This window comes from Fibrobacter sp., from assembly GCA_024399065.1.
In the GTDB taxonomy this organism is placed as follows: domain Bacteria; phylum Fibrobacterota; class Fibrobacteria; order Fibrobacterales; family Fibrobacteraceae; genus Fibrobacter.
Genome location: JAKSIB010000016.1, coordinates 1 through 57,671, shown reverse-complemented (window position 1 = coordinate 57,671; position 57,671 = coordinate 1). Strand labels below are relative to the sequence as shown.

Below are 57,671 nucleotides of genomic sequence, written 5' to 3'. Positions count from 1 at the left end.
GCCCACTTGGGAGTTGTATTGCCACATTCCGTACAGAGAAATTCAATTTCTTTTTTTGCTTTAGACTTAGACACTGCTACCATGTGCAGTAATATAGATAAAACCCGCTGTCAGTTTGTGACAACGGGCTAAATAGTGCTCAAAAAAGCAAGTTATTTCTTATGCCAGTTGGCAGCCTTTTCCACAGGAGTACCGATTATATACGCAGCCCCGGATATAAGTTTCAGCAGCGTTTTGGCACCTTCTTCTTCGGCAAGAGAGCTTTGAGCTCTGTCATACGCCTTGAGAACCGCAGAAGACGCCTGATTATCTCTTAGCAGGTAATCATTGTTCATCTTCAGAATAAGGAACTTGTCCTGCGGGAAAACATTTTGCTTCGGAGCTAAATCCTGTGGGGTTACATTGGGGGCAGGAAGCATTTGGGCACAACACAACGATGCAGCAACGAGAATCCCCGCTGCCACAACTTTCGAATAGAGATTGTGCATTGAACGCCACATGATTTCTAATATATAAAAAAGAGCGCATAAAAAAAGACCCAGGACTTTGTCCCAGGTCTTTTCACAAAGACAACCAGCAATTAGTTCCATTCACTACATCTGTAACCATCTTCCTGGCCATTTTTGCCGCGACAATGATAATAAAGGAAGCCTTCCTTTAATCCCTTTACAGGAACATAATCAACTTCATCCTTGTCGTTTACGATAATGGCTACACCCGCAAGGTAGTTAGGCCAACGCTTGTAGCCTTCGGCATTCCACGGAGATTTTTCAAAGTGCAGATCAATCTTTCGATTGGTAACAACAACCAAGAATGGAGCGACAAACTGATCATGAGATGTAACGAACGTTACATTATGCATAGTACTATACTTAAAATACTTTTCTACAAAATCGCGAACCCTTTGATCAGCATTATAGAAATCATTTGGGCATGCATTTGTATCGTAAGCAGCCACGACATACTGAGACCAGTCATCCTTGCCTAAACACGATCCTCCATCCGGTTTCTTGAACCAGCCTCCCTTAAAATCAGTCCTGATTGCAAAATTATCATAATCAACTTCAACTTTGTCACCAGTTGAAAAAATCTTCGCCGAATCAAGCATTATTGTTTCACCCTTACCTATGGAAACGTTCATATCGGTTTGTCTAGTGCGATAGGCGTCCGTACTCATGTAATAGAAATCATCCAAATTCAAAGAGGATAGTTTTCCCCCTAAATACAGGGCCTGGGAACGACCATTGGCATTCAGATACTTATTCCATTCAGTATCATTCCTCTCTCGTTCAGCATGGCGAACTACAAACGCAACTTTTTCATTGGGGAGCAAGCAGCCAAAGATTTCTTCCAGGGGAACGAAGTCCGTTTCCATGGCTCGCTTTGCCTTACATGCATCAGAAAGTTCTACAACGCTGGAGCTAGAGCTGGATTCGACAGCAGGATCTTGCACTGCTACGCTTGAACTAGAGGATTCACTAGAGCTGGAGGGCGTAAAATCCTGACCGTCCTTACCAGGTTCACCCTGGGGACCTTGCGGACCGGTTTCACCCTGGGGACCTTGTTCACCTTGATCTCCCTTATCACCCTTTTCACCATCAAGGCCGTCCCAAACGATTACAGGAGTACTTCCTTCGCCACAGGTAATGGCGACGCCAGTCCTTCCGTCAGCGGAATAAGGTGCGGCGGTACAGCTGGTTCCCGCAACACCATGAAGTCCCTGTTCACCCTTTTCGCCCTGCGGACCAGTTTCACCTTGAACGCCCTGTTCACCCTGAATACCTTGGTCGCCCTTTGCTCCATCATAGATGACGACGGGTTCGTTGGTACCACAGGTGATTGTTACACCGGACTTACCGGAAGCATCGTTTTCGAATCGAGCAGCAAGGCAGCTGATTCCAGCATCGCCCTTCTCACCCTGAGGACCCTGAACGCCTTGCTCACCTTTATCGCCCTTGTCACCCTTTTCGCCCTGAGGACCCTGAGCGCCATCAGCACCGTCACGACCATTACGCAATTCACCGACCTTTTCGGTTCCGCAGTAAACATCGTAGCCGTTGATTGTCGCATTTGCAGTTACATAGCAAGAGGTACCGTTCGTACCATTCTGGCCATCGACGCCATCCTTGCCATTTTCACCGTCCTTGCCGTCGACACCGTCTTTACCGTCAGAACCGTTCACACCATCCTTACCATCGGTGCCGTTCTGACCGTTACGCAATTCACCAACCTTTTCAGTTCCGCAAATCACGTCAAAGCCATTAATCGCGGCATTCACAACTACGGAGCAGGACGTTCCGTCCTTGCCATCAACGCCGTCTTTACCGTCAGCACCATTTGCACCATCAGTACCATTGACGCCGTCCTTGCCATCGACACCATTTGTGCCGTTCAAGCCGCTCCAAATGGTATCGGGTTCAGAAGTACCGCACTGGATACGAACACCAGTTCTTCCAGACACAGGATCAGTTACTGCGGCGTTAGAGCAGCCTACGCCGTCCTTGCCATCAGAACCATTCTGGCCGTCCTTACCATCGGCACCATCAAGGCCGTCCCACAAATCAATGGGGTCATCGTCACCGCATTGGAGGCGAACACCCCTTCTTCCTGTTTCCGAATCGAGAATCAGAGTAGAGGTACAACCAATACCATCTAAGCCGTCCTTACCATCGGTTCCGTTCACGCCATCCTTGCCATCGACACCATCTTTGCCGTTAGCACCATCAACGCCATCCTTGCCATTTTCACCGTTGAGCAAATGGCCCACAAGCTGATTACCACAATAAACATCAAAGCCATTGACGTCTGTACTCGGAACAACCGTACAAGAAGAACCATCCAAACCATTCTGGCCTGCAGCACCAGTATCGCCCTTGTCGCCCTTTTCACCCTGGGCACCGGTATCACCCTTTTCACCCTGAGGTCCTTGAGCTCCGTCAACACCATCCTTACCGTCTACGCCGTCCTTACCATCGGCACCATTTTTACCATCGGAACCATTCCAGATGTAAACAGGAGCTTCGCCACCACAGCTAACGCTATAGCCGGTCTTGCCGGAGGATTCATCGGTAATTGCCACAGCGGCACAACCGACGCCGTCCTGACCATCGATGCCATCGCGGCCGTCCTTTCCATTGATTCCATTCAAAAGAACGCCAAGGGAATCGCCACCGCAAATAACCTTATGTCCATCGATGCCAGTCAAAGGAACAATCGTACAGGAAGTTCCGTCGGAACCAGCCACACCAGCTTCACCCTTTTCACCGGTCAAGCCCTGCAGACCATCTTTACCATTAACGCCGTCCTTACCGTCAGCGCCATCCTTACCATTATACACAACACCTATGGAATCACCACCACAGATGATCTTAATACCCGTGCCATCAGCAAGGGACTCCGTGGAGCAACCAAACGAAACATTATTGTCGTTATCTTGAGTCGGAGCTTCGCTAGCAGTCTGAGTACAAGCTCCCAAAATGGTCAATCCGACCACATAAGACGCAAAACGCGCAATTTTACCCATATTTAATCCCATCTATGGTTTATTGTTAAACAATAAAACACCAACCAGGGGAAATATAGATTTTCAGCGTCTACTTTTCTACATACAACGTATCACGAACGTTTACAAACGAAAACAAAACGTGCAAAACCGTGTAAAAAAAGCACTTTTTTCGAGTTATAGAGCAATCACAATCATGCCCACCACGACATAGATCGAAAGGAAAATTCCAAACTTCTTAAGGTCCATACCATACTCCAAATTTTTATTTACATCAAAAGTAAGAAAAATATAAACAATGTATGACAAAAATCACACATCATATGACAAAATTTTCTCATTTATTTTGCCTTTTTTCGTTTATACCCATAAAAAACAGCCCTCTTTTTAATTTCTATATTGATTTTTGTAAGAAAACGGGGTTTTATGAAGAAAAATCAAGCCACAATGCTTTTCTTGATTTGGGGAAGTCTTTGTCTTTTGGCCAATATTTTATGCACCAACGCCTCCGCTTTTGGCGGCGACCAGGGCTATTGGGCCGATTGGATCCAGAAATTGGCCAACGGTGGCTTCGAAAAATTCAACGGAAACTACCCTCCCCTCTATGTTTTCTGGCTCTGGGTGGTCTCCAAAATCTATGTCTTGGCAAATATTCCCGTTGACAAGACCTTCATGCTGAAATTCCTGTGCCTGTGGCCCATCTATTTTGCTCATCTTGGCCTTGTCGATTTTACCAGCAGACTTGTTGCAAAATCAAAGCTGGATTCCTTGAAAACCCACCTGATTCTTGCTCTCGTAGCCTTCAACCCAGCATTTCTGCTTGACGGACCCATGTGGGGACAGGTGGACCTTTTCCCCTGCGTTTTCGGCGTAGCGGCTCTCTATTGCATCAACTTCAAGCATAAAATCAAGTACGCCTCCATGTTCTTCGCCTTGGCACTCCTTGCCAAGTTCCAGATGATCCTTCTTCTGCCTGTTTTTGGCGGAATATTCCTGCGCAACTACAAGACTTCCTGGAAGGGCCTCCCCTGCATGGTGATCGCCATCGGCCTTGTGTTCCTGCCCTTCATTGTGGGCGGCAACCTGGGCGGCATGCTTTCCAACGCCTACGTCAACACCACAAGCCAGTATCCCTTCTCCACCTACAACGCAGCAAACCTGTGGATGTTCCTTGCGGGCAACCTCAGCAGCGACGCAACAACCTTGTTTGACCTGCCCACCGGAGGCGCCTGGTTCCTGCTCTCCCCCAGCTGGCTGGGCAAGATTCTTTTCGTCATTATTTCCGTATACATCTTGAAGTGCGCCCTCTTTGCCAAGAGCCTGCGCAGGACTTTTGAACTGGCCACCTGGGAAGCTTTCGCATTCTTCCTGCTTCTGCCGGGAATGCACGAACGCTACCTACTTTACGCCATCCCCTTCGCCTTGGTCTGGCTTGTTCTTGACTCAAAGAAAGCATGGTTCTGGGCTGTGGCTATCACCACCCTCTGCGCCATGAACATCAATATCATCAACAGCTTCAAGGGCGCCGATCTCTGGTCCTGGGTTTCTGGCCTTGCTGTCATGGTTTTCGTTGCAGGCATCATCCATAATTTCGCACCGAAGTTCTTCCCTTTCATCGCAGACTCTTTTGAAAAACTGAAGTTGCCGCGTTTTGTTCCCTACGTTATTTTGAGCGCATTCCTTGTGGTGGAATTGGCCTGCGAAATCAAGGACGCCATGCCGGTGGATATTGAGCTTCAGGAAAACCAGATGTACCTGACCGACTTGCGAATCGATCACTACACACAGGAATACGGCTCCCCCAGAATCAATCGCACCGTAGAAGGCAAAACTCTTACAGTGAAGGGCCGTCAATACGAAAACGGTATCGGTTCCCACGCCAAGTCCATGCTCTATTTCGTCCTTCCTGAAAACGCGGAAAGTCTGGATTTCTTCGCTGCCGTGGATGACGAAGTTTCCGGCGGTGGTTCTGTGAAGTTCCGCGTTTCTTCTGAAGGAAAGGTTCTTTGGAACAGCGGCGTTGTTCAAGGTAACCAGACTCCCGTACAGGGCAAGGTCGGCGTCAGCGGGCTCCGCACCATTTGTCTCGAAATTGACTCCAACGGCGACAACGCCTACGACCATGCGGACTGGCTCAACTTAGTTCTCACCTTGAAGAAGTAAGATGAAAAAGGTTTTGAAAGAACGAGCTATGGCTTTGCTTTCCGGATGGAAGCAGGTTTGGAAGGAGTACCCGAGGCGCACCGCGTTATTCTGGACGTTCCTTGCCATCGGTATTTTTGCAAGGGCCTACATGTTCGGTGACGTGCCCGGCGATATCAACCAGGACGAAGCATTCGCAGGCTACAACGCATTTACGCTTTTGCATCACGGAAAGGATTCCTACGGCTACCCTATGCCCGTGTACTTGACCGCCTGGGGTTCCGGCATGAACGCCCTGGAATCCTACCTGATGATTCCCTTCGTTGCATTATTTGGTTTGAAGGTCTGGGCAATACGCTTACCCATGCTGTTGGTGGGCATATTCTCCCTGGTTGCAGTTTATAAACTGGTTCTTCGTTTTTCCAACGAAAAGCTCGCCCTTGCAGCCCTTTTGATGGCTGCCATTTCTCCTTGGCACATCATGCTTTCCCGCTGGGCACTGGAATCAAACCTCGCTCCCGGCTTTGTGCTGTTCGGTATATTCTTTTTCGTAAAAGGCCTACAGAACCAAAAGTTCCTGATGGCTTCCGCTGCATTCTTCGGACTTTCCCTTTACGCCTACGCCACCATCTGGGCGGTTGTGCCCATCATCATTCTTGGCTGCGTTCTTTATGCCATCTGGACCCGCGCCTTGAAGATGGATCGCTACCTCTGGATTTCCTTGGGAATTCTTTCCGCCCTTGCAATTCCCTTGATGATTTTCCTGATGGTGAACAAGGATATCATTTCAGAAATCCGTCTGCCTTTCTACAGCATTCCTAAGCTGGTTTACTTCCGCGATAGTGAAATTTCCTTCAGCCAGATTCCCCAGAACTTGGAAAACCTCTGGAACATTCTCACCAATCAAAGCGATGGTCTTCCTTGGAACGCAATTCGCAACTACGGAATCTTCTACCCCGTCACCTTGGCGTTCTGCTTTATCGGATTGATTCCTACTGTTTGGAACACCATCCAGGACATTCGCAAACGCAGTCTCGGTCTTGACTTTTTCGTTCTGCTTTGGACTCTCGCAGGCTTTATCATCGGCGCCTTGATTAACGTGAACATCAACCGCGTAAACCTCTTGTTCCTGCCGCTATTGATTCTCGCTGCCCGCGGAATTCTGATGACATTCAGCTACATTCACCCCAAGACTCTTTGGATTCCGCTGTTTGCCTACCTGCTTTACTTCTGCACCTTCGAAAAGGAATACTTTACCACCTACAAGGATTCCATCGGTCAGCATTTCTGCGAAGGCCTTGAAGACGCCATGACGTTCGCCACATCAAAGTTGGCACCGGGCCAAAATATGGTGGTGGATCCCAATACTAGCTATCCAAGAATATTGTTCTACGGAAAGGTGGACTTGTACGCATACTTGAGCACAGTCAAGTATATCAACTTCCCCAGCGCATTCCTTTACGTCAGTTCCTTTGACAAGTATGTTTTCACAAACAGCGTTAACCGCATAAACAAAAACGCTGTTTACCTTCTGGAAAACAGCGCAGATCGAATGAACAGTCTACAGGATTCCGGGTTCCAAGTACGAAACTTCGGAAAGTACCTTGTAGGATTTGCCGACTAAAAAGTCGGCACACACCTTACATTACTGCGGTTTGGAAACCACCGGGCGGACACGCTTGCCGCAAAGGGTAACCACAATGCCAGCCTGAGCGAACATGTAGTAGGCGGTGTCGCGGCTATTGTTCAAGGTGGACTTAGGATCATAATCATCCTTGGTCACGAAGACTTCGGAAACACCGGAAAGGCTAACATCCAAAGCGCAACGTTCGCAAGGGAAACCAATCACGTAAAGCTTGGAACCAGCAGGCACCTTGCCGCGTGCATAATGCAGAGCATTGATTTCAGCATGGACCATGAAGGGGTACTTGTTGGCTTCGAATTCATGATGGCTAATGAGTTCGCCGGAATCAGCATCCAGAAGATCGTAAGCCAGTTTCTGCTTTTCACGGGTGTAGGGCACGGTTTCATCATCGAAGCCAGCCGGAGCGCCATTGTAGCCGGTACTGATGACGCGGCCATCGGCAGACACGAGGATAGCACCCATCTGGGTATTCTGATCTTTGGAAAGACGAGCCTGAGCCACCATCATCTGGGTGTAGACTTCGTCGCGAAGCTGAGAGCGGGATTTTTCGTTATTCATATAAATGAAATATATAAAAGGAGATCCTGGCCCAGGGGCCGGGATGACAAAAAAACTGGCAGCAACCGAAGTCACTGCCAGCTTTTTGGGGGTTAGGAGGATTCCGTTTACTGAACGTTTGCAGCCTTAGCCAAAGCGTCAGTCAAAGTCATTCCAGTGTAATCCTGAGCGTTGAACCAACGGCCACTCTTCTTGTCGTCCAAAAGGACGCCCATCATAGAGCCCGGAACAACAGTTTCAGGTGCGTTAGGAGCGTTGGGGCCACCGAGATCGGTGCGGAGCCAACCCGGGTCCATGACGTTCATCATCACGTCGGTGCCGTTCAGCTTTACAGCAAAGTCCTTCACAAACTTGGTGAGAGCAGCCTTTGCGCAAGCATAGCCCATCAATTCCGGTTCATTAGCGATACCGCTGGTGGTGAGCTGCATGCGGCCAAAGCCACGCTTGATCATGCCCGGCAAGAAATGGTAGGCAATCTGGATAGGAGCATAGAAGTTCACAGCCATAGCGTGGTGGAAGTCTTCCATGGTGTTGGAAAGGTAATCCTGGAAATAATGGCTCATGAGACCGGCGTTATTGAAAACCAGGTCTACCTGGATGCCCCAGGAATCGATTTCAGCAAGAGCGGCAGCCACTTCGTCGGCGCTTTCGAGGTTGCAGCCAACGGCACGGACTTCGACACCATAAGGCTTGAGTTCTTCAATTACTTTGTCTGCATTAGCCTTGCAGCGTCCCTGAAGAATAATGTTTGCTCCAAGCTTTGCCATTTCGATGGCGGTGAGACGGCCTACACCACGGCAGCCGCCAGTAATCAAGGTCCACTTGCCCTTAACGTCGATCATTTTTCCAATCCTTTGCAACATTAGCTGCGTTTACATTATCAAGATAGCCTTTTACAGCCTAAAAAGGCCAATTTTTCTTATAAATTCTGTATACACGAGTAAGCACCTCAAAATAAGGCATGATATAGCCGTGATGGACCTCACAATTCTAGGGGTTCACCACATAATTTCTAAATTTTTCCCGTCTAATTTTAGGATAATTGTATGAAGAATTCTCGTGATAACTGGGGCTCCAAACTTGGAGTCATCTTGGCAGTGGCTGGATCCGCTGTCGGTCTTGGCAACTTCCTACGTTTCCCCGTGCAGGCAGCAACAAATGGTGGCGGCGCATTCATTATCCCCTACCTCATCGCCTTTTTGCTTTTGGGCATTCCTCTTTCCTGGATGGAATGGACTTTGGGCCGCGCCGCAGGCGCAAGGCATCACGGAACAGCTCCGGGCGGATTCCACTATATCCTCGGTGAAAAGCCCTGGGCAAAGCACCTGGGCTCCCTGAATATTTTGCCCCCGTTGTTCATTAGTTTCTACTACATGTTCATCCAGTCCTGGATTCTCGCCTTTACCTATTACTCTGCCACCGGCAAGTTGATGGAAGTGGTCAAGGGCGGCTACGAACCCATGAAGGAATTCTTCGGCAACTATATTATGCTGAACACCCAGCTGGGTCCCTTCCCCGCTGCAATTATTTTCTTCCTTATTACGTTTGCCTGCAACATGGGCTTGCTCAGTTTCGGCGTCCGTAAGGGCATTGAACGAGTAAACAAGATCACCATGCCCATCCTTTTGATCATGGGTCTTGTGCTTGTGGTTCGTGTGCTTACCTTGGACGGTATCGGCAAGGGCCTCGCCTTCGTTTGGAACCCCAACCTTTCTGAAATCACCAACCCCACCGTTTGGCTTGCAGCTTCCGGCCAGGTGTTCTTCACCATGAGTCTGGGTATGGGTATTGTTTTCTGCTACGCCAGCTACCTGAAGCCTAAGGAAGACCTGGTTCTTTCCTCCCTCACCGCAGCCTCCACCAATGGTTTTGCTGAAGTGATCTTGGGCGGCACCATCGTGATTCCCATGGCAATCCTTATTGCTGGAGCAAACATCGAAGAATGCGCCAAGCTGGGAACCTTCGGTCTTGGCTTCCAGACCATGCCTTTCGTATTCGGCCAGCTGCCCTTCGGCGGGTTCTTCCAGACCCTTTGGTTCGGCATGCTGTTTATCGCCGGCGTTACCAGTGCCATCTCCATCATCCAGCCGCTGATCAGTTTCTGCGAAGACGATGTGAAACTTAGCCGTAAGGGTTCCATCACCACCGTCAGTATCGTCACCTTCATCGGCGGCCTCGTGGGCATCTTCGGTCTTGCCGCCGGCGCCGTAGACGAACTGGACTTCTGGGGCGGAAGCTTCCTCCTGGTGTTCATCGGTACTATCCAGGCATTCATCTTCTCCTTCGTGCTGGGCAAGCGCAAGTCCGCCACCGTCAAAGACGAGAACGGCAATCCCGAGTCCGAGGCCTTCGCCCTTATGAACGAAGGTGCCGCATTGAAGTTGCCCAAGTTCTTCAGATTCATCATCCGCTACGTGTGCCCCGCCTACTTGACCATTGTGCTTGTAGCCTGGCTCATCCACGACGGCTGGAAGGTGGTAAGTCTGCAGGGCGTTCCCGCAGACGCCATGGTCACCTTCCTCGGTTTTGAAATGACCCAGATTGCATTCACCTGGGGTATCCGAATTTTCCTGCTGGTTCTCGCAATTCTCCTGAACGTGGTCATCGCCTACGTTTGGCGTAAAGGCGGCGCAGCAACCCGCGATACAACCCACCCGCAGAACATGCCTGTCGGCGACTCCGACGATGTTGTTAAGGAGGCTTAATTATGGAACTGTCTACTAGCGGTATCGTTTTTATGATTCTCTCCTGGGCCGTCATTATCGGTCTGTGTGCTTTCTGCTTCAGCAAAGTTTTCAAGAAGAAGTAACCGGAGTTTTATGAAGCTGTTTAAAAGTTCTGGCGCTATTCCCTTTTTCATCGTCTCGTTCCTAGGTGCCTTTGTCCAGATGGGCATTTTCGTCCATTTCCAGACTTGGCTCGGAGCGAACTTTGAAGGAACCAGTTATATCTGGCGTAGCGCCTTGCTGCAATTCGCCATCTTCGTTCCTAGCATCTTCATGATGCCCGTGGCCAGTTACTTCGTCGGAAAAAGATCCGAAAGCAAGGCCATGGCCTGGTCCAACATGGGCATCGTCGCTGCATTGATCGCAATCTCCGTTTGCTACGTTACGGACTGCAACTGGGTGGCCTTCGGTCTTGTTGGTCTGTACGGCGTGTTCTACGCCCTCCATGTTCCTGCACGAACCAGTGCCATGAAGGAAATCTTCAAGGGTGACGATCTGGTAAAGGCAAACACCTGCTTCATGATCTGTTACGTTCTGGGTGTGGCCTTGGCTGCTTACCTGGGAATTATCGTTTTCAACTACATCCTCTTTATCTACCTTGGTGCAGCTGTTGCCGCAGCAGTTCTCTGCTTCTTTATCAAGGTCGGTCACCACGACGATACCGTGAAGTACCGTTCCGCACGTCGAGTATTTGCAGCAACCTGGAAGATTCCCAGCGCACGTCTCGCCATTCTCGGTCTTTCCGCTTTCTGGGGTGTTATCCAGATTTTGATGCTCCTGGCTCAGCAGATGAGTACCCAGCACATTCCCAACACCTTCAGCCTTACTTCTGCAGGTTTCGTATTCTCCGTTACCTTGACCGCAGCAGGCATTATCGTTGGTGCCATCATTGCAAGCCAGTCCTCCAGAGGCTTTGTCGAAACAGGCTTGATTCCTTTTGCTGCCATCGCCTCCGCTATCGTGATGTTCTTCATTCCTTTCGTTCAGATCGATTGGCTCCAGGCAATTCTCTATAGCATTCTCGGCGTCTGCACCGGTGCCGCGTTCGTCATTTTGAGAACAACCATCCAAAACTTGACCAAGCCCAATACGGCAGGTCGAATTTTTGCGGTTTCCAACATGATCCAGATGTCCGTACTTTCCATCTTGATGGGCGGACAAACACTGTTGTTGCTCTTTGCAGACTTCGAAATTCGTCATTGCTTCATCATTCTCGCAGTAATGTTTGCATTGACTTTCATCTTGACCCTTCGCAACACCCCCATGACGCTTTTACGCGCAGGCCTCCGTTTTGCTTTCGCCTTTGTATTCCGTTACCGCGTAAAGGTTCTTGGAGTTCAGAACATTCCGGAATCTGGCCCGGTTCTTTTGATTGGTCCCCACTTCAGCTTTATTGACTGGGCCGTACTCCAGATGTGTAGCCCCCGTCCCCTCCGTATTGCAAGTAACCGAAATACTTGGGCCGACTGGTATCAAAAGTGGCTGGCCCACGGCAAGTTCCTGATTCCCATCAACCGTCGCGATCCAAAGCCCGCCATGGAAGAAATCCGTCAGGCCTTGCTCAACGGCGAAGCCGTGGTCATCTTCCCCGAAGGCGAAGTTTCAAAGTCCCCCTTCATTTCGAAGTTCTCCTTGAATTATCACGATGCAGTTGAAGGTACCGACGCTCAGATCATCCCCTTCTATATTCAGGGACTTTGGGGCAGCCGTTACAGCCACGCCTCTGAATGTGTCAACCGTCCGCAATACTACAACCGCATGGTCAGCGTAGGTTTTGCCAAGGCTCGTCCGGTAACTGCATCTGAAGAAGAAATCCGCAGTGATTTGCAGGCCTTAGGCGCAGACGTGTGGAACATGGCTATGGATCATTCCAAGCCCATCGTTCCGCTGTGGTTCAGGGCAATGCTCAAGCGCCGCAACCGCCCCATTTTGATCGACCCGGCAGGCAGACATGTTTCTGGCCACGGAATGCTTTACCTCTGCCATCGTTTTGGAAACAAGATTCGTTCCATTGCCAAAAACGAACGTCACGTAGGTTTCATGCTTCCCACCAGCCGAGACGCAGCGCTTGGCATCCTGTCTATTCTCGGCACAGGAAAGACTTCTGTCAATCTGAACTATACCGCCCCCGTAGACACGGTACTTGGTTGCATTCAGAAAGCAGATGTTTCTACCGTTGTTACAACAAAGGCCTTCTTGGCAAAGCTTTCCAGTAAGAACGCAGCATTTGAAGAAATTGCAAAGCGCTGCAAAATGATCTACCTGGACGAAGAAGAAAAAAAATTGGGAACCATTGGTCGTCTTCTTGACGTTGCCATGATCAAGTTCCTTCCCGCAAAACTGCTTAAGTTCCTGTGGTTCACTTCTGCAAAGCTCAACGACGACGCATTGATTCTTTTCAGTTCGGGTTCCGAAGGTACACCTAAGGGCGTTCAGCTCTCCCACAAGAACATCGTAGCAAACGCACAGCAGATGGATTACATTTTGAAGATCAATCGTGCTGACGTGATGACCTGTCTGCTTCCGCTGTTCCATTCCTTCGGATTTACCATGACCTTCATGGCTCCTTTGCTGGACGGCGTCCCCATGGTTCTTTGTCCGGATCCCACCGACATCAAGACCTTGGCTCGTGTGTGCGCCCAGTACAAGACAACCATTCTCATGGGCACCCCCACCTTCCTCCGCGCCATTGCAATCAACCGCTGGGTTCACCCCATGTGTCTGGACACTTTGCGTTACATCGTAGCCGGTGCAGAAAAGCTCCGTCCCGAAATGCGCGAAGCCTTCAAGTTGAAGTTCGGTAAGGACATCTACGAAGCCTACGGCTGTACAGAACTTTCTCCTCTCGCAACCCTCAACGCACCTAACGTGTTGCTGGACGACTTCCTGACCATGGGCAAGTGCAACGATACATCCAGTATCGGCATGGCAATCCCGGGTTCCATCACTGCAATCATTGATCCTGAAACTAACGAATTCCTGGATCCTTCTGCAGAAGGCATGATCGTTGTCAGCGGTCCTCAGGTGATGAAGGGCTACCTGAAGGATCCCGAAAAGACAGCAAGCGTCGTGTTCGAAAAGGATGGCCGCCGCTGGTACAAGACTGGCGATAAGGGCACCCACACCCCCGACGGATTTGTACAGATTCTCGGACGTTACAGCCGTTTCGCAAAGCTTGGCGGCGAAATGATTTCCTTGACCGCCGTGGAATTGCGACTTGCAGAAACCAAATTGCTTGAAGGTATGGAATTCGCAGTCACAGCAGTTCCGGACTCCGTCAAGGGCGAAAGAATCGTGCTTCTGGTCAACGGAAACTTTGACGAAGAAGAACTTTCCCGCAATATCCGTAAGTCCGGCATCCCGCCTCTCATGATTCCTGGTTCCGTCTTTAAGGTGCCCAGTGTTCCTAAGCTGGGCTCCGGCAAGTGGGACTTCCCCAACATGAAGAAGATGGCCATCGAACTGGTGGAAAACAGCAAGAAATAAACTGCGTTAAATCACAACGCAAAAATAAAGCTCCCCCGACGAGGGGAGTTTTTTATATTAGTCAGAGTAAAAAAAGGAAGGTTTATATGGTCAACATCAAGAAAAAAATCGAAGAATTGGGTCTCACCCTCCCTGCTGTAGCCGCACCTCTTGCAGCCTACATTCCTGCCAACCGCGCAGGCGATATGATTTTCGTCTCTGGCCAGTTGCCTTCTGTGAACGGCGATTTTTCCGCCTACACCGGAATTGTTCCCAGCCAGCTTTCCCCAGAAAAGGCTAAGGAAGGCGCCGCCATCTGCCTGTTGAACAACATCGCCGCCGCCATGAGCGTTCTTCAGGAAGGCGAAACCCTGAAGCTGGTACAGATGCAGGGCTTTGTGCAGTCCTCCCCCGATTTCAAGGAACAGCCCGCCGTATTGAATGGCGCTAGCGAACTTGCGGTCCAGATTCTCGGAGACAACGGCAAGCACGCCCGCACCGCCGTAGGCGTTTCAGCATTGCCTAAGAATGCCGGTGTAGAAATCAGCTGCACATTCCAGGTCATCAAAAGCGACACCAAATTCGAAGGTCGCATGAACTGGATTGAATAAAAAAGCGCGGAGATCCGCGCGATAAATGAATCTAAAAATCGTTTTCTTGCAGCCAAGTTCTCATCTGACTTGGCTGTATTTTTTTTGCCAGGGATTTCTTGGCAATAAATTCACCAAAAGTTGTGGCCATTTTTTCGGGATTCAATTTGAAGTCCACACGTCCCAAGTCAAGGCGATCCGCATCGTAGCAGGTATCAATGGTAGGATCACCGCTACGACGTTCCGTTGTGTGGTTGGTACAGGCATGGAACAGTTTTTCAAACTGTTCATCCGTAATCTCGAAAAGTTTTTCCTCGTGGCACTTCTTGGCGAATTCCGCCCCACGACTTCCATGAGTTTCATCATAGCCGTCGCTTTCCCGCTTGGAATCGTGGAACAAGGCGAACAATCTCACCACGGTGATGTCCGCCTTGGTCTTTTTCGCAAGCATCAGTCCGTTAAACTCCACCTGACGCCAATGGGCCAGCCCGTGGATATCGGAATCGTAAATGCGATCTCCGTAAACGAATTCCTGAAGCGCCGCAAAATCAATCATGATGAAAACTTACTTTCCGTAATGTTCCTTCAGGTCCATCAAGGTTTGAAGAGCCTGCATGGGAGTCATTTCTTCCGGACGGAGGCGGCGCACTTCTTCCTTGAGGAGGGTGGAGCTTTCATCGGGAGGAGCAAAGAGATCCACCTGAGGCTTTTCCTTCAGTTTCTTGTTGGCGGCTTCGTCGCTGGGGTCGATCTTGTGCTTTTCCAAGCGGAGCAAGATCTTGCGGGCGCGGCGGAGAACGTTGTTGGGTAAGCCAGCCATTTCAGCCACATGGATACCATAGCTGGAGTCGCAAGCACCTTCCAGAATCTTATGCAAGAAGATGAGCTTGTCGCCCTTTTCCTGAACGGCTACCTGATAGTTGCCGGCATGTTCCAAGTCGTCCACAAGGCCGGTCAATTCGTGGTAGTGGGTTGCAAACAGCGTTAGGGCTGCGCGGGCGGGCTCGTCATGAAGAGTTTCTACGATAGCCCAGGCAATGGAGAGGCCGTCAAAGGTACTGGTACCGCGGCCGATTTCGTCCAGAAGAACAAGGCTATGGGAGGTAGCGTTACGCAGAATGTTTGCGGTTTCAATCATTTCCACCATGAAGGTAGAGAGGCCGCGACTTAAGCGGTCACTTGCACCCACGCGGGTGAAGATGCGGTCCACAACGCCAATGCGGGCGCTTTCTGCAGGCACGAAGCAGCCTATTTGTGCCATCAATACGATGAGGCCGGTCTGACGCAGGTAAGTAGATTTACCAGCCATATTCGGGCCGGTAATAAGCATCAATCGGGTCGCCTCGGGCGAAAGCTTCACGTCATTGCTAATGAAGTCCAGGTCCGGATTCACAGCAACAATCACCGGATGGAAACCACCCTTGATTTCGATGCCGGAACCTTCGAAGACTTCGGGGCAAACGTAATTGTACTTACGTGCGGCGCGGGCAAAGCTGTACAGCGTATCCACGCGTGCGATGGCGTTTGCAATTTCCTGAAGTTCTGCACGCCAGGAATTGACGCGTTCGCGAAGTTCGCTAAAGATCTTGTATTCCAGAGCGTGAATGTTCACTTCGGCATTGCTAATGACGGATTCGCATTCCTTCATTTCCGGAGTGATGTAACGTTCTGCATTCACCGTAGTCTGCTTACGAATGTATTCGTCGGGAATCGGATTCGTTGCCTTGGCCATGGCGGCGCGGGTCACTTCGATGTAGTAACCAAACACCTTGTTGTAACCCACCTTGATACTGGGGATGCCAAGGCGTTCCTTTTCGCGGGTTTCCAAGGAAGCAATCCACTGACGTTTATCCTTGATGTTGGCATTCAGCTGGTCCAATTCAGCATTGGCACCTTCGCGAATCATGCCACCTTCGCGGACAGTCATGGGCAAATCATCATTGAACTGACTAAGAAGTTCCTCTCCCCTACCCTTGGCGAGAATCAAAGCTTCGCGCATGGGTTCGAAAATGGGAGAACGCAAACCTTCAAGAACATCGGCCACCTTGGAAGCCTGAGACAAGGAGCGTCCCATACCAGCAAGGTCACGGGCATTGGCACGTCCGGAGCCCACACGGCCCATCAAGCGTTCCATATCCAGAATGGAAGTGAGAGATTCCTTCAATTCGTCAAGAGCCACAGGATTGTTCACCAATTCATTCACCGCTTCTTCGCGTTCCTTGATGCGGTCCACGGAAATCAACGGATGGCTCACCCAATCCTTCAAAGTTCTGCCACCCATGGCAGTGACGGTAAAGTCGAGAACATAGCAAAGGGTGCTGCTAATGTCATCTGCGTTCAGCGGGCGAACCAATTCCAGGTTACGAAGGGTGCTGGGATCCAGCGTCATGTAGTCATCAAGATTCAGAATCTCGAGGTTCGTAAAGTGGGAAAGTTCAGATTTTTTCTGGTACATCAAGTACTGCAGAAGAGCACCAGTCACGGAAGTTTCTTCATCGCGGCCATCCAAGCCGAGACCGTCCAAGGCTTCCACCTTGAAATGAGAGAACAGCGTATCCTTGGCGGCTTCAACGCCAAACTGGAATGCAGGCAGTTCTGTAATCAAAATGTTTTCGGACTTCACCAAGTCCATGACGCCGGCAGGAATCTTGCAACCTTCGGGCACGACAATTTCCTTAGGCATGCGGCGACAGAATTCACATTCAAAAGCCTGAACGGAGCTCTTGCAAGTAGCCAAATAACCGGTGGTCACATCGGCAATGGCAAACACGGCCATCTCGGCAGACTTGCCGTCGGCATTTTCGGAACCCGCGCCAGCTTTTTCCGCAGTTCCCGGAACATAGGCGCAAAGGTAGTTTGCTTCCTTGGCGTCCAGGTTGGCTTCGTTCATGGCGGTGCCGGCACTGATAATTTCAACAATATCGCGCTTGACGATTCCCTTGGCAAGCTTCGGGTCTTCCACCTGTTCGCAAATAGCCACTCGGTAACCTGCTGCAACCATCTTGGGAACGTAACGTTCCGCAGCGTGGTGCGGGAAACCGCAAAGAGGTGTAGCGCCGGAAGCACCGTTGTTACGGCTTGTGAGAGTAATGCCCAAAATCTTAGAGGCGATAACAGCGTCTTCTTCGAAAAGTTCAAAGAAGTCACCCATTCTAAAGAACAGAATACAACCAGGGTTTTGAGCCTTGATATCGTAATACTGCTGCATCAACGGAGTGCAGGCCATTACAAGTCTCCCATGGAAAGTTCAACCTGATCCGGATTTTCTTCCGGTTCCTTGGGCTCTTCAGTGGCGATGGATTCCGGCTTGGCGTACTGAGGTACCAGAGCACCGGCTTCCAGAAGTTCACTGAATTCGCGAAGGCGGGGCAAGTCTTCGGGAATGCGGTTAATTCCGAAGTACTTCATGAATTCCTGTGTAGTCACGTAAGTGTAGGGGTTGCCTACAGTTTCTGCGCGGGCACCCAATGCGATAAACTTCTTATCCAGCAAGTTACGGATGGGACCATCTGCAGAAGAAACGCCACGGACCTGTTCGATGGCGGCCTTGGTAATGGGCTGCTGATAAGCAATCACAGCCAAGGTTTCCAGAGCAGCCTGGCTCAAGCGACGAGCATTAACATCCGGGAACAACTTGCGGACCCAAGGATAATACTTGGCGCGGGTACGGAAGCGATAGCCACCGGCCTGTTCCACAATTTCAAACGGAGAATTGATCTTGTTCAAGGAGTCGTTGGCAGCGATCAAAGCGTCGGACACCAAACGAGCATCCAAGAAGTCTCCAAGAATTTCACGGAGCTTCTTCAGGGTCACCACATCGGGCGATGCAAAAACCAGGGCCTGGATAATACGGGCGAGATCTTCCTGACTTTCAACTTTAGGAAGTTCCGCAGATTCTTCGGCCAATTCATCTAAGTTCTGATCTTCTGCCATATTGCAAGCCTCTTACTAGAACACGACCAGGTCGTTTTTATGAATAAGTTCATCAGCCACGTCCTTGCCCAGCAAGGCGTGGATTTCAGAAGTTTTCTTATGAAGCACCAGCTTCAAAGTTTCGCTATCAAACTTTGCAACACCGCGGGCGACGGCTTCACCCTTGGGGCTAAGGACTTCGATCAAGTCGCCCTTGTCAAAGTGCTTCTTCACAGCAACAACGCCAACAGGCAACAAGCTGGAATGCTTTTCACGCAATGCCTTTACGCCACCTTCATCCACCACAACGCTTCCGCGGGGAGTGGTAATAAAGCTGAGCCAACGCTGACGGCTGTTCAGCTTCTTGGCAGAGCCTACGAACAACGTACCTTCAGCCTGTTCCAGCACCACTTCGTGAGGAAGCACGCGCATACCGCAAGCAAGGAAAGCATTGCAACCGCTCTTAGTCACATTACGAATCGCTTCAAGCTTACTGCGCATACCGCCAGTACTTACAGCGGAGCCGGCTTCGCCAGGCTTACCTGCAAGAGCAAGAACTGCGGGAGTAATTTCCGGAACAAAGCGGAGCAAACGAGCATTGGGGTTCTTCTTCGGATTGTCATCGAAGAGACCATCTTCGTCAGTAAAGATCAAGAGCAGGTCGGCATCCAAGAAGAGCGCGACGTCACTACTCAGTTTGTCGTTATCGCCCACCTTGATTTCAGCCACAGCAAGAGAGTCGTTTTCATTGATGATGGGAACAATCTTGCGGGCAAGCATAGCCTTGATGGTGTTCTGCAAATTCTTGTAACGGCCGCGGTCACGGAAGTCATCTGCAGACAAAAGAATCTGACCCACAGAAAGTTGGCACCAGCGGAACATTTCGCGGTAAGCGTACATCAAGTCGATCTGGCCCACAGCAGCGCAAGCCTGCTTTTCTGCAATGACCGTCGGCTTTTCCTTGTAACCCAGCTGACTCATGCCGGTACCCACAGCGCCGGAAGTCACAATCACCACTTCCTTGCCGGCTTCCATGAGGCGGGCAACGGAGTCTGCCAACTTCTGGATGTAACGGGTACGTACGCCGCCCTTTTCGGAGTCCACGAGAATACGGGAACCAATCTTCACCACAATGCGGTGGGCTTCGTTCAAAATGTTCTTTCTTAATTCACTCATAATCAGGTTCGAGGCGCGAGGCCCGAGGTTCGAGGTTCGAGGTTCAATATTAACGGCAGACCAGAAGGCGGATTGCGTCCAGACGGAGCTGCGGGTTGGAAATAATCTTCTTCCATTCCTGAACGTTCTTGCGGAGCTGCTGCAGCTGGGTGTTATTGCCAGCCTTGCCACGCATCATCAGCAAGTGGTTCATACGTTGATATTCCTGTTCTGCGCGAGCTTCCACAGCTTCTGCAGCTTGTTCAGCCCATTCCTTGGCCTGAGTCATGGCATTGCGGCGAGCAATGGCCAAGCCATCCTTGCTGAAGTACTTCAAGGTCATGTTCACTGCAGGATTGCCCTGAGGAACAGCCACATCCTTGAAGGAAGCATTTGCAAGTTCAGGAACCTTATCGCTCAAGTCTTCGCCAGTGGGGTTCACCAACACAGTCAGGTAACGAGGACCTGCCAAGTCAGACACGCCCCATTCTTCGGAAATGGCGAAGTCTACAGCAAAATTGTACTGCATGATCAAGCCACGCATACCGGAGTTCTGCCAAATGTTGCAGGACACAGCGCCGTTATCCAAGGTGGTTTCAAAGTCCAGCACACCCTGGGACAGTGGATGTTCCAAGCTGACGAAATCCACTTCGTCATGAACCATGGCCACCTTACGGTCGAAGGTAATGGTAAGGCTGGAAGCATCGCTATAGCGAGCGTCATCATCGCCACCACCGGAACCTTCTTCAAAGTTGCCCACTTCCTGAACCACACGGCCACCAGCGCTACTGCTACCCGGAATACCGCCCACAGATTCGGGCATGCCCGGCACAGAACCAGCTTCCACCTGGGTACCCATGGTCACAATGAAGCAACCCGGGATCTTGCTCTTTTCAATTTCAAGACCACGTTCCATCAAGGAAGAGAACACCAAGGTCTGCAAGTCAGGAATAGCATCGACGCGTTCAATTTCGTCGGTGATTTCCTTAGCCTTCTCGGGATTGCGGGAATTGAATTCCAGCAAGCGGTCACGGCCCTTTTCAATATTCTTGCGCATGGCTTCGCAGTCCTTTTTGACCTGCGGAATCACATCATCGATGAAGTGCTGCAGCAGCGGGCCAGGTTCTGCCAAGGCGGCAATAAGTTCATCGGTATACTTGAGGAACAGTTCGCCACCGCTCATCATGGGAGTACCGAAAGCGTTCAAGCCGTTATGATACCAGCGGAACATCACTTCCTGACCGGAGCCCTTTACATAAGGCACGTGGATGATGATGTTTTCGTTCTGACCGATACGGTCCAAACGACCAATACGCTGTTCCACCAAGGAAGCATCCAGCGGCAGGTCGAACAAAATCAAATGATGGGCAAACTGGAAGTTACGGCCTTCGGAACCGATTTCAGAAGCGATCAAGAGGTTTGCACCGTTTTCCTTACTGAAGTTTGCGGCAGCCTTGTCGCGAGCCATGATAGTCATGTTCTCGTGGAACATGGAGAATGCGCCCGGGCCCATGTATTCGGTAAGCAAGGCTTCCAATGCAAGAACCACTTCGATGGATTCGCAAATCAAGAGGACCTTGTCGTTCTGGTGTTCCTTCAGGAACTTCTTGAGCCATACGTAACGTTCGTCCAAAGGCCATGCATCGGAATAGCTAGTGCAGAGCAAACCGTTTTCCTGAATGTCCGTGGACATGTCCAGGTCCTGTTCTGCAGCGGCGTTCACCATGTCGCGGTAGTTGGGATTCGGGTCCAGGGCAACTTCGTCCAGCACGCGCTTAGGGAAACCGCCCACGCCCTTACGGGTATTACGGAACACCACGGAACCAGTACCCACGGCATCTACAATGCGGCGGATCCATTCGTCGGCAGACATGGACTTTGCACTTTCCTGTTCAAGCCACGGGCGGATGATGGACTTCTTGGGAACGATTTCATTCAAGTCATCCCAGCTCATCTGCTGGCCAGGGTCTGTCGGCAGCTTGTTCAACTCGTTCACCAACTTGCGGTAAGCGTCCTGATCCTTGATAAAGTTATTGTAATCCGCAAAGCGCACCGGGTCCAACATCTTCAAGCGGTTGAACTGAGATTCCGGATGGAACTGGAGCGGAGTTCCAGTCAAAAGAAGAACGCCCTTGGAACGCTGGATTACAGCATTGGCCAAGAGGTATTCGTGGCTGGTAAAGCCATCTTCGCACACCAGGTGGTGGGCTTCATCGATAATGGTCATGTCCCAATTGGTCTTCAGCAAGTCTTCAATCAAGGCCGGCTGCTTAATCAAGAAGTCAATGGAACAAATAATGTCGTTGGCCAAGGAGAACGGATTCGGCTTATCGTCGTCATCGGCAACGAAAAGACCCTTCAGGTAACCTTCGTCCACCAAGGTGAACAGGTGGTTGAAGCGACGCTTCATTTCGATGAGCCACTGGTGCTTCAAAGTCTCCGGAACAATAATCAAGGTGCGAGTGATACGACCACGAGCCTTGAGGGCATGCCAAATCATGCCTGCTTCGATAGTCTTACCCAAGCCCACTTCGTCGGAGAGCATCAAGCGAGGCAAGGTAGAACTGGAGCAAGCGCGATGGCACAGGTAATACTGGTGCGGAATCTTGCTTACGCGGGGACCGATCATACCGCGGACCGGGGAAGAAATCCACTTGCAGGACAAGTCCATGGCGCTTTCGCGACGCTGGAATTGGCCGCTGTTGGAAATGCGGTTTTCCATGAGGGCACGGAACAAATCTGCCGGACGGGCAATGGAAATCTTGGCGTTCAGTTCAGATTCCTTCATGGAACGACCAGCACGGCCTTCATAGACCATGATACCGTCCACTTCCTTCACGTTTTCGATGGTAAAGGAAACGCCCTTTTCACTTTTTGCAGTTTCGCCTTGAGCAAGAACAAATCGATCTACCGGAGCCGTATCGGAACGATATAAACGAAGATCATTCACCGCGGGGAAAGAAATCTTGACAATACGGGCCTGAACTTCTGTGACGATACCAAGTCCCAGAGCAGGTTCCGATTGACTTACATAGCGCTGGCCAATCTTAAAATTCATCATACCTCCCAAAGGTAGCTTTTTTTTGTGCATACGGCTTTGGATTTACTACATTGTACCCTGTATGACTTGGTATTATATAGATGAATCCATCACTGATGGAGAACGCCGCAAGGGTCCCTATTCTATCGAAGAAATCAAGGACTTTGTCAAAGCCGGCGAAATCAAAAACGAAACCTTGGTTTGGCACTCCGGCATGGAAGCCTGGGTCCGCTGGGAAGAAACTTCCGAAGCAAAGGACATGGGCGATTCTGCCATTGGAAACACAGAATCTGACGCCGAAAAATTGTCCGAAGAAGAACAAATCAAGGCCGCCCTGGAAGCAATTTTAGCAGAACATAAGGCCCAGAAGCGATATGCAGGATTCATCGTTCGCGGAGCAGCCTACTGCGTAGACAACATTATTTTGTCTGCATTCGGCATCATTATCATGATGATCATGGGTCAGTTGCAGCTCATCGATGTGGACACCATCGCAAACGCATTTACAACCTACGCCAGCGACCCTTCCAATAACGAAACCGCAACAAAACTTTTGGACGCCCCCGGCATGAACTTGTTCATCGGAGTCTGGGGATTTTTCCAGGCAATCTATTTTGTGGTCTTCACCGCAATCCATTCTTCAACTCCGGGCAAGCGATTGTTCCACCTCCACGTCGAAGTTGTGGGCCAGGAAAAGATTGGTTGGATCGCAAGCGCCCTCCGCTATGTGGCAAGTTTGTTCACCCAGTTCACCTTGCTGTTCTATGGTCTCGGCTACCTGATTGTCATGGTGGACCCCCAGCGTAGAGCCTTGCACGACTGGATCGCCAAAACACGCGTCGTTTACGAACAAAGGCCTGCCACCGTTAGCAAGAAAAAGTAAGTTTTAGAAAATCTCAGAGAGTAGTATGTATCAGTTTATTGTTCCTCAAGTAAAAAAGCCTCTTGATGGCGATGTGGAAATTTCCGGTGCAAAGAACGCCGTGCTGGCCGTGATGGCAGCAGCCCTTTTGGCTGATGGCGTTTCCGAAATCACCAACGTACCCCACCTGAAAGATATGAAGACCATGTCCGACGTGCTTCGTGTCATTGGTTGCCGTATCAGTGGTGATTCCCATGTTTTAAAGATCGACACCCGTGGTGCAGATCATTTGGAAGCTCCTTACGAACTGGTGAAAACCATGCGCGCCAGCTTCTACGTGCTTGGTCCTCTGGTAGCTCGTTTCGGACGTTGCCGCGTTTCTCTTCCGGGCGGATGTGCCTGGGGCCCCCGTCCTGTGGACTTGCACCTGAAGGGTCTCGAAGCCTTGGGCGCCAAGATTACAGTGACCCACGGTTACGTTGAAGCAACTTGCGAAGGACGCCTCCCCGGTGGTACCTTCCACTTCCCCATTTCCAGCGTAGGCGCCACCGTCAATGTTTTGATGGCAGCAACCCTCGCCAAGGGCACCAGCGTTCTCCAGAACGCCGCACTGGAACCCGAAATTGACAACCTGGTAGACTACCTCATCGGTATGGGCGCCAAGATTCAGGGCCGCGGCACACGCACCCTTACGGTGCAGGGCGTCGAAGCCCTCCGCCCGGGCAATGGCTATACCATCCCGGACCGTATCGAAGCAGGTTCTTTCCTTTGCGGAGCCGCCATTACCCGTGGCCGCGTGAAGGTCACCAAGATCATTCCTGAACACATCGCCTCCACCCTGGACGCCTTCCGCGAAATGGGCTGCAAGGTGAATGTTGGCGCTGACTGGGCCGAAGTAGACGCCCGCGGTCAGGAACTGAAGCCTATCACCATCCAGACCCTCCCCTTCCCCGGCTATCCCACCGATATGCAGGCTCCGTTGATGGCAACCCTCTTGTCCATCCCGGGCAACAGCATGATCCAGGATACCGTCTACAACGACCGTTTCAAGCACGTCGCTGAACTGGAACGTCTGGGCGCAAACATCACCATCACCGGCAACACCGCCACCATCAAGGGCGGCGCTCCTCTTGAAGGTGCCGAAGTCATGGGTACCGACCTTCGCGCCAGCATGGCCATGGTCCTTGCCGCACTCATTGCCGAAGGCGAAACCAAGATCAGCCGCATCTATCATCTGGACCGCGGTTACGAAGATTTCGAAGCCAAGATGGCAACCTTGGGCGCATCCGTCGAACGCGTCATCATCGACGCCGACGAACCGTAACCAAGCCCGCGCAATTCTCAACAGAGTCTGCGCGCTCCGCCGACGTCACACAAAAAAAAGAAGCCGTTAGTAAAAAACTAACGGCTCTTTTTGTTCTCTTCTAGAATTTCAATTTTACTACGCAGACCAATTTCCGCGCAGGCAAAATTACTTTGCAGCAGGCTGAACCGGAGTCAGTGTCGGAGCAGGACCAACCACGGGTGCGGCGGGCTGAACTGCAGCAGATCGGTCAGCGGCAGGCTGAGTAGCGGCGGAAGGGGTATCCGCTACAAAGCCTTTCACAGATGCTTCTGCCGGAATAATCGTTGCTTCCTTCTGTTCCTTGGTCACGCAAGTTTCAGAGGCGTTTTCATTCTTTTCCAGCAATTCCTGAAGGATTTCTGCAGACTGTTCAAATTCGCCAGAAGCCTCGCAACTCTTGTTGGAAAGGATCTTCTGCAAATACTGCTTCTGCATATCGATATCGCATTCATCGGCATAAAGATTTGCAAGTTTGAACAAGGCCGGGCAAGTCTTCTGACCGTCGGGGAAAGCTTCCGACATACGGGCAAAGACCTTCTTGGCCTTATCGATTTGATTTGCATCGATCAGGCAGATGGCCATCCAGTACAGGGAATTTTCAGCAAGTTCGCCAGTCTTCATGGTTTCATAGACCTGCTTGAAACCAGAGTATGCCAACTTGTATTCGCCACGATGGTAATCGGAACGGGCGGTATTGAACATGGCTTCAGCTTCCACCAACTTTTCAGCTTCACGTTCCAGGCTGTCCATGGAAATAGGAGCAGGAGCGCCGCTAATCACGACCTTCTTGGCAAGAATCTTGTCGGACTTGCCCAAGAGCAAATCCAAGCGGTAGATGATTTCTTCCTGACGAGAGTCGTTGCGTTCAGATTCGTCGGAAACACGACGTGCAAGCATGGTGATTTCAGCTTGCATACGCTTCTGGGCAAATTCTGCAGCCTTCAAGCGGGCATTGGTAGAATCGAGTTCCGCACGCAAGGAGTCGTTAGCGGCAGTCAACTTGATAACTGCTGTATCAACCTTTTGCACAACGGTTTCCTGCACCTTCTTCTGCACGTGCCTGCCAACAGTCTTGAGTTCACTAGTCCTCAAGACAGTCATGCTGCTACAACCCATCAACGTCAAAACGGCAAGGCCAAGTACTGCCAAACGTTTCATATACGCCTCTTACAAATTAAACATTCATCGGTCAGGCCGCGTTTTCACGCGACCCATTACCCTTCGGCAACGCTCTTAGTCGCGAACGTTCACGCGGAAGTTTGCACGACGGTTCTGAGAGTAAGCTTCTTCAGATTCGCCTTCTGCCTTCGGAGCTTCCTTACCGTAGCTTACGGATTCCATGCGTTTGCCTTCGATACCGTAGGCAGCCAGGAATTCCTTAACCTTCATAGCACGCTTTGCACCCAAGGTGAAGTTGTAGTCTTCGGTACCGCGAGCATCGGTGTGGCCTTCGATGGTGATGGAGAAACGAGTTTCCTTCATCAGGAGTTCAGCAACCTGAGCCAAGAGTTCCTTAGCCTTTTCGGTCAGTTCAGAACGGTCGAAGTCGAAGTAGACATCTTCGCTCATGATCTGGTTAATGAGAGCTTCCAAGCGAGCACGTTCTGCTTCCAAGCGTTCAGCTTCCTGACGAGCCTGTTCTGCAGCCAAGGAGTCTGCATTCACCACCGGCTGTTCTGCAGCGGGAGCAGCAGCTTCTTCCTGCTGGACAGCGGCAGGAGCGGGACGAGCCTTCTTTGCAGAAGGAGCAGTCTTCGGCTTGGGGGAGGAGCATGCCGACAACATGATGCCAGCGACACTTGCTACGAGAGCGAACTTCAAGAGGTTCTTCATTTATCACCTTCCTTTTATTTTAGTCTAAATCGTCATAGAAGAAGGACCAAGTGGGCGAAGTATTTTCGCCGGAAGTCGTAATGCGGGTTACGTTGGATCCGTCCTTTCTCATAATGTAAATCTGATATGTTCCGCTACGGTTGCTAGAGAAGGCAATCAACTTGCCATCCGGAGACCAAGTGGGATGTTCGTTATTGCCTGCGTTGTTGGTCAACTGAACAATATCAGAACCATCCAGAGCGCAGGTATAAATATTCATCTTGCCGTTATCCATAGAGGTATAGGCAATGCGGTCACCTTCAGGAGACCAGCTGGCACGTTCATTATAGCGACCCATGAAAGTCACACGACGCATATCGCTACCGTCCTTGCCCATCACGAAAATCTGGGGGCCACCGCCACGATCGCTGGTAAACAGCACTTCAGTAGCATAGGGGCTCCAGGCGGGACTCGTCTGGTTGGACTTCAGGTAAGCAAACTTCTTTGCCCTACCCGTAGTCATATTGCCGATATACAAATCCGTCTTGCCATCCACCGTAGAGGAGAAAAGCAATTCGCCAGTCACCGGGTTTACCGCCGGACTGTAAGTCTGATCCAAATGGGTGAACAACGGCTGTTCCGCACCACCAAACTTCTTCAAGTAAAGGCGAGGACGATTGGTCTTGAAGTTTACGTACACAAGGCCAGAATTGCCCTTCATCCACACAGGCATCATACTGATGCTGGAATCGCGGGTAATCTGGGAACGGTGATAACCATCGTAGTCGGAAACCACAACCTGCTTGATTCCATCCATCTTGGAAACGTAGGCCAGCTTTGTAGATGCCACGCCACGTTCGCCCCACAGGCGCTTGATCACCAAGTCAAAGAACTTGTGCATAACTTTACGCAATTCCTGCTGAGGAACCACATAGGATTCGCCAAGCAGAATGTCCTTAGTCTGGGCAATGTACAAGAAGCAATCCACACGGAGCTTGCCATCCTGCTTGGAAACCTGACCAGTCACGTAGTGCTTCACATGATTGCGGCTGAACAAGGCCAAGTTGAACTTATCGGAAGCCACCACTTCGAAACGACCGGAAAGATTAGCATCACGAGTCAGGATCTGGTGAGGCTTTTCTTCGATCCATTCAATATTTCCCTTAGGTTCGGTAAAGGGCACAATGCCAATAGGCATAGTCTTGAAAACAGAAATACCCACGTCCACTGCAATCGTATCGATGGCAGCAGAGCTCATGGTCGGCAACAAGAACAGAATCCAAAAGGCAATCGACGCTGCCAATGTGGAAAACTTGAATGCTTTAGCTACGTACTTCATATATCTCTTCTATTTCCTCAACCCATTCACCGATCAGTTCGGAGTGAAATTAAAATGCAAAGTCAAGCTGGGAGCTCTAAAGTTGAACGGCAGTTCCGGCACCTTGGAAATCTTCACTGCTCGAACAGAAAGGTGATCCCAGGTGGAGTTGCCAGAAGAACGCTTCAACGTAATTGCAGAAATTCCACCAAAGCGGTCGATGGTAAACTGCACCGTGGTCTTGATACTCTTCTTCACATTCAAATTAGTGGGCGGGTTAAAGTTGCCCATGATAATCTGCTTCAGACGTTCCAGGTAGACCTGCATCAACGGGTCCATGTCCACGGAGCCAACAGGATTCAAGCTGGGAGCTTCAACGGCTGCAGGCAAGTCCATGTCATCGATATCAAAGTCATCCTTGGCCGGTTCGGGAGTCGGCTCCGGCTCAGGTTCCGGCTGCGGTTCCTGTTCTGGTTCCGGTTCGGGCTCAGGCTTCTTTTCTTCTTCCGGCTTGATTTCCGGCGGAAGTTCTTCGTTAATCTTAGGCTTCGGTTCCGGCTTGGGTTTCACCTTCTTAGGTTCGGGAGGAACTTCCTTCGGCGGTTCAGGAGGCTTCGGCTTTGGTGGAGCCGGCGGGGCGACCTGCTGTTGCTGAACCTGGACCATTTCAAACACTGGAATAGGTTCGGGTTCAGACTTGAAGTTCACGTAATGCATCCCGATGCAAATGCCTGCGATAACGACATGGAATACGACAGCACACACGATGATTTTCACCATCATGCCATTGTCGCCATCAGCGAAATACTGAATCTTTCCTTTCTCGTTATTGCTCACTTTCTACCCGGAGCTTCCTTAGGATTCATAGTAAGGAATCCAAGCTTTGTAACACCAAGCTTCTGGACCTGGGTCACCACCTTCATTACAAGACCGTAATGTACATCTTCGTCGGAGTTAATGACAACAGCCATATTGCCGTCCCACAAGGACTTGAAAACATTGTCAAAGCTGCTGAATTCCACCATCATGTCGGCGATGTAGATTTCTTCGCTCTTGGTGATGGAAACCTTCAACAGTTTTTCCTGTTCCATGGTGGGGGCTTCGGCCTTGGGCAAATCCACCTTGACACCCTGACTCATCAAGGGGGCGCAGATAATGAACACAATCAAGATGGCGAACACGATATCGATCATGTTCGTCAGGTTCATTTCCTGCTTAAGTTCTTTTCCGCGGCTACGCTTCACTTAAGCCTCCTAGCCAGCCACTTCTTCAAGAGCGAGCAAGTCGCCGCGCTTGAACAAGCTCAGCACCTGGGAACCAAAGTTGTAATAGGAAATTTCGTTCTGACCGTTATTGGAAGTAAAGTAGTTGTAGCCGGCAGATGCGGGAATAGCAACCACAAGGCCGCCAACGGTGGTAATCAAGGCCATAGCGATACCCGGAGCCACGACGGTCAAGTCGGCAGAACCGTGCTGACCAATCTGGAAGAAGGCCACCATGATGCCCCACACAGTACCAAGCAAACCAAAGAAGGGAGCCAGGTTGGAGGCGGTAGCCAGGAAGCTCAGGTAGCGGTCTTCGGTCAGGCGGAGGCCTTCGATGGAACGCTGGATGGTATCTTCCAGCAAGGAGGCGCGGTGCTGGATGGAGTCGTAACTCACGAAGTTACTGAACTTGGAAGCTTCCTTCAGCACTTCTTCTGTCAAACGGCGAAGGGCACTGTCATCGGCAGTTTCGCAAAGGGACTGAAGTTCCACGAACTGGGTCACATTGCTGAACTTGCGGAAAAAGACCACGTTCGCATGCTTGTTCTTGCGGTGTACGACGTACTTGACAATGATAATGCCCCAGGAGCCCAGAGACATCACTGCCAGAATGCAGAGAACCACAATCGTAGCAATGTCCGACTGCATAACCATTTGAACTAAAGGAATCGAATTGTTCAAGACAACCTCCCTACCGATCAGGTGCGTAACTCGTTGTTAATCAACAAGATAGCAATACAAAAAACATTTGTTTTGGGCTTATAACCACAATCTACAAAAAAAGTCCCCGTTTAGGGACTTTTTAGTGGTTTGTGACCAAAATCTTACACAGAGGTGAAAACAAATCTAAACAGTTTCTACCTGGAAGAGACAATTTTGGTTTGGAAGGTTTTCATAGATACAACGTCGGCGAATTTCTTGTCGTTCATTTTCACGACAACTTTGTAGACGTCGACCTTGCCATTTTCAATATTAACGTCAACCGGATTGATCGTCCTGAGGTTTTCACCCTGGAAGACAACCAACTCCTCGTCGTTGCGATATACGGTTACGGATTCCACTTCTTCAAGGCAGCTATTGTCCTTAGAGCAATTAGGCTTGTACACGAGGATGTTGAAGCGGGAATGTCCCAAGGCCTGAAGCTTCTTCATGGAAATTTCTTCCAAGGAATCCAAAGGATCCAAGGTGTTTCCCATAAGCTTCAGGATCCATTCAGGAGGAAGAGGTTCAGGAATCTTGACAGCAGCAGGCTTCTTAACCGGCTTTGCCTTCTTTTCCGGTTCTACGGCAGCCACTTCTGCGGGAGCGGCGGCAGCGGAATCCACCACAGCGGAATCAGCCTTTGCCAAGGAATCTACAGCCAGGGAGTCTGCCTTAGCCAAAGTATCTTCAACAACTTCTTCTGCCGGAGCTTCAGGAGCGGTAGGTTCGTATTCGGTCTCCCACACGTTGCAGGGGACTTCCACGGAGCCGTTGCTACAGGTAGCCATGAAGCGCTTGGTACCGGTTGCAGATTCATCCCAGCTGAAGGTACGTTCGTAGACGCCGCTTGCAGGAACAGTATCGGTCTGGCCCATCACGGTCACATAGACGCCAGGAGTCATCTGGGCCTTCAAGGTTACGGACGGACGGTTAATAGCCTTGGGAATAACCACCGGACGGAATTCAAGGTTCTGTTCGAATTCCTTCTTCTGGTCAACGTACTTGGCATCGAATGCCTGGAGGTTCTTTTCAAGTTCTTCCATGTTGTCCAGGGCGCCGGACTTGGACATTTCTTCGAGAGCCGCAAACAAGGCGGTTGTACCGGAAGATTCCAAAGGAATGGTCTTGGCATCGCCGGACTTGGTCACGAGAAGAGTCTGGTTCTGGGCAATATTGGTGGAACGGCCCTTGGCGTCCTTGACTTCCACCTTACCTTCCTTCAGGGAGGCAACCATCTGGCCATCGAGACTACCCACGAAACCTGCGGTACCGCGGATCGATGCAGTTGCGGTTCCGGTCTTGAAATTGAACTGGTTGTCCTTCTGCTTCTGGACATCGAACTGGATGTTACCATTGCGGATGTAGATGTTCACCTCACCCTTGATGGTGCTCTGCAGATCGGCATTGAATTCAACATTGGAATTTTCGGCAATGATAAAAACGGTACCGTCCGCCGTATTGAGAATCACTTCGGATTCCTTTTCAGTACGGACCTGGTCGTTATCACGAATAAGAGAACCAACGTGGAGATCTTTCCATGTTTCTGTCTTTGCCTTGAGGAACTGACTCTGACCAACGGAGCTACGAACCTTAGCCTTGAACACGGCTACAGCATCGTGATCCACCTCTGCGGTAATCTTGTTGGACTTGATGTGATCTTCAACGGCGTCCTTGCAAGCGATAAAAGCTAGGGAAAGGCAAACCGGCAAAACAAGTAATTTTCGTGACATAGGCTGATTCTCTATTTCTACACAAAATCTAAATACTGAATTTTGAAAGTCAAGTAAAAACCGAAAAAACGTCGTTGTATTTGACTACAACAGTCCCCGGAATTTGTTAAAAATCACAGTAAAAACTATTTAACTTGGGTTCTACAGGGTTTCCAATCCCTTGGGGTGGAAACTGGTTCGGTGGGCCGGGGTCATCCCCAACTTGCGGATTGCAGACAAATGAGCCTTGGTTCCATAACCGGCGTGCTTGTCAAAGCCGTAACCCGGATATGTCTTTTCCAGTTCATCCATGTAGCGGTCACGGTAAACCTTGGCCAAAATGGAGGCTGCAGAAATGGAAGCCACGCGACCGTCACCCTTCACCACGGGAATCTGGATTTCATCGGGAACGCCGTGAATCTTCAGGTTTCCGTCCACAGCGACCAGCACTTCAGGAGCTGCGGGAGTAAACAGATCGGCGCAGGAAATCTCGGCATTAAAGGACGCAACGCAATCTGCAAAGGAGCCCTTCACCTCCACAGGCATTTCCGGTTCGGAAACTTCCAGGCCAGGCATCCCTAGAGCAGTCAAGGCGCGGCGCATCGCCAAAAAATCCGCTTCAAGAATATTGATGGAGTCAATTTCTGCAACGCTTGCGCTGGCGATGGCATAGCAAATGCAGGCGTCCTTTACGGCGTCGTACATGGCCTCGCGCTTGGGGCGGGTCAGCTTCTTGGAATCGTTCAAGGACGGCAGAATATCCGGAGACTTAAGAACGGCGGCGCAGGCCACCACAGGGCCTGCCAAAGGGCCCCTACCCACTTCGTCGATGCCGACAATGATTTTTCCCGGGAAATTGCTGCGGAAAGCCACCTCACCATCGATGGGGGCTTCAATTCCATCCACAAATGCAGGAGGCTTAAATTTCATTATCAGGTTTCAGGCACCAGGTTACAGGCTCGGGAATTACTTTTGCAAGTTTTCCCCGTATTCCTTGATGGTACGCCAGAAGATATCGTGTTCCTGTTCCAGCACGCGGGCCTGCAGGGTTTCAGGAGTATCGTCAGGCATCACAGGTACCTTGCGCTGAGCAAGGATGCGGCCGCGGTCGATTTCATTGGAAACCAGGTGAACCGTGGGGCCAGACTCTGTTTCACCTGCAGCAAGCACAGCTTCGTGAACGTGGAGTCCCCAGAAGCCCTTACCGCCAAACTTCGGCAACAAGGACGGGTGAATATTCAAGATGCGATCCTGCATCTTAGCCACCAGGCAATCCGGCAACTTCTTCATGTAGCCAGCCAAGATCAGCAGGTCCACTGGGCGTTCGTCCAACACGGCACACAAAGCCTTCTCATACTCAGCCTGGTCGGGATGAGTCTTACCGGAAATATGGTAAACCGGGATACCGTAGGTAGTAGCATGGCCTACTGCGCCACAACCACCGTTATTGGTAATGAGGAACTTGCACTGGGCTTCAAGGTCGCCCTCGCCGATGCGGTCAATAATTGCTTTAAAGTTGCTTCCGCCGCCAGAAGCCATAACGCCGATCTTGAACATGGTAGTCAAAATAGAAAAAAATTATACCATTCACACAAAGAGCCGCAACAAAAATTCCTTGCGTCTACGGAATAACTGACGGAGTATACGGAGCGTTGATAACAGTCGTAAAAGTATCACCTGATTCAAGATCAATTTTTACAGAATATGATAAACAGGGAATAAACACTCGCACATCAGTTTCGCTTTGAAGAGGACAATAGGCTTCAGTCACACCAAAAACGTCCACTCTTTTAACATTTATACGAGAATCCTCGTCATTCAAAGCTTTAACCATACTGAAATTCTTATTTACCACGTCAACCAAAGCGGCCTTGTTCAAACCTACATCTGCTTCAACAAAAAAAACATCATTTGTATTTTCTATTAAATCGAATTCAATCTCTATAGATTTCAAAAGACCATCTGCTTTTACATAGACATCAAGAGAGTTGGACGATCCAACAACAATTTTATTGTCATAAACACGCTTATACGAAAAAACATAACCAGAAATTTGTTTTTCTTTTTCATCACCAACATATTCGTAGCTTACATTAAGAAAATCAAAATCTTTTCTTACAGAATACGGCAATATATCGTCAAGGATTCCAAGACCGCACAAGTATGAATTATCGTTCAAGCAAGAGACATCAACGATGTGCGCCCTACTAGGCAGAGCATGCAACTCGCCACTCCTTCCAATTTTCGTTCTGTAACCGATAGCCTTCATTTCGCTATCCACGGCTTTAATGACTTTTTCAGATTGAAGCCCCTTTATAGACGCCACGGAAGAAGCCTTTTTAAAAACATCCTGTCCATCCGCAACATTTCCATCAAATTGAGCCGTTCTATATACAGAAATATTTTTTCGATTTCCCAGGAAATTTTCTGTCTTTTTAGAAAAAACAACCACAGGCTGAGCACTTACACTCACAAACGCAACAAAAAAAACAAACAAAGTCATTTTGCCAAAGACCATTTAAACCCCGCTCCTACCATATAAAAGATTCTTTATTATCAGAAGAAAATTCCCACCCACCATCGTCAGTTTTTTCACCAACATAAGTTTCTACATCGCATATAATAGATGGTTTCCCCAGCACAACAAAATATTTTATTTTCAAATCCTTTGATAAATAGATATCAAATTTTGGATAATCGTCAAAACCCTCGTACATATCTGCACACAAGGATGCCTTTGAATAATCCTTTTTCAAATTCTCATAAGAAATCCAGAAGAAAACAGTATCACCACGAACCAAATGGCGAACATCCCCAATAACATGTTTCGACACATCACAATAAACGGATATACTATGACCTGCGTAAACTATCCGCAGAGAATCCATTTTTTCTGCACCAATAACACCAGCTTCAACAAGACTATCGTTGATTGATTGAATCTGGACGGAATCCGAAGTGCCAGGAACAAATGCTGTTGTTACCAAATCCGGAGGTAAACAACCCGCACACTGAACCTCCATTTGACCATCACAAGCGCACAAGCAAATAAAAATCAGGAATAATAACGATTTAATAAAACTACGCATTTTTACCTCTCTAATATGCCGGAGTTCCATGAGGTTGAGTTTTTCTTTTTACTCGTCCCGCCGAAGGAGGTAACGGGCCATTATAAACATTCTGGAATCGTTCCTCTGAAAAATCAACAAATTGTCCATTTTCAGCAGTTCCTTCCACATACATAATACCAGGCTCGATTCCAAGATTTCCATTTGAATAAATAGCCTTTCTTACCGCCCTATTGTACGCATCCCAAATTTCAGAACCATCCTCAATAAAATAATCCGCAAAGTAATTAAAAGTATCCTCACTACGATGATGGTCACAATTAATGAAACAATTATACGGTTTAACGAACTCGTAGGATAAAGACTTAAAACTCAAAACGGCATGAGCGCCATTAAACCAAGTTGTTGCATAAGCCTCTGTTGTATCCAAAACCAAACACGCGTTAAGAAACACCCAACGATTAAACGACTCAAATTTTTTTGAAGTTCCTAAGTTCGTTATGCCATCATAAAGTGCAACAAGCCCAACATTTCCATGTCCAGAAAAAAAGACAATTTCAGAATTATGGTTAGCATCGTTGACAAAATTAAATGTTGTAGCTGTCGAATCCGTTCTATCAATCACATGATTTACACTTATATTCGGATACCTGCTATTTATACTTGACATCATCTGACTTACAAAACGATTTTTATGCCGAATTGATCTCGACAAGTTAGACGTACCATTGGTATAGTGAGAATAATCATTCACCGCATAAGTAGAAATGTCAATTGTATAAGGCAAACCCCAACGAACATAAGCCAAAGCGCAATCTACCACAATAAACATGCATAACAACATCTTTTTCATAGACAACTCCAATTAAATTTAAATATAAGTCCCCTCCCCCAAAAAAACAAGAACCATCCTAGAAAATTGCAAAAAAATGACGCCACCCATAAGGAGATTGGCGTCATCTTTCGTAAAATGTAAAAGACTTTTTTACTTCTTGTCGTCTTCAATCTTCCAGACGGGTTCGTCGGCGACCTTTTCGGCGATTACTTCCGGAGTGCCTTCAGCCACTGCAGCGTTGGATTCTTCAGGCATCCAGGGCTTGTCCAGACCCTTTTCCCAGCTAACGGTGGGGTTCGGATCGTAGGTGTCGCTAACCAGCGGGAGGCCGAGGATTTCGCGGGCACGGTTCAGGGCTGCATCGATGTTACCCAGAGCGTTTTCTTCGCCGAGCTGCTTCAGCACACCTGCGCGGGTGAGAGCAACCACCGGCTGGGCATGCACACCGGAAAGGAGCAACTGGGTGCCGTCCTTCTTACAGCGGATCATCAAGTCTTCAATCATCTGGATACCGGCAGCGTCGATACTGGAAACGCTACGCATGCGGAGGATAAGAATCTTGGGCTTAACGGCGATGCGATTCAAGGTTTCCTTGAACTTGTCTACAGCACCGAAGAAGAGGGAACCAGCAAGTTCGTAAACGATAACGCCCTTGGGAACCTGGCGGGCAAGTTCGTTGTGGGTCACTTCTTCGTCATCAGCACGGATTGCATCGGTAACAGCGTCCACTTCGGCAACTTCGCTCATACGCTTGATGAAGAGGATTGCAGCGAGAAGAACACCAACTTCAATAGCAACAGTCAGGTCGATGACCACGGTGAGGAAGAAAGCAACAAGCATCACCATGACGTCGCTCTTAGGGAGCTTGAACATCTTGATCACTGCGCGGTAGCCGCACATATTGAATGCAACCTGGAAAAGCACAGCGGCAAGAGCAGCCATCGGGATCATTTCAGCATACCTACCGAGAACCAGCATGATGAGCAAAAGAACAACAGCATGAACAAGACCAGAAATCGGGGAAACAGCGCCGTTACGGATGTTGGTAGCGGTACGTGCGATAGCGCCGGTAGCCGGAATACCACCGAACATGGGGCTCAAGAGGTTAGCAACACCCTGGCCGAAAAGTTCGGTATTGGAGCGGTGCTTGGTAGAGGTCATACCGTCAGCCACCACTGCAGAGAGCAAGGATTCGATAGCGCCCAAAATAGCAATGGTCAATGCCGGCTGGAAAACCTTCTGCATCATGTCCAGGCTGATGTTCGGGAGGTGCGGGGTGGGGAAACCAGACGGAATGTGGTTCTTCATACCGATGGTCATCACGCCGTGACCGTTAACGGGATCGTCCCAGCCGAGAACCTTGACAATGACGGTAGCGACGATAATAGCAATGAGGGAGCCAGGAACCTTGGAAGTAATCTTGGGCCAGAAAATGCAAACGGCGAGAGCGATGAGGCCGATAATCACGGAGTAGATGTTGATGGTATCGAGAGAAGAAGCGTAAAGCTTGATCTTACCGATAGCATCGGCAGGGTCCTTAGCCAAGAAACGGAGACCGAAGAAGTTGGGAACCTGACCCAGGGCGATGATCACGGCGATACCTGCGGTAAAGCCCACAGTCACCGGATAAGGAATGAACTTAATGATGGCACCGAACTTTGCGAGGCCGAAGACGATCAGGATGATACCGGCCAAGAGAGTTGCAGAAGCCAAGCCATCGTAACCATACTGGCTAACGATGCCGTAGACGATCACAATGAAAGCACCGGTAGGGCCACCGATCTGGAAGCGGGAACCGCCCAAAAGGCTAATAGTGAAACCAGCAATGATGGCGGTGTAAAGGCCCTGTTCCGGACCGACGCCAGAAGCGATAGCGAATGCGATTGCCAAGGGCAAAGCCAAAATGCCAACGATGACGCCGGACATAAGGTCGCTAATCAAGTTTTGCTTGGTGTAACCCCTCTTGATGGACTTTACCAATTCAGGGGTGATGGTTGCGACGGATTCGTTCAAGAACTTCTTGACGGATTCCTTAGCATTGATGTTAGACATTTGGCTTCTCCGTTCTTAAAAGAGCGCGCCAAATTTAAAAAAATCCCCCTTTTTTGGTAAGGGGGAAAATTTTGCTTAAAGGAGGCCTTTCTTTGCGGCTCGCATAAGACTCTTCAGCTGCTTCTTGTCCATCTGGGGGACTTCGGCATCCTTCTGGGCTCGAGACTTGGGAGCGCAATCTTCACAAAGGTGCTTGGTGACCGTTCCAAAGCTTGCGGCACCGTTGGAAACCGTGGTTTCCTTGAATCGGAAGGTCTTGAGCAAAGCTTCCTTGCCGCATTTGTCGCAGACTCCCATCTTCGGGGCGGCAGGTTCTCTCGGAGTACGTTCCTTCTTACGGTTGTCACTGGTAGAGTCCCAGGCACGGCTCTGGGCTGCGATCTTTCTTGCGTAACTATCGTCTGTTAAGCTCATTTTTAACTCCTTATCTTTTATTTCAACTCTTTTATAATCTCTTCGTACAGGAAAACAGCCAATAAAGTATTGCAAAGGGAGGTGGGTTTGCCGTCTTCTGTATATAAACTACGGCCAAACTTGCCCCTTTCCAGCTGTTTTTCCTTAAAAACTTCCACATAGGCGGCAAAATCAAGGATTTTCACCCTTTCCGGATTTTTGTTACGGAAACCCAGGATCATTTCGTTCAGGGCCCCCACCTGGGCAGGCGCAATGGGCAGCGTATCTGTGGGAATGGTCAAAAAATGCAGCGGGGACATGGTCTTGCTAATAATTTCGTCGGCCAAGGCGCTGTACTGTTCAAAAACCTTGTTGTAGTCGGATCCGCCACGCTTCAAATCCTTAAGACCCAGGCCGAAAATCATTCGACCAGCCTTTTTTCCAATAATGTCGGAGGAAGCGCGGGCTACAAACTGGGGAATAGTCTGAATCGCAGGTGCGTTAATAAAGAATTGGATAGGACGGTTGGCCTCACGGCACAAAAGAAGCTCCGCGAAACGGTTAGCCGCCTCGCCCTGCTCTCCTAAAAGTTCGTCACCTATTATAAGAATGCGATTTTCCACTAATCATAATCTACACTCTTATTCCCCGTTTGACCACCGTTAAAACCCAAAAATTGCCTTTTTTGTGACGATTTTCAACAATATGACCATCGGCGACCAAGGCTCCCGGCACATTTTCGATGGGAGAACCCTCGTCTAATAATATATGGATGCGAAAACCTTCGGGCAGTCCGGACAGCACCAGGCGGCTGCGGGCGGCATTCCGGGGACAGACCACCCCACGCAAGTCCAGTTCCGAAGGGAAGTCCTGCTTTAAAACCTCTGGAAGGTCCAAATTCTTTGTTTTTTCACAAAAATCGGCAATTTCGGAGGAGAAGTCCTTAGGAGAATCCAGCCATTCCCCCACCGGGAACTGGTTCAAATGGGCAGAAACCACCTTGGCCAGGGCCGATTCTGGGCTCAAAACCACGCCAGAACCCCGCTGAATCCAGTTAGAACAAGCGAAAGCAAGCAATTTTTGCAGATTTTCCGCAAAACCCTCAGATTTTTCATTTGTTCGAATCCAACGCGCAATGGGGCTGTTTTGTAAACTGTCAGTCATATTTACAGATTTTAAGTAAAAAATCGGTTATAATGTAGCAAACTTTGCCAATGGTTTCTATATTTGGCGCCAAGCTTTGTAAAAAGCAAAAGTGTTAAACAGGTTATACGGTTTTTATGGCAATCAGTACGATCTTACTGGATATCATGTTCGTGATTTACGTAATCGCGGGCGTTGGTCTCGTCATCTACGGCTTCAGCTGCTACTACAGCATCTACTTGTTCCTCAAGAACAGCCGCACCACCCGACTCTCCGATCGTAAGAAGATCCTTCAGTACTATCGCGAACACTCCATGGAAGACCTCCCCCAGGTCACCACCCAGTTGCCGGTGTTCAACGAAGCAAACTGCGTGGAACGTCTCCTTGAAGCAGTCTGCGCTATCGACTACCCCAAGGACAAGCACGAAATCCAGGTTCTGGACGACTCTACTGACGAATGCTATGAAGTCGCCAAGAAGAAGGTCGAAGAACTGGCCGCCAAGGGTTACGACATCAAGCTCATTCACCGTACCAACCGTCAGGAATTCAAGGCTGGTGCACTTAAGGAAGCAATGGCTATCGCCAAGGGTGACTTCCTCGCTATTTTCGACGCCGACTTCGTACCTGAAAAGGACTTCCTCCTGAAGACCATTCCGTACATGGTGATGGACGAACAGGTGGGCCTGGTCCAGGGTCGTTGGGGCCACTTGAACCGCACCGAATCCGGTCTTACCCTTGCTCAGTCCATCGGTATCGATGGCCACTTCGTGGTGGAACAGTCCGCACGTAGCTGGGGCAAGCTCTTCATGAACTTCAACGGTACCGCAGGTGTCTGGCGTAAGCAGGCCATCTATGGCGGTGGCGGCTGGGAAGGCGACACCCTGACCGAAGACATGGACCTTTCTTACCGTTCTCAGCTTGCTGGTTGGAAGATGAAGTTCGTGTTCGACGTGATCGTTCCGGCAGAACTTCCCAACGATATCAACGCTTTCAAGGCTCAGCAGTTCCGTTGGGCTAAGGGTTCTATCCAGACTGCAAAGAAGATCCTCCCCCGCGTTCTGAAGGCTGACGTTCCTCTCCGCGTGAAGATCGGTGCAATCCTGCATACCACCCACTACTCTATTCACCCCTGCATGCTTTTCACTGCCCTCTGCGCATGGCCGCTGTTGGCATTCTTTGAACCGGTGGCACACCTCCCGACTTGGGTATACACCGTCGGCTTCAGCTTCATCTTCCTCGCAGCAATCGCTCCTTCTGTCCTTTACTTCGTTGCTCAGCGCTGCTCCGGCTACACCGGCTGGAAGGTCCGCCTTCTCAGCATGCCGATCCTCATGGCTCTCGGCGTAGGTATCGCAGTCAGCAACTCCAAGGCAGTGTTCGCAGCAATCACCGGCCGCAAGAGCGGATTCGTCCGTACTCCGAAGAGCGGTGCCGGCCAGAAGAAGAAGGCCACCAGCCATTACAAGCAGAAGTTCCCCTGGCAGGCAGTCATCGAACTTGGCGTTGGCATTTACTGCATCTTCGGTATGTTGGAATACATCGGCGCACAGAAGTTCATCATCGGACCGTTCCTCGCCCTCTATTCCATCGGCTTCCTCTCTGTGGGCGTTCTGAGCTTCATGCACTACATCAGCAATATGATTGAAGTCAGCAAGGCTCGTAAGGAAAATCAGAACGTTCAGGGCGTGGACCTGGGTAAGTAATCCTTAAAAAAAGCGAAAGTTTAATCCCTGGCTAAGGCCGGGGATTTTTTCTTTTAATGGTTTCGCCACGTGATTTGCTGTAGGGAATCGCGCGGTGCATTTGCTGGATAAGTTCCGAGGATTCCCGCTGGTAGTCCTTGATGAAATGAAGGGTAAGATGGTGGAACCGGCTGTAGAGTTGCAAGGCCGAGGCGCTGAGGATGGAGGCCGCAGCCAGGGCTACCAGAAGTTCGATGAGGGTGTAGCCTTTGTGGGCGTTGTGGGGCCGCAAGGCTTTGTTTTTCAGCGGGTCTTTGAATTGACGCACGGAATGAGCCTCCGGAGCTTTACAGGACGGACAGCTTCGGTGTAGACCGTCGCAACGAGCAGAGGCGCAACACCGGGGACTTTAGACAAGGAATAGAACGTGGAGGAGCAATCGACGTTCGCGCTTTGGGCAGAGGCCGCAACGATTTGTGAGATCGCAACATTTTGTGAGACCGCGAAATTTTGAGCCGTCGCGCAGGAGGGAACGTGCAGTACCAAGTATTCCATGGCATTGGCGGAACAGATAAAAGCCTTGGCTTGATTTCGCTCTATGTCCCGCTGGCGCTGGAAGCCATCTATATACCGGAAGAAGACTGCGGTGGATGCGCCAAGCACAGCAAGAGCCACAAGGACCTCCATCAAAGTAAAACCGCGGGACTTCATTGCAGGGACCATTGGAAGGGAACGCGTTTGCCGTCTATGAACGCGGGGAGCAAAGGCTTTGCAAAAACGGTGGGAGAACCTTGGGGACCGAACTGCGCGACGATGACCGCAACGGAGGAGTCCCGCAAGAAGGTTCCGCCTCGCGGATCCTGAATGTGCGAAAGAAACTCGCTGCGGGAGAAGTCTACCTCAGCGGCGGTGTAGGCTTCGAGGTAGCTGGCGGAAATATTGCCCGCGATAAGCAGCGGGCCCGCGGAATATAGCCGGAGGGTGTCGTAACGTGCGGAGCCCCGAAGCGTGAGACTGCCGGTTGAATAAAAGTTCCCGCAGGCGGCGTGGCCCGACAAATCCAGATACAGGTCTCCGTCTTGTACCATCAAGCTCATAGAAGTTGCGCCGCCGAAAAGCCGGCGGTTGCCCGATTTCGCCTGCAGGTTGGGCGCCATCAAGATTTCCTTTTTCAGATTCTCACGGAGGCCGTCTGCAATCAATTTCCGCTGGCCATAAGCAAGACGACTCAAGCCTTCTATTGCAATGCCAGTTAAGGCCCTCACGTTGCCCGCAGAATATTCCATCCAAGGCCCACGCATTTCCTTCGTAACTTCAGGCAGTTTCCATCCCCAATCGTTTCCTTCAAAATAACCCTGCGGAAAACCGCTCAGTTCCGCAAGAATAGCCGACTCCCCGTCATAAATATCCTGCAATCTTTCCGCCTCCCGCAGGGCAATTCTGCCCACGCCTCCCGGCATCCGCAAAAGCGCCGTCAGCATGCAGGTCACCGCAAGAACAATCCCTAGCACAAGGGGCAGCACCGCACCGCGGCACCTCAAAACAAGCGCACCAAGCACCATATTTACCTCATCGAAATCACAGCGGAAGAATCCCCGCAGACAAGTTGCACTTGAGTCCGTTCAATTTCCTGCACCATAAAATTCCCTAGCGAATCCCCAACAAAAAAAGTTTTCGCAGGCTCGGCAATATCCACAATTGCCACAAACAATTTCTCCCCCACAATTCCCTTCAAATGAACTTCCGGCAAAATACAAGTCGGCCGACTTTCCTCATAAGAAATCTCTTTTCGAGGCTTAGGAACCTCCTCTCGAAAACTCACATTTCGTTCCTCCAAGATTTCAACCAACTCCGGCACATCTAATTCCACAGGTATCGCATCCACCATTTTTTCATTCACATAAGCCGTCCCAAAATCTGTTACATATTTCAGCATCCAGTCCAGCGCAAACCCCACAATTATAAGGACAGAAATAGCCAACAATAATCCACTGCAAAGCCCGATTTTATGCGGGCGCTCTTCAATCAACAAAGAGTCCTTCCCCGTTTTTCGCAAATCAATATTTTTCCAAAAGGAATCCTTCACCGCCTTCTTGAAAAGTCGTCTTTCGCAAACACCCCCGCGGACATCAAGCCTATCCTCATCCATTCCAACTTCTGCAAATTTTTCCACCCTAGAAAACAAAGCATCCGTATTCAAGAACTTTCTAAAACGTTCCAGACGATTTTCTACCATCCCCCTTTGGGCATCCTCCTCTTCCAAGCCATATCCAATTTCCTCGGACCAATGGCAAAGCCGTCCTTCAAAGAACACCAAGATGTAGAGCACACCATCTACGATTTTCCAGAACAAACAATTTCCATTAACGTCTGGAAATTGCTGATCCGCCCAGCCGAACAACCACGCTTGTCGTGGCACCAATCGTCTCGAAAAACAACCTGGGAAATTATCCATAAAACCGCGACGGTTCTCCCCCACATCATCTTCAGGCATCATCACCAAGTACCGCAGTTTTCGTCCTTCCGGAGAATTCTGCGAAGTCATTAAAGTCACTAAAATCTTCGAAACATCAATCTGAGGAAAGTCCAAATGAAATTGTTTCAACAGTTGTTCTTCCGAAGGATGCCCGTCAAAGGTTGTTACCATTTCCCAAGTACACATGCGTGCCGGCACAGGTTTCGCACCATTCAATAGTTTCGCACCCAACAAATTCACACCACTCCAAAAACACATACCTTACCGCCCCAGCATCGGTGTGATAAAAATGGCCAACTCATTTTCTTCCTCCACCTCGGACACATAACTGAACAATCGTCCAATCACAGGAATGCTCCCGAGAAAAGGAACCGCCGAACGCACTTCCGATTTATTCTTACGAATCAGCCCACCCAAGCAAAGGGTTTCGCCATCCTTCAGGGAAACTACCGTCTTTAAATTGCGGGTACTGATATCACGGGGGCCGTCTCCAGTGCTGCGGCCCGCGGTCTTGATTTCCGGAGACACCTCCAGCGTAATCACGCCTTCCCGCGTCACCGACGGCGTCAACTCCAAGGAAATTCCATCATTAAAAGAACGGTAATCTGTAATGGGGAATCCATCGGCCGTTACCTGACTCACCAGATAATAAACCGTATTGGTCACATTCAGTTCAGCCTTATTTCCATTCAACGTCGTCAGCCGCGGGCGAGCCAAAACCTCGGCCTCGTTACGTTCCTCCATAGCGGACAATTCCAATTCAAAACGATCTGGCAACAGACCAATTTTTCCAAAAGCCCCCGACACAGAAAAATCCTTGTCCACAAAATCAAGGAACCCTCGGGCACCGATGTTATACTCCCCCGTTTTTCTGCCGGAGCCCCCATGCAATCCGATTTCGAAATTCTTTCCCCGTTTGAATTCCACCACAATGCAGCTCAAGGTCACTTGAATAGCGGGCACATCAATTTGCTGCAACAAGTTTTCCGCCATCTTGATTTCGTAATCGGAACCTCCTAGCAACAAGGCGTTCTGTTCCTTAACCTCCGCTGCAGTAAATTCCGTACTTGGGGAAAACTTCGTCAAATGAGCCAGCGCCTGTTCTGCAAGAAGATGCTTTAAAGGATAAAGTTTCGTATAAGACAGAGCCTTCCGCATTCCGCCTTCGGACACGAACAAATTATTGGAGTCCAGAGCATAGCTGTAGCGGTGTCCCTTAAACAGAGCATCCACCAGAGTTTTCAAATCCACATCTTCAAATTTTAGGTTCACATTTTCACGGATGTCACCATAAACCGCCAAATTCAAGTCGGCCACTTCGGCAAGACTTTGCAAAGCATCACCCAAAAGCGCATCACGAATTTCCGCTGAAAAACGACCATCCAGCTGTTCCAATTTTATTTTATCTGAGATCGGTGATGAACCAGACCGCGACGAACCGGATTTAGACACCCCAACTTCCTGAGGCAAAACCACCAACACATCCTTGGATTGTTTCACCCGAAAACCGGCCGTAGTTATCAACTTCACAAAAGCATCTTTCGCCTTCATATTCCGAAGTTCACCGGAAACCTTTCCAATCACCTCCGGAGCAACCAAAATATTCAACCCCGAATTCATAGAGTACTCATGAACAAATTCACGAACATCCTTGTCCTTCACAGACAAACTCACCAAGGAATCAGACAACGTAAATTCATGTTCTCCCCGATTCACCTTTTTGCGGATATGCAGTACCCCATTTTCCTGATGCAATTCCAAATGGTTCGCCAGACACAATGCTGACAAGCCATCAAAATAATCAGAGTTCTCCAAATGAAATGTCACCCTGGTTTCTATACCTTCATCTACAAGAATGGACGTATTGTATGCCACGGAAACAGCCCGAACCACCTCCGCAATGGGCGTATCCACGAAATCCAGAGCAAATTCGCCCTTATTTTTAGGCCACCCCTGGGAAAAAAGCAGCAAAAACACCACAAAACAGGCTTTTTTCAAACCTGGTCCACTAAAAAACGTATGTTGGAACAAAAATCCCTCTCGGTTCGGCTCAATCGCCACGGGCGCCCGGCCAGGGATATAGAAAAACAGCCCAATTTAAGCTGTTTGCCCAAATTACAAAATACTTTGTTAAAAAAACAAGTTTTTTTCCTTAATTCCGACAAATCCCTTGCCAACATGTAGGGATATTCATAAATTATTGAACATGAAGATGATTAACGTACTCTGCAAGAACTTTGACGGCCGATGGTGGCGCGGACTCTAACATAGAGTCTGGTTTTTTGCACGTACTATTTAATCAAGGCAAAGGCTTCCAGACTCCCTGGAGGCTTTTATTTTTTCCCTTTACATTTGAAATCCTCCAGGACGAAAGCCTAAAAAGCTAAATTTGGTCCGTTAAAAACAGAGGATTGAAAAATGACAGAACCTCGCACCGATAGCATCTACGTCGCCCTTCCTGGCGAACGCTATACCCCTTTCTCCCTGGGCAAGAAGCTGGGAGCAAAGGCAATCTTTGAATCCGCATCTTTCGCACACGGCAAGAGCCGCTACTCCACTTTGATGGTGGACGAAGGCTTCCGTCTCCGTCAAAACGAAAAGGACGTGTCCATCGTCGTCGATGGCAAGGAAAGCGTTTTCCTGAAGGAAGGCGAAGGCGACATCCTGGACGCCTTGCTGAAGATTTCCGCAGAAAACACCGTGCCCCCTAACCAGATTCCTATTCCCTCCTCTGGCGTGGGCTACCTGGGGTACGAATTCTGCGCACGCTGCGATACCATTCACCTGGCACCCCAGGTGGATGAACTGAACATTCCCGAAGCTGAATTCATGGTGGGCCACATCTACATCGTGTTCGACCACTACACCGAAAAGCTTCACCTGTTCGCCCTGAACTACGAAGAACACCAGATCGACCTGCCGGCCGCCATCAACAACGTGAAGAAGCGTCTGGCCGACATGGACTTCAGCTACCTGGCTCCGGAACAGGAAGTGGCCAAGGGCGTTACTGTTACCGATCTTTCCAAGTCCAAGGAAGAATACTCCGCCAAGGTGGTGGAACTTCAGAAGCACATCGTGGCCGGCGACATCGTCCAGGCCGTGCCCTCTCGCCGCATCCAGTTCGAAAGCGACATCGAGGCATTGGACATCTACCGCCGCCTCCGTTCCGTGAACCCGTCTCCGTACATGTTCTACCTGGACTACGGTACTCACCAGTTCATCGGCGCATCCCCGGAAAGCCTGGTCCGCGTCCGTGATGGCATTGCCACCATCCATCCCATCGCAGGTACTCGCCGCCGTGGCAAGAACGACCTGGAAGACGAAGAATTGATGAAGGAACTGAAGGCCGACCCCAAGGAGAAGGCAGAACACCTGATGCTTGTGGACCTGGCCCGCAACGACCTTGGCCGCGTCTGCACCGCCGGCACCGTGGATACCGTGAAGTACATGGAATGCGAAAAGTACAGTCATGTGATCCACCTGGTTTCTGACGTTCAGGGTAAGGTAAGCGTTGGTAAGAAGTCCATCGAAGTACTTCGTTCCAGCTTCCCCGCAGGTACCGTCAGCGGCGCTCCCAAGATCAGCGCCATCGAAATTCTTTCTGGTTTGGAAAAAGTCAAGCGTCGCTTCTATGCAGGCGCTGTGGGCTACATCGAATCCGATGGTGACCTGGACTTCTGTATTTCTATCCGTTGCTGCCTGAAGCAGGGCAAGAAGATCAGCCTGCAAGCTGGCGGTGGCATTGTGGCTGCCTCCAACGCAGAACGCGAATTTGAAGAAACTAACGAAAAGCTCGGTGCCGTTCGTGCCGTCCTGGAAGGAGTGAAATAGACGAGAGAACGGCGCTACGCGCCTACAGACTAAAGACGAAAGATAAAATTAGGCAGCAAAGCTGCCATATCATGGGTGCCGAAGGCACGATATTAAACTCTCTCGTCTCTCGCCTCTCGTCTTTCGTCTAAGCATTTTTACCCGAGGTTTAAACCATGATCGTTTTAATTGACAACTACGACTCTTTCACTTACAACGTGTATCAGGCTTTGGCCAAGATCACTAACGAAGAAATCCGCGTGCTCCGCAGCAAGGAATGCACCATCGCCGACATCGAAGCTCTGAACCCAAGCCGCCTCATTGTGAGCCCGGGCCCGGGTCGCCCTGAAGATGCAGGCATCTCTGTTGAAGCCATCAGGCACTTCGCAGGCAAGCTCCCCATTCTTGGCATCTGCCTTGGTCACCAGGCTATTGGCTACGCTTTCGGTGCAAAGATCGTGGGTGCAAAGTTCATCAAGCATGGCATCGTGGAAGACATCAACACCGACGGCCGCGGCCTCTTCCGCACCATCGGCAAGAAGAACCCCTTCACCCGCTACCACAGCCTGGTTATCGACGAATCCACCCTCCCGCCGGAATTCGAAGTGACCGCCCGCGCCGACGACGGCGACATCATGGGCATCCGTCACAAGACCATGGACATCGAAGGCGTCCAGTTCCACCCGGAATCAATCGCCAGCGGCAAGGAAGCCGAATTCTTCAAGGCATTCCTCAACTACCGTCGCGATCCTCTGGACGTTCGCGGCATCCTGAACACCCTCATGGTTGGCAAGGATCTTTCCCGCGAGACAGCAGAACGTTTCATGGACGACCTGACCGACGGCATCATGGACGAACGCCAGATGGCCGCCATTCTTACAGGTCTTTCCTGCAAGGGCCCCGTGGCCGATGAAATCGCAGGCTGCGCCGCAGTACTCAGCCGCAAGAAGCGCAAGTTCCCCATTGCTGGCGACGAGCTCACCGACATCGTGGGTACCGGTGGCGACGGCAAGGGCAGCTTCAATGTGAGTTCCATGTCTGGCCTTATCGCAGCTACCTGCGGTTGTAAGATTGCAAAGCACGGCAACCGCGCCGTTTCCAGCAAGTCCGGTGCAGCAAACTTCTACACCGCCGCAGGCTTCAAGCTGGACATGACTCCGGAAAAGGCAGCCGAAGTTCTGGAAAAGACTGGCTTTGTATTCCTTATGGCTCCCGTCTATCACAGCGCCATGCGTTTCGCAGGTCCTGTCCGCCAGTGCCTTGGCATCAAGACCATCATGAACCTCATCGGACCTCTCACCAACCCTGCAGAAGCCAAGTACCTTTGCCTGGGCGTTTACAGCGAAGCTGTGCTGGAACCCTTCACCAAGGCAGCACATGCCCTGGGTGCAAAGCGCGTCATGGTTGCCTTGAGCGACGACGGCTACGATGAAATTTCTCCCTGCGTTCCCACCACCATTGCAGAAATCCTGGAAGACGGCGTTTACAAGACCTACCGTATCGACCCCAAGGACTTCGGCGTTCCCGCTGTGGACGAAGACGATCTGGCAGGTGGCACCGGCGAAGAAAACTTCAAGCTGGGTCTGGACATGTTGAACGGCAAGGGCCGTCCGGGCATCAAGTACGCTTGCGCCCTGAACGCTGGTGCCGCCCTCTACATCAGCAAGAAGGCCGCCACCATCAAGGAAGGCTACGACATGGCCATGAAGGCAATCGAAGACGGCTCCGTGCTGAAGAAGATCGAAGAAGTCAAGGTTGCAAGTAATAGCTAGACCCGCGTCATTCTCGCGTAAGCGAGAATCTGGCATTAAAAAAAACTCCCCACCACAATGGTCGGGGAGTTTTTCATTTACCCAAAATCACCTATTTTAGGTAAAAGTTTAGTTGGAGTCTTGGAGACAATAAAATCTCATTCAAAATTTTTCCACGGGCACGACCTTAATAACATACCCGTTCTTTTCAATGAGCCGTTCATCATTCCATGTTACAATGGTAAGGTTATCGCACTTCAGTTCGCCGGCGCATTCCACAAGGCTACCCACCTCTCGCTTTTCTGTTTTTTCGTTCGACATCTCGTAACAAACTTGAATTAGCTGCTTTACCTTGTTACCTTCACGAACTACAAAATCCGTTTCCTTGTCATTGCGAGAATGGTAGTAGAACAAGGATTTTTCGGTATCGTACCCACGGCGAAGCAATTCAATAAAGACTTGATTTTCCAGAAGTTTTCCCAGATTTTCGCTAAGGCTAAACGCCCTCGACGAAACAAAGCCATTGTCAACCACATAGACCTTGCGCGGAGCCTTTTTCATTAGTTTCAATTTGTTGTTGTATCTATCCAGATAATAGAACAGGAATGGCTCATGCAAATAGTCCATGAACTTTTTTGTCGTGGCAACGCTGGAAAGGCCAAGGTCATCCGCCACATCGTTGTAGCTAAATGTTCCCGTAAAATTTGCAAGAAGGAATGTAGCCACATTATTCAGGTCCGTAACATTTCGGATCTTGTGCCTGCGAACCACATCCTTGTACACAATGGAATCGAACAGTGTCTGCAGGTATGTTTGCGTTATGGCCCGTTGCGACACCGTTTCCGGATAGCCCCCGTTTTTAAGATAATCGTCCTTGGTCAATTCCCGATTAAACGAGCATGTTTCAAACAAACTAAAAGGTAGCATCTTGATTTCAAGATATCGCCCCGTAAGCACGGTTGCCATTTCTCCCGAAAGCATGTTGGCGTTACTACCTGTTATAACCAGGTTGTACCCACGACGAAAAAGCTTGCCGACCAAAACATCCCAGCCACTTACGTTCTGGACTTCGTCAAGCAAAAGGTACTGAAAATTCGGGTACACCTCGTTCAGCAGCATTTCCGCCTGTTCCTCGTTCCAGCCTTTTAGCAATTCATTATCATCGAAATTCAGGTAAGCAAAATTCTTCCCGCGCAGCATCAAAATAGCCTGGGTGGATTTTCCCACGCGACGAGGCCCCGTTAACAACTTTATGTTCGGGCTCTGGAGCAAGGCTTCAAAATCATACACCGTTTGACGTGTAAGGTAAGGCTCCGCTAAAAGGCGGTCCCGTTCTTTTCGCTGATTGAGCACGGCACTTTTCATGCCTTAAAAATAGCATTTTTAACCAGTAAAACAACCATATTGAATAAAAAAGCGTATTTTTTATTCAATACAGTAAGTAAATTGAATAAAATGAATTAGACAACCTATTTTAGGTAAAAGTTTAATTGGAGTCTTGGAGACAACGAACGGAGAAGCCGTCGTCCTTATAGGTGCCTTTCAGGGCGGCATACTCGTAGTCGTAGTACAAAACCATGTAGTAGGCGCCGCCGATATTGGTCTCGCGAGTAGACCAGAAGTAGGCGTAGTCGCCGGCTCTGCCGAAACCGTCACGGTAGTGTCTGTAGCCTGCAGGGAGCGCGGAGAAGCCGTAGGCATCCCTATCGGCAGCATCGCCCGTCTGCGATTTCCAGCCGGTCTGCGACTTGAGTGCCGTACCCGCCTTACTAGAGCCACCCACCGCTGTGAACAAGGTCTCCCATTCTTCGTATGTCGGCAGGTGCCAGCCTTCGGGGCACACGCCTTGAACAACTGTCGGCAGCGTACATTCTACGCCGTAGCCGCAAATCTGAGGATTGTCTGCATCGTTTGCCAAGGCAACTGAGTCAATGGCTGCAGCCCAGATGTAAAGGCGACCGGTTACATCGCAGTTTTCAGCCTTATTGTCATAGCACCAGGACTTACCCTTCAGGCTCGGCATTTTTGTAGAATCGGCATAGTTCAGGTTCTCGGCCATCCATACCTGATCATCGATCTTTACGGTCTTATAGGTCTTATTGTCGCGGGTGTCAGTCATCTCGCCATACGAAACCTTCGGATTCAAGAATTCATCCTTCGTCATATCAAAAAGACCGCGACTACTACTGGACGATTCAACTTTTACAGCAGAGCTACTAGAGCTAACTATACTGCTACTGGACATCGGGTCGTCCTTCTTGCTACTGGAAGAGCCTGGCTTGACAGAGGAGGAGGAACTGCCCGGCTTGACACTCGACGAGGAATCGTCGCCGTCCGTTTCGTCATCGGAAATCCATTTGCCGTCTTCGCAGATGTAGGCGGTCTTTTCATCCTTCACGTAGGCGGTAGCGCCCTCACGCTTGTCGCTGCAAACAGGCAAATCATCGAAAGTCGCAACAACCAAATCGGACTCGGATACGGAACCATTTGCAGAAGCCCCGGAACTGGATTCGCCGTCACCGCAGGCCCAAAAAGCCAGTGGTGCACAAAGCAGCGGAAGCATCAGTGAAATCTTTTTACGCATATAAAACTCCTAGGGCAAAATGGAGATTATCTGTAAATAGAAATATACGCTTTTTTATAGATAAGCACAACAGACAAGTGCTAACTCAGCCCTTACAAGCGGGCAATGCTCGCAGCAAATTCAACAAAATCGCTTAGGTTATTCTTGACAATGGAGTAAATTATTTTGTTGTCAATAACTTCGTATTGATGTACTGCGATATTTCTAAAACCAACAGCCTTCGCTAAATTATCTGCATTGGATTTTGAAATCACATTTTTCTCAAATAAAATTTTGAAAGTATCCGCCATGGTAACTGGCGATGCTCCGTAATCAACTACAATGTGATTACCAATATCCACGCACACCTGAACGGCTCTTTGCAAATTCAAAAGGATAATATCTTGTTTATCCAAACTGTTTTCAAGGTCTTCCAAAGTCTGGATATTTTGCGACTTTATGCGTTCAACACAACGCATAAGCATTTCTAATTTCGCTTGAAGTACATCCTTATCCATTAACAAACCTCTTTATTTTTTCTGCACGGCAAGCACGGATAATCGGTAAAAAATCCTCGTAAAAATAGAGGGCCTTCATAAGGTACTTGTGGAATACCGCATGGTCAAACTTGATACGTTCACCGGTGGTCATCACCTGATGCAAAAATACACCCTCGGCCTTGGATAAATCCGAAATATCGATTTCTCGACCGCAAAGAAGACTCAATTCCACCTGCATTGTCGCAAGCGAATCAAAATCCAGGCTTTCCTTTGAATGGACCACAAGGTCAATATCGCTATACTCGTTGAAATTACCTTTCGCAAAGGAGCCATAAAGGATTACCGCATCAATGGAATCCTGATGCGCAAAATAGTCCTGCAACTTAGACTTGATTATGTCCTTTTGTATCTGCACTGCTAGAATATAACTATTTCAACAAAACAACGCAAGCCGATTTCCCAACGCAATTTTTCATTTATCTTTTTTTCTAAATTTTGCAGGTAAAATTTCAAGCCCCCGCATCCAGGGCCTCGAACATCAAACCTCGTACCTGGAGCCTCGAACCTGGAACCTCGCGCCTCGTGCCTCGAACCTGGAACCTATAAATGAGCGAAGATATTTTAAAGAAGATTGTAGACAAGAGACGTGCAGACATTGAACGCCTTGGTCTCACCTTTGGCTTTGACATTCCCGAAAAGCGTACCGTTGGCCGTTGCGAATTTCTCGGCCGCCCGGGTCCCATTCTCGAAGTCAAGCGAGCTTCGCCCTCCAAGGGGGACATCGCCCCGGACTTGGTTCCTGCGGATTTGGCATGCACTTACGCCGCCGCCGGCGCACAGGCAATTTCTGTGCTTACAGAAACCAACTACTTCAAGGGAACTTTGGCAGACCTGATTGCGGTGGCCAAGGCCGTGGATAATGGAGATGGCACCAAGAAGTGCGCCGTGCTCCGTAAGGACTTCTTGCTGTTCGAAGACGAAATCGACATCGCCTACCGCTGCGGTGCCGACGCGGTTCTTTTGATCGCCCGCATCCTGGATGACGAACAGCTGATCAAGATGGCCAAGCGCGCCCAGAGTTTTGAGATGCAGGCTTTTGTGGAAGTCCGTGAACCGGATGATCTGAGAAAGCTGAATCTTGTTTTGGAAACGTTGGACAAGGAAGCTGCCGGCGACGCAGCAAAAAGTGCCGAACGCACCATCGTTGCAGGCGTAAATTCCCGCGACCTGGCAACCTTCCACATCGACCCCATGGTTCCTGCAGCTATCCGCAACAAGCTGCCGGCAAAGGCTGTTTTTGAAAGTGGAGTACACACTCCTGCCGACGCCGCATTCGCCCGCAGTCTGGGCTTCAAGGGAATTCTCGTTGGCGAAGCCGTGGCAAAGAACCCGCCCCTAGCAGCAAAGCTAGTTGCCGCATTTGGCACCGCCGAAGATAACCGCCGCGGTGACTTCTGGAAGACCTTTGCAGAACGCCGTGACGCCAAACGCGCCGCCTACGCCGCTGCTATGGCAGACGCAAGTATGGAAAGCGCCGACGCAGAACGCGCCGCACACAAGATTCCCATGGTCAAGATTTGCGGCATCACTCGCGAAGAAGACGGTTTTGCCGCCGCCGAAATGGGCGCCGACATGCTGGGCTTCGTTTTCAGCAACACAAAACGTCTGACTAACGAAAAGTTCGTCCGCGACTTCACCCAGCTGCTCCGTAGCGAATACGAAGCGGAAGGTAAGCTTTGCCCCCTGTTTGTTGGCGTCATTACCGAGACCACCACAGAAGAAGGCAAGACCGCCATTAAGCTTGCGGCCGAAGGCGTTCTGGACGCAGTGCAGTTCCACGGATTTGCAGCACCCGCATTTGACGCAATTCCCGCAGAAGTAGCAAGCGCCGCCCAGTCTCCGTCCCTCCCCTGCTACAACGCCCTTCGCATCGGTTCCGCAGAAGACTTCGAAAACTTCGCCGCCATTCGCAAGCACGGTGAACCCCGCGTCCTTCTGGACGCCAAGGTAGAAGGCATCCCCGGTGGATCCGGAAAACGTATTCCCGAAGAACTGCTCCGCGAAAAAGCAGGCGAAACACCCTTCTGGCTCGCCGGCGGCATCACTCCCGAGAACATCGGCGACATTTGCGCAAAGTTCTCCCCCGAACTTGTGGACGTGTCCAGCGGCGTAGAAGATGCTCCCGGCGTCAAGAACACAGAAAAGATGATGCAGCTGTTTGCAGCAATCAATAGCTTGTAAAAAACAGAATCATTCCTACTGAAAACTTTTTCCAAATCAAGCAAAAGTTTTCAGTAGAATTTTGGTTTACTTAAAGGACATTCTGTTTTAGGAATGTTCTTTTTTGAACCCGGGGAAAACTGAAGAATTTGAATTAAGCCAGGATGTTGTTTCTGTATCAATTGAAGAGATTGATAAGGATAAATGGTCAGAGATTTATCACAATGAAATATATGGCAACGAAGAAACATTATTCGTGGCTCCTAAATATATTGTAGATTAACAGATAAATTCCGATTTTTAGTGTTAGAAGGGAAATTGTAAAATGAGTATAGAATATAAAGAAATTCACGAATTTGAAGCTGAACAATTGAAGGACTTATTTCTTTCTGTTGAATGGTCATCAGGTCATTATCCAGATAAGTTAGTAGTAGCAATGAAAAATTTCCAGACTGTGTATTCTGCATGGGAAGGGGAAAAACTTGTAGGAATGATTTGTGCTATGGATGATGGAATTATGAATGCATATGTTCATTATTTGTTAGTAAATCCACAATATCATGGAAACACGATAGGAAGAACATTGGTAGCTATGATGAAAGAACATTATAAAGATTATCTGAGAGTAGCAGTTATTGCATATGATAACGAATTACATTTTTATGAGCAATGTGGATTTGTAAAAAGTAATGATGCATCACCAATGTTTATTACATCATTATGGACATAAATTCAGATTTTGCTGTTTTAATCTTATAGGGGTTCTTTTTGAACCTGGGGGAAAATGCCTTTCATGCGCGAGAAACGGTGTTCATCAACATATTCGCAAGCAAAAAGTCATACTTCTCATAAAAACAAACAACAAAAGTATGATTATTTACAAACAAACTAATCAAAACACTACCTATTTTCGTTTAACTGGTCATACTTTTTCTGAAATACTAAACGAAAAATACTACCCGTAACACATAAACATACATAACCTGAGCCCCGCACCTCCCTCTTTGCCCCCATATAGGCGTGATTGGTCATACTTATCTCCCCAAAGCATCACAAAAGTTTGACTTTTTAGTCAATTTTTCTTATAGGGGCTCTTTTGAACCAGGTAAAAACAATCGCTCACTTTCGGTAATTTTTCCCGACAATCCTCCCCCTTCCCCTTGCCAATTTTTAGGGATATTCATAAATTTTGGCACATGAAGATGATTAACGTGCTTTGCGAAAACTTTGACGGCCGATGGTGGCGCGGACTCTAACATAGAGTCTGGTTTTTGCAAGTTTAGTTGATCAAGGCAAAAGGCTTCCAGACTCCCTGGAGGCTTTTATTTTTCCCCAAAGACATTTAGAATCCTCCAGGTAATCTAGGGCCTGCGCCTAAAAAAGCTATTTTTTAGACGTTTAAAACAGCGGCTATGCCGCGCAACCTTAACCTCAAGGGCCGTTTGCCGACCTCGAAGCGAACGACCTGAAACCTGAAGACCTGAATATGGCAAAATCTCTGGTAGAATCAGATAACGGCTTTTTCAACGAGTTCGGCGGCAAGTATGTAGCCGAAATCATCCGCCGTCCTTTGGACGATCTTGAAGAAGCTTTCAACAAGTACATCAAGGACCCGGAATTCCTGGAAGAACTGCGTATCATCCAGCGCGACTACATTGGCCGCGAAACTCCGCTGTACTACGCCCCCACCGCAACAGAACTCCTGGGCGGCGCTCAGATCTACATCAAGCTGGAAGGTCTCGCCAACACCGGCGCCCACAAGATCAACAACGCCATCGGCCAGTGCCTCTTGGCAAAGAAGATGGGCAAGACCCGCATTATCGCAGAAACTGGCGCAGGTCAGCACGGTCTCGCCACTGCAGCCGCTTGCGCAAAGCTGGGCCTGGAATGCATCGTCTATATGGGCGAAGTTGACGTTCGTCGCCAACAGCCAAACGTAGCCACCATGGAACTTTACGGTGCCAAGGTGGTGCCCGTTACCAGCGGTAGCCGCACTCTGAAGGATGCCGTGAACGAAGCCATGCGCGACTGGGCAACCAACTTTGCTACTACCCACTACGTTTTGGGTTCCGCTCTCGGTCCCGCACCGTTCCCCGATATCGTCCGTACTTTCCAGAGCATCATCGGTGAAGAAGTGAAGCGTCAGGCTGCAGAACGCAACCTGGACATCGCAGCCATCGTGGCTTGCGTTGGTGGCGGTTCCAACTCCATTGGCGTGTTCACTCCGTTTATTGAAAATGAAAAGATTCGCCTCATCGGTGCAGAAGCTGGTGGCGTAGGCCCGAAGCTTGGCGAAAACGCAGCCCGCATGGTGGGCAATGCTGCCAAGGTTGGTATCGTTCAAGGTTACAAGAGCAAGTTCCTGGTAGATGACGATGGTCAGTCCCAGCCCACACGCTCCATTTCCGCAGGTCTCGACTATATGGGTATCGGCCCTCAGCTGGCAGCCCTGGGCGAAGCCGGCCGCGTTGAATTCACCAGCATCCTGGACAAGGAAGCTTTGGAAGCCGTAAACTTCTTCGCCAAGAACGAAGGCATTCTCTTCGCTCTTGAAAGTTCCCACGCCGGTGCCGCCGCCATAAAGATCGCCAAGGAATTCCCCAAGGACAAGGCTATCATCATCAACATGAGTGGCCGCGGCGACAAGGACATCTTCATTACCAGTCCCGTGTTCCGCCCCGAAAAGTGGAAGGAATTCCTGGCCGCAGAACTGAAGCGTCTGAACAATAACGAAGACATCCACGACGCAGAGATTATGAACAAGTAACTTAGACGAGAGAACGGAGCTACGCTCCTACAGACTAGAGACGAAAGAAAATAATGGCGGCATAGCCGCTACATAAAAAACGCCAAAGGCGCAAATTTAACATCTCTCGTCTCTCGTCTTTCGTCTCTCGTCTAGCATTTTATTCAGGAATTTGAACAATGAACGCACCTATCACTCTCATGTCTCATTTGATCGCCGGCTTCCCCGACGGTGAAACTTCTATTGCCATCGCAGACGCACTCGTAAAGGGCGGCGCATCCATCCTGGAAATCCAGTTGGCCTTTAGCGACCCCAGCGCCGACGGTCCTGCCATTCAGACCGCTTCTACCGTAGCTTTGGAAAAGGGCTACTCCACCAAGCAGGGTCTTGAAATCGTGAAGAAGATTCACGAAATGCATCCGGATACTCCCATTTACATCATGACTTATGGTAGCTTGGCATTTACTCCGGGCGTCGAAAACTTCGTGAAGATGTGCAAGGACGCAGGCGTTTCCGCTTGCATTATTCCGGACCTTCCCTTCGATAACGACGAAGGCCTCACCGCTGCTTGCGCCAAGTACGGCATGGAAAACATTCCGGTGGCAGCACCCAGCATGACCCAGGCTCGCCTCGAAGAAATGGCATCCAAGGGATTCAAGTACATCTACGCAGCACTGCGCGCAG

The 57,671-nt window shown here is 49.7% G+C and carries 51 protein-coding genes (1 of these 51 running past the window's edge); 16 read left to right on the top strand and 35 right to left on the bottom strand.

Translation table 11 applies throughout. The features are described from left to right. From radA to MJZ25_09520, 3 genes are all read right to left on the bottom strand, one after another. On the bottom strand, positions 1 to 83 hold the start of the coding sequence (gene radA, locus MJZ25_09530) for a DNA repair protein RadA (GenBank protein ID MCQ2124410.1). The gene continues 1,315 nt to the left of window position 1, outside the view; 83 of the gene's 1,398 nt are visible here — the first part of the coding sequence; its start codon is at positions 81 to 83; the stop codon falls past the left edge of the window. 69 nt (positions 84 to 152) lie between these two features. Next, the gene (locus MJZ25_09525; protein MCQ2124409.1) at positions 153 to 500 is read right to left on the bottom strand and encodes a hypothetical protein; all 348 of its coding nucleotides are present in this window, start codon (positions 498 to 500) and stop codon (positions 153 to 155) included. A gap of 80 nt (positions 501 to 580) precedes the next feature. Then, a complete protein-coding gene (locus MJZ25_09520) occupies positions 581 to 3,523 on the bottom strand; it encodes a hypothetical protein (protein MCQ2124408.1) in 2,943 nt (980 codons plus the stop codon). Positions 3,524 to 3,928: 405 nt separating this feature from the next. Between MJZ25_09520 and MJZ25_09515 the strand changes: the two genes are divergently transcribed. Together MJZ25_09515 and MJZ25_09510 are read left to right on the top strand one after the other, a co-directional pair. Continuing rightward, positions 3,929 to 5,665 carry an NPCBM/NEW2 domain-containing protein gene (locus MJZ25_09515; protein MCQ2124407.1) on the top strand — a complete coding sequence of 579 codons (1,737 nt, stop codon included), beginning with the start codon at positions 3,929 to 3,931 and terminating at the stop codon, positions 5,663 to 5,665. Between the two features lies 1 nt (position 5,666). After that, positions 5,667 to 7,268: a glycosyltransferase family 39 protein gene (locus MJZ25_09510; GenBank protein ID MCQ2124406.1), complete on the top strand. Its 1,602-nt coding sequence runs from the start codon at positions 5,667 to 5,669 to the stop codon at positions 7,266 to 7,268. Positions 7,269 to 7,289: 21 nt separating this feature from the next. Here MJZ25_09510 and MJZ25_09505 read toward each other — a convergent pair whose 3' ends face one another. Continuing rightward, positions 7,290 to 7,847: a deaminase gene (locus MJZ25_09505; GenBank protein MCQ2124405.1), complete on the bottom strand. Its 558-nt coding sequence runs from the start codon at positions 7,845 to 7,847 to the stop codon at positions 7,290 to 7,292. Positions 7,848 to 7,954: 107 nt separating this feature from the next. After that, a complete protein-coding gene (locus MJZ25_09500) occupies positions 7,955 to 8,689 on the bottom strand; it encodes an SDR family oxidoreductase (protein ID MCQ2124404.1) in 735 nt (244 codons plus the stop codon). A gap of 204 nt (positions 8,690 to 8,893) precedes the next feature. Here MJZ25_09500 and MJZ25_09495 point away from each other — a divergent pair, with 204 nt between their 5' ends. The 3 genes from MJZ25_09495 (at position 8,894) to MJZ25_09485 (ending at position 14,649) form a co-directional block, all read left to right on the top strand. Next, positions 8,894 to 10,552 (top strand): sodium-dependent transporter, encoded by a 1,659-nt coding sequence (locus tag MJZ25_09495; GenBank protein MCQ2124403.1) that lies wholly within the window; start codon positions 8,894 to 8,896, stop codon positions 10,550 to 10,552. 114 nt (positions 10,553 to 10,666) lie between these two features. Further along, positions 10,667 to 14,059, top strand: coding sequence for an MFS transporter (locus MJZ25_09490; protein ID MCQ2124402.1), 3,393 nt, complete (start codon positions 10,667 to 10,669; stop codon positions 14,057 to 14,059). 86 nt (positions 14,060 to 14,145) lie between these two features. Continuing rightward, positions 14,146 to 14,649 (top strand): RidA family protein, encoded by a 504-nt coding sequence (locus tag MJZ25_09485; protein ID MCQ2124401.1) that lies wholly within the window; start codon positions 14,146 to 14,148, stop codon positions 14,647 to 14,649. Positions 14,650 to 14,680: 31 nt separating this feature from the next. Here the strand turns inward: MJZ25_09485 and MJZ25_09480 are convergent, their stop codons facing one another. From MJZ25_09480 to rapA, 5 genes are read right to left on the bottom strand one after another with little or no spacing between them, the layout of a single operon-like run. Next, positions 14,681 to 15,184 carry a hypothetical protein gene (locus MJZ25_09480; GenBank protein MCQ2124400.1) on the bottom strand — a complete coding sequence of 168 codons (504 nt, stop codon included), beginning with the start codon at positions 15,182 to 15,184 and terminating at the stop codon, positions 14,681 to 14,683. 9 nt (positions 15,185 to 15,193) lie between these two features. Further along, positions 15,194 to 17,854 carry a DNA mismatch repair protein MutS gene (gene mutS, locus MJZ25_09475; protein MCQ2124399.1) on the bottom strand — a complete coding sequence of 887 codons (2,661 nt, stop codon included), beginning with the start codon at positions 17,852 to 17,854 and terminating at the stop codon, positions 15,194 to 15,196. Next, positions 17,854 to 18,561 (bottom strand): SMC-Scp complex subunit ScpB, encoded by a 708-nt coding sequence (scpB, locus tag MJZ25_09470; GenBank protein MCQ2124398.1) that lies wholly within the window; start codon positions 18,559 to 18,561, stop codon positions 17,854 to 17,856. Before scpB ends, mutS begins: the two co-directional genes overlap by 1 nt. A gap of 15 nt (positions 18,562 to 18,576) precedes the next feature. Then, the gene (gene proB / locus MJZ25_09465) at positions 18,577 to 19,716 is read right to left on the bottom strand and encodes a glutamate 5-kinase (GenBank protein MCQ2124397.1); all 1,140 of its coding nucleotides are present in this window, start codon (positions 19,714 to 19,716) and stop codon (positions 18,577 to 18,579) included. 49 nt (positions 19,717 to 19,765) lie between these two features. Then, on the bottom strand, positions 19,766 to 22,756 hold the full coding sequence (gene rapA, locus MJZ25_09460) for an RNA polymerase-associated protein RapA (GenBank protein ID MCQ2124396.1): 2,991 nt from the start codon (positions 22,754 to 22,756) through the stop codon (positions 19,766 to 19,768). Positions 22,757 to 22,817: 61 nt separating this feature from the next. On the opposite strand from rapA, the gene MJZ25_09455 reads away from it, so the two are divergent. Both MJZ25_09455 and murA read left to right on the top strand, forming a co-directional pair. Continuing rightward, positions 22,818 to 23,618 (top strand): RDD family protein, encoded by an 801-nt coding sequence (locus MJZ25_09455; protein MCQ2124395.1) that lies wholly within the window; start codon positions 22,818 to 22,820, stop codon positions 23,616 to 23,618. A gap of 25 nt (positions 23,619 to 23,643) precedes the next feature. Beyond that, positions 23,644 to 24,921 (top strand): UDP-N-acetylglucosamine 1-carboxyvinyltransferase, encoded by a 1,278-nt coding sequence (gene murA, locus MJZ25_09450; GenBank protein ID MCQ2124394.1) that lies wholly within the window; start codon positions 23,644 to 23,646, stop codon positions 24,919 to 24,921. Between the two features lie 147 nt (positions 24,922 to 25,068). On the opposite strand, the gene MJZ25_09445 is transcribed toward murA, so the two are convergent. From MJZ25_09445 to MJZ25_09370, 16 genes are all read right to left on the bottom strand, one after another. Continuing rightward, the gene (locus tag MJZ25_09445) at positions 25,069 to 26,100 is read right to left on the bottom strand and encodes a tetratricopeptide repeat protein (protein ID MCQ2124393.1); all 1,032 of its coding nucleotides are present in this window, start codon (positions 26,098 to 26,100) and stop codon (positions 25,069 to 25,071) included. A 75-nt stretch (positions 26,101 to 26,175) separates the two neighbouring features. Continuing rightward, positions 26,176 to 26,775 carry an OmpA family protein gene (locus MJZ25_09440; GenBank protein MCQ2124392.1) on the bottom strand — a complete coding sequence of 200 codons (600 nt, stop codon included), beginning with the start codon at positions 26,773 to 26,775 and terminating at the stop codon, positions 26,176 to 26,178. 19 nt (positions 26,776 to 26,794) lie between these two features. Further along, positions 26,795 to 28,093, bottom strand: coding sequence for a translocation protein TolB (locus MJZ25_09435; GenBank protein MCQ2124391.1), 1,299 nt, complete (start codon positions 28,091 to 28,093; stop codon positions 26,795 to 26,797). A gap of 33 nt (positions 28,094 to 28,126) precedes the next feature. Next, complete coding sequence (locus tag MJZ25_09430; protein MCQ2124390.1) at positions 28,127 to 28,909, bottom strand: TonB C-terminal domain-containing protein; 783 nt, start codon at positions 28,907 to 28,909, stop codon at positions 28,127 to 28,129. Further along, positions 28,906 to 29,316 carry a biopolymer transporter ExbD gene (locus MJZ25_09425; protein ID MCQ2124389.1) on the bottom strand — a complete coding sequence of 137 codons (411 nt, stop codon included), beginning with the start codon at positions 29,314 to 29,316 and terminating at the stop codon, positions 28,906 to 28,908. The genes MJZ25_09430 and MJZ25_09425 overlap by 4 nt, the downstream gene beginning before the upstream one ends. A 9-nt stretch (positions 29,317 to 29,325) precedes the next feature. Then, the gene (locus MJZ25_09420; GenBank protein ID MCQ2124388.1) at positions 29,326 to 29,991 is read right to left on the bottom strand and encodes a MotA/TolQ/ExbB proton channel family protein; all 666 of its coding nucleotides are present in this window, start codon (positions 29,989 to 29,991) and stop codon (positions 29,326 to 29,328) included. Positions 29,992 to 30,194: 203 nt separating this feature from the next. After that, positions 30,195 to 31,769, bottom strand: a complete 1,575-nt coding sequence (locus tag MJZ25_09415) for a FecR domain-containing protein (protein MCQ2124387.1) — start codon at positions 31,767 to 31,769, stop codon at positions 30,195 to 30,197. Between the two features lie 141 nt (positions 31,770 to 31,910). Next, positions 31,911 to 32,678: a ribonuclease HII gene (locus MJZ25_09410; GenBank protein ID MCQ2124386.1), complete on the bottom strand. Its 768-nt coding sequence runs from the start codon at positions 32,676 to 32,678 to the stop codon at positions 31,911 to 31,913. Positions 32,679 to 32,714: 36 nt separating this feature from the next. After that, entirely contained in the window at positions 32,715 to 33,305 is a 591-nt protein-coding gene (gene purN / locus MJZ25_09405; GenBank protein ID MCQ2124385.1) for a phosphoribosylglycinamide formyltransferase, read from the bottom strand. A gap of 64 nt (positions 33,306 to 33,369) precedes the next feature. Next, the gene (locus MJZ25_09400; protein ID MCQ2124384.1) at positions 33,370 to 34,266 is read right to left on the bottom strand and encodes a hypothetical protein; all 897 of its coding nucleotides are present in this window, start codon (positions 34,264 to 34,266) and stop codon (positions 33,370 to 33,372) included. Positions 34,267 to 34,279: 13 nt separating this feature from the next. Further along, positions 34,280 to 34,837 (bottom strand): hypothetical protein, encoded by a 558-nt coding sequence (locus MJZ25_09395; protein ID MCQ2124383.1) that lies wholly within the window; start codon positions 34,835 to 34,837, stop codon positions 34,280 to 34,282. A 10-nt stretch (positions 34,838 to 34,847) separates the two neighbouring features. Beyond that, complete coding sequence (locus MJZ25_09390) at positions 34,848 to 35,669, bottom strand: hypothetical protein (protein MCQ2124382.1); 822 nt, start codon at positions 35,667 to 35,669, stop codon at positions 34,848 to 34,850. A 132-nt stretch (positions 35,670 to 35,801) separates the two neighbouring features. After that, positions 35,802 to 37,703, bottom strand: a complete 1,902-nt coding sequence (sulP, locus tag MJZ25_09385; protein ID MCQ2124381.1) for a sulfate permease — start codon at positions 37,701 to 37,703, stop codon at positions 35,802 to 35,804. A 75-nt stretch (positions 37,704 to 37,778) separates the two neighbouring features. Then, positions 37,779 to 38,117, bottom strand: coding sequence for a hypothetical protein (locus tag MJZ25_09380; GenBank protein ID MCQ2124380.1), 339 nt, complete (start codon positions 38,115 to 38,117; stop codon positions 37,779 to 37,781). Between the two features lie 17 nt (positions 38,118 to 38,134). Then, positions 38,135 to 38,719 (bottom strand): hypothetical protein, encoded by a 585-nt coding sequence (locus MJZ25_09375; protein ID MCQ2124379.1) that lies wholly within the window; start codon positions 38,717 to 38,719, stop codon positions 38,135 to 38,137. Positions 38,720 to 38,729: 10 nt separating this feature from the next. Continuing rightward, positions 38,730 to 39,260, bottom strand: coding sequence for a sulfurtransferase TusA family protein (locus MJZ25_09370; GenBank protein ID MCQ2124378.1), 531 nt, complete (start codon positions 39,258 to 39,260; stop codon positions 38,730 to 38,732). 116 nt (positions 39,261 to 39,376) lie between these two features. Between MJZ25_09370 and MJZ25_09365 the strand changes: the two genes are divergently transcribed. After that, positions 39,377 to 40,942, top strand: a complete 1,566-nt coding sequence (locus MJZ25_09365; protein MCQ2124377.1) for a glycosyltransferase — start codon at positions 39,377 to 39,379, stop codon at positions 40,940 to 40,942. A 31-nt stretch (positions 40,943 to 40,973) separates the two neighbouring features. Here the strand turns inward: MJZ25_09365 and MJZ25_09360 are convergent, their stop codons facing one another. The 5 genes from MJZ25_09360 to MJZ25_09340 are packed head-to-tail and all read right to left on the bottom strand — an operon-like array spanning position 40,974 to position 45,185. After that, positions 40,974 to 41,249 carry a prepilin-type N-terminal cleavage/methylation domain-containing protein gene (locus tag MJZ25_09360; GenBank protein MCQ2124376.1) on the bottom strand — a complete coding sequence of 92 codons (276 nt, stop codon included), beginning with the start codon at positions 41,247 to 41,249 and terminating at the stop codon, positions 40,974 to 40,976. Then, positions 41,225 to 41,608 carry a hypothetical protein gene (locus MJZ25_09355; protein MCQ2124375.1) on the bottom strand — a complete coding sequence of 128 codons (384 nt, stop codon included), beginning with the start codon at positions 41,606 to 41,608 and terminating at the stop codon, positions 41,225 to 41,227. The genes MJZ25_09360 and MJZ25_09355 overlap by 25 nt, the downstream gene beginning before the upstream one ends. Before the next feature lie 20 nt (positions 41,609 to 41,628). After that, a complete protein-coding gene (locus MJZ25_09350; GenBank protein ID MCQ2124374.1) occupies positions 41,629 to 42,483 on the bottom strand; it encodes a hypothetical protein in 855 nt (284 codons plus the stop codon). A 2-nt stretch (positions 42,484 to 42,485) separates the two neighbouring features. Further along, complete coding sequence (locus tag MJZ25_09345) at positions 42,486 to 43,637, bottom strand: hypothetical protein (protein MCQ2124373.1); 1,152 nt, start codon at positions 43,635 to 43,637, stop codon at positions 42,486 to 42,488. 21 nt (positions 43,638 to 43,658) lie between these two features. After that, positions 43,659 to 45,185 (bottom strand): type II and III secretion system protein, encoded by a 1,527-nt coding sequence (locus MJZ25_09340; GenBank protein ID MCQ2124372.1) that lies wholly within the window; start codon positions 45,183 to 45,185, stop codon positions 43,659 to 43,661. Positions 45,186 to 45,212: 27 nt separating this feature from the next. Here MJZ25_09340 and MJZ25_09335 point away from each other — a divergent pair, with 27 nt between their 5' ends. From MJZ25_09335 to MJZ25_09325, 3 genes are all read left to right on the top strand, one after another. Further along, positions 45,213 to 45,581 (top strand): hypothetical protein, encoded by a 369-nt coding sequence (locus tag MJZ25_09335; GenBank protein ID MCQ2124371.1) that lies wholly within the window; start codon positions 45,213 to 45,215, stop codon positions 45,579 to 45,581. Positions 45,582 to 45,815: 234 nt separating this feature from the next. After that, positions 45,816 to 47,228 (top strand): chorismate-binding protein, encoded by a 1,413-nt coding sequence (locus tag MJZ25_09330; protein MCQ2124370.1) that lies wholly within the window; start codon positions 45,816 to 45,818, stop codon positions 47,226 to 47,228. Between the two features lie 155 nt (positions 47,229 to 47,383). Beyond that, positions 47,384 to 48,979 (top strand): bifunctional anthranilate synthase component II/anthranilate phosphoribosyltransferase, encoded by a 1,596-nt coding sequence (locus MJZ25_09325; protein MCQ2124369.1) that lies wholly within the window; start codon positions 47,384 to 47,386, stop codon positions 48,977 to 48,979. A 141-nt stretch (positions 48,980 to 49,120) separates the two neighbouring features. On the opposite strand, the gene MJZ25_09320 is transcribed toward MJZ25_09325, so the two are convergent. The 4 genes from MJZ25_09320 to MJZ25_09305 all read right to left on the bottom strand — a co-directional run bounded on the left by MJZ25_09320 (position 49,121) and on the right by MJZ25_09305 (position 52,436). After that, positions 49,121 to 50,323, bottom strand: coding sequence for an ATP-binding protein (locus tag MJZ25_09320; GenBank protein MCQ2124368.1), 1,203 nt, complete (start codon positions 50,321 to 50,323; stop codon positions 49,121 to 49,123). A 121-nt stretch (positions 50,324 to 50,444) separates the two neighbouring features. Beyond that, complete coding sequence (locus tag MJZ25_09315) at positions 50,445 to 51,542, bottom strand: fibrobacter succinogenes major paralogous domain-containing protein (GenBank protein MCQ2124367.1); 1,098 nt, start codon at positions 51,540 to 51,542, stop codon at positions 50,445 to 50,447. 92 nt (positions 51,543 to 51,634) lie between these two features. Further along, the gene (locus tag MJZ25_09310; GenBank protein ID MCQ2124366.1) at positions 51,635 to 52,039 is read right to left on the bottom strand and encodes a DUF86 domain-containing protein; all 405 of its coding nucleotides are present in this window, start codon (positions 52,037 to 52,039) and stop codon (positions 51,635 to 51,637) included. Then, positions 52,032 to 52,436 (bottom strand): nucleotidyltransferase domain-containing protein, encoded by a 405-nt coding sequence (locus tag MJZ25_09305; GenBank protein MCQ2124365.1) that lies wholly within the window; start codon positions 52,434 to 52,436, stop codon positions 52,032 to 52,034. The genes MJZ25_09310 and MJZ25_09305 overlap by 8 nt, the downstream gene beginning before the upstream one ends. 191 nt (positions 52,437 to 52,627) lie before the next feature. Between MJZ25_09305 and MJZ25_09300 the strand changes: the two genes are divergently transcribed. The 5 genes from MJZ25_09300 to trpA form a co-directional block, all read left to right on the top strand. Beyond that, a complete protein-coding gene (locus tag MJZ25_09300; protein ID MCQ2124364.1) occupies positions 52,628 to 54,262 on the top strand; it encodes a bifunctional indole-3-glycerol phosphate synthase/phosphoribosylanthranilate isomerase in 1,635 nt (544 codons plus the stop codon). A gap of 103 nt (positions 54,263 to 54,365) precedes the next feature. Further along, entirely contained in the window at positions 54,366 to 54,524 is a 159-nt protein-coding gene (locus tag MJZ25_09295; GenBank protein MCQ2124363.1) for a hypothetical protein, read from the top strand. A gap of 42 nt (positions 54,525 to 54,566) precedes the next feature. Further along, on the top strand, positions 54,567 to 54,971 hold the full coding sequence (locus MJZ25_09290) for a GNAT family N-acetyltransferase (GenBank protein ID MCQ2124362.1): 405 nt from the start codon (positions 54,567 to 54,569) through the stop codon (positions 54,969 to 54,971). Between the two features lie 756 nt (positions 54,972 to 55,727). Next, positions 55,728 to 57,008, top strand: a complete 1,281-nt coding sequence (gene trpB / locus MJZ25_09285) for a tryptophan synthase subunit beta (protein MCQ2124361.1) — start codon at positions 55,728 to 55,730, stop codon at positions 57,006 to 57,008. Positions 57,009 to 57,166: 158 nt separating this feature from the next. Then, a partial coding sequence (gene trpA, locus MJZ25_09280; GenBank protein MCQ2124360.1) for a tryptophan synthase subunit alpha occupies positions 57,167 to 57,671 on the top strand: 505 nt, incomplete at its 3' end.

Bases quoted from the DNA above. Each gene is read 5' to 3' on its own strand.
- MJZ25_09525 (MCQ2124409.1), bottom strand. From the start codon at position 500: ATGTGGCGTTCAATGCACAATCTCTATTCGAAAGTTGTGGCAGCGGGG.
- MJZ25_09520 (MCQ2124408.1), bottom strand. From the start codon at position 3,523: ATGGGTAAAATTGCGCGTTTTGCGTCTTATGTGGTCGGATTGACCATT.
- MJZ25_09515 (MCQ2124407.1), top strand. From the start codon at position 3,929: ATGAAGAAAAATCAAGCCACAATGCTTTTCTTGATTTGGGGAAGTCTT.
- MJZ25_09510 (MCQ2124406.1), top strand. From the start codon at position 5,667: ATGAAAAAGGTTTTGAAAGAACGAGCTATGGCTTTGCTTTCCGGATGG.
- MJZ25_09505 (MCQ2124405.1), bottom strand. From the start codon at position 7,847: ATGAATAACGAAAAATCCCGCTCTCAGCTTCGCGACGAAGTCTACACC.
- MJZ25_09500 (MCQ2124404.1), bottom strand. From the start codon at position 8,689: ATGATCGACGTTAAGGGCAAGTGGACCTTGATTACTGGCGGCTGCCGT.
- MJZ25_09495 (MCQ2124403.1), top strand. From the start codon at position 8,894: ATGAAGAATTCTCGTGATAACTGGGGCTCCAAACTTGGAGTCATCTTG.
- MJZ25_09490 (MCQ2124402.1), top strand. From the start codon at position 10,667: ATGAAGCTGTTTAAAAGTTCTGGCGCTATTCCCTTTTTCATCGTCTCG.
- MJZ25_09485 (MCQ2124401.1), top strand. From the start codon at position 14,146: ATGGTCAACATCAAGAAAAAAATCGAAGAATTGGGTCTCACCCTCCCT.
- MJZ25_09480 (MCQ2124400.1), bottom strand. From the start codon at position 15,184: ATGATTGATTTTGCGGCGCTTCAGGAATTCGTTTACGGAGATCGCATT.
- mutS (MCQ2124399.1), bottom strand. From the start codon at position 17,854: ATGGCCTGCACTCCGTTGATGCAGCAGTATTACGATATCAAGGCTCAA.
- scpB (MCQ2124398.1), bottom strand. From the start codon at position 18,561: ATGGCAGAAGATCAGAACTTAGATGAATTGGCCGAAGAATCTGCGGAA.
- proB (MCQ2124397.1), bottom strand. From the start codon at position 19,716: ATGAGTGAATTAAGAAAGAACATTTTGAACGAAGCCCACCGCATTGTG.
- rapA (MCQ2124396.1), bottom strand. From the start codon at position 22,756: ATGATGAATTTTAAGATTGGCCAGCGCTATGTAAGTCAATCGGAACCT.
- MJZ25_09455 (MCQ2124395.1), top strand. From the start codon at position 22,818: ATGACTTGGTATTATATAGATGAATCCATCACTGATGGAGAACGCCGC.
- murA (MCQ2124394.1), top strand. From the start codon at position 23,644: ATGTATCAGTTTATTGTTCCTCAAGTAAAAAAGCCTCTTGATGGCGAT.
- MJZ25_09445 (MCQ2124393.1), bottom strand. From the start codon at position 26,100: ATGAAACGTTTGGCAGTACTTGGCCTTGCCGTTTTGACGTTGATGGGT.
- MJZ25_09440 (MCQ2124392.1), bottom strand. From the start codon at position 26,775: ATGAAGAACCTCTTGAAGTTCGCTCTCGTAGCAAGTGTCGCTGGCATC.
- MJZ25_09435 (MCQ2124391.1), bottom strand. From the start codon at position 28,093: ATGAAGTACGTAGCTAAAGCATTCAAGTTTTCCACATTGGCAGCGTCG.
- MJZ25_09420 (MCQ2124388.1), bottom strand. From the start codon at position 29,991: ATGGTTATGCAGTCGGACATTGCTACGATTGTGGTTCTCTGCATTCTG.
- MJZ25_09415 (MCQ2124387.1), bottom strand. From the start codon at position 31,769: ATGTCACGAAAATTACTTGTTTTGCCGGTTTGCCTTTCCCTAGCTTTT.
- MJZ25_09410 (MCQ2124386.1), bottom strand. From the start codon at position 32,678: ATGAAATTTAAGCCTCCTGCATTTGTGGATGGAATTGAAGCCCCCATC.
- purN (MCQ2124385.1), bottom strand. From the start codon at position 33,305: ATGTTCAAGATCGGCGTTATGGCTTCTGGCGGCGGAAGCAACTTTAAA.
- MJZ25_09400 (MCQ2124384.1), bottom strand. From the start codon at position 34,266: ATGGTCTTTGGCAAAATGACTTTGTTTGTTTTTTTTGTTGCGTTTGTG.
- MJZ25_09395 (MCQ2124383.1), bottom strand. From the start codon at position 34,837: ATGCGTAGTTTTATTAAATCGTTATTATTCCTGATTTTTATTTGCTTG.
- MJZ25_09390 (MCQ2124382.1), bottom strand. From the start codon at position 35,669: ATGAAAAAGATGTTGTTATGCATGTTTATTGTGGTAGATTGCGCTTTG.
- sulP (MCQ2124381.1), bottom strand. From the start codon at position 37,703: ATGTCTAACATCAATGCTAAGGAATCCGTCAAGAAGTTCTTGAACGAA.
- MJZ25_09380 (MCQ2124380.1), bottom strand. From the start codon at position 38,117: ATGAGCTTAACAGACGATAGTTACGCAAGAAAGATCGCAGCCCAGAGC.
- MJZ25_09370 (MCQ2124378.1), bottom strand. From the start codon at position 39,260: ATGACTGACAGTTTACAAAACAGCCCCATTGCGCGTTGGATTCGAACA.
- MJZ25_09365 (MCQ2124377.1), top strand. From the start codon at position 39,377: ATGGCAATCAGTACGATCTTACTGGATATCATGTTCGTGATTTACGTA.
- MJZ25_09355 (MCQ2124375.1), bottom strand. From the start codon at position 41,608: ATGGAGGTCCTTGTGGCTCTTGCTGTGCTTGGCGCATCCACCGCAGTC.
- MJZ25_09350 (MCQ2124374.1), bottom strand. From the start codon at position 42,483: ATGGTGCTTGGTGCGCTTGTTTTGAGGTGCCGCGGTGCGGTGCTGCCC.
- MJZ25_09335 (MCQ2124371.1), top strand. From the start codon at position 45,213: ATGAAATGTCACCCTGGTTTCTATACCTTCATCTACAAGAATGGACGT.
- MJZ25_09330 (MCQ2124370.1), top strand. From the start codon at position 45,816: ATGACAGAACCTCGCACCGATAGCATCTACGTCGCCCTTCCTGGCGAA.
- MJZ25_09325 (MCQ2124369.1), top strand. From the start codon at position 47,384: ATGATCGTTTTAATTGACAACTACGACTCTTTCACTTACAACGTGTAT.
- MJZ25_09320 (MCQ2124368.1), bottom strand. From the start codon at position 50,323: ATGAAAAGTGCCGTGCTCAATCAGCGAAAAGAACGGGACCGCCTTTTA.
- MJZ25_09315 (MCQ2124367.1), bottom strand. From the start codon at position 51,542: ATGCGTAAAAAGATTTCACTGATGCTTCCGCTGCTTTGTGCACCACTG.
- MJZ25_09310 (MCQ2124366.1), bottom strand. From the start codon at position 52,039: ATGGATAAGGATGTACTTCAAGCGAAATTAGAAATGCTTATGCGTTGT.
- MJZ25_09300 (MCQ2124364.1), top strand. From the start codon at position 52,628: ATGAGCGAAGATATTTTAAAGAAGATTGTAGACAAGAGACGTGCAGAC.
- MJZ25_09290 (MCQ2124362.1), top strand. From the start codon at position 54,567: ATGAGTATAGAATATAAAGAAATTCACGAATTTGAAGCTGAACAATTG.
- trpB (MCQ2124361.1), top strand. From the start codon at position 55,728: ATGGCAAAATCTCTGGTAGAATCAGATAACGGCTTTTTCAACGAGTTC.